Here is a 57,671-nt window from a genome sequence, read left to right on the forward strand (position 1 = left end):
TGCATCGTGGTGGCTGTGGTGGTGTGCACCCTGGCCGTCCACGCTGCTGCGATCCGGATGATGTTCGCCATGGCCCGGGACAACAACCTGCCGTTCAGCCGGCAGCTCAGCAAGGTGGACCCGGTCCGCCGCACCCCCACCGTGGCTGCCATTGTCGTCGGCATCCTGGCGGTCCTGCCGCTGCTGATCAACGTGATGCAGCCGGCCATCTTCACCATCCTGTCCAGCATCAGCATCGTGCTGATCTATATGTCCTACCTGCTGGTGACGGTTCCACTGCTGCGCAAGCGGCTTCTGAAGAAGTGGCCGCTGGCCGATGCCGACGGTGCCGAGCCAGGGTTCTGCATGGGCAAGTGGGGGCTGCCGGTGAACATCCTCGCGGTCCTGTGGGGCGGTGCCATGACGGTGAACCTGATCTGGCCGCGGCCGGAGATCTACAACTCGGTGCCGCCCTTCGAGTGGTACCTGCAGTGGGGCGGCGTTCTGTTCGTGGCTGCCGTGACCGGCGGCGGGGCCCTGCTGTACCGGCTGAAGATCAGGCACCAGACAGGCGTGCTGGCCGAGCACGCCGCCGCAGTGGCAGCCCACCCGTCCGCAGGCCCGGCCCCGGACGCTGCTCCGGCTGAATCTCTTCCAGCCGACCCTGTTCCGGCCGAGGAGGGGGCCGTCGCGGTCAAGGTGCCCTAGGCGGCGCCACCGCCTCCTGTACAACGCACAGGGAAGGGCCGACGACGGCACGCGCCAGGCCGTCGTCGGCCCTTCCGTGCTGCCCGCCTGCAGGAGGGAATCCGTTGCTTTTTGACGGGGCCGCACCGGCGCCCGACGGGCCACTCAGCCGCCATGCCGCGGCGCCCTGCCGTACTCCGATGTCAAGACATTTCTGTGGCCGCGGCCACGTGTTTGTAACTACTTGACAGTCGGCGTGGCATACGTCACGCTGTTGCACATCATGATTGTTGTTGCGTAAGACGCATGCGGAAGGACCCCAAGATGGAGAGGCTTGCCAAAAGCTCAATCCGGACACCCGGTCTTCTTCCGCGTCGATCCTCCCCCACCTCGTAACGGCGACATTCCGACACCGTGAGTTGCCTCCACCAACTCCGAAGTCTCCCCACCAACCGCATACTTACCCAGCCTCCCGGGAGGAAAAAATGACTGCTCCAGTGAACGTGCCCCTCAACTCACGCGGAAAACTCGCTGCGACTTTGCCTGCAGAGCAGCAGGCAGAGATCGCAGCGCTGTTCGAGTTCCGGCGCACGGGCTACTCCCTCGACGCCCCCTTCTACACCGACCCCACGATCTTCAAGATCGACATGGAGGCCATCTTCGGCCAGCACTGGATCTTTGCCGGCAGCGTTGCCGAGCTGCCCGAGCCAGGCGACTACATCACTGTCGATTACGGCCCCTATTCCCTGATCGTGCTCCGCAACGATGACGGCGGCGTCAACGTCCTGCACAACGTCTGCCGCCACCGCGGTGCCCGCGTCCTGACCGAGAATGCCGGTTCCACCGGTAACCTCGTCTGCGGCTACCACTCCTGGACCTACTCCCCCGAGGGCAACCTGATCCACGCCTCCGCTCCCGGCGAAGCCAAGTTCGACAAGAACTGCTTCGCCCTCAAGCGGGCCCACAGCCGCGAGGTGGCCGGCCTCATCTTCGTCTGCATCGCCAACGAGCCGCCCACGGACTTCGATGAGACCTCGAAGATCTTCGAGCCGTACCTGGCACCGCATGACCTGTCCAAGACGAAGATTGCCTACCAGCAGAACATCATCGAAGAGGGCAACTGGAAGCTCGTCATGGAGAACAACCGTGAGTGCTACCACTGCGACGGGCACCCGGAACTCGCCTGCTCCCTCTTCCCCACCTGGGGCCTGACGGAAGGCCTGATTCCCACCCACCTCGAGGAGGTGTGGGACCGCAACAAGGAAGCACAGTCCTCGCTCGAGGAGCGGTGCCGCCGCTACGGCCTCCCCTACGAGGTGGTCGAGGAACTGGACACCCGCATCGCAGGCATCCGCATCTCCCGGGAATCCCTTGACGGAGAAGGCGAATCCTTCTCCGCCGACGGCCGCCGGCTCTCCAAGAAGCTGCTCGGTGACCTGCGGGACTTCCGCCTGGGCCGCTGCTCAATGCACCTGCAGCCGAACAGCTGGTTCCACTTCCAGAGCGACCACGTCATCACCTTCGGCGTCTTCCCCATCAACGAACACCAGACCCTGGTCCGCACCACCTGGCTGGTGGCCGACGACGCCGTGGAAGGCGTCGACTACGACCGTGAGAAGCTGACCTACACCTGGGAGCAGACCAACATCCAGGACAAGGCGTTCGTTGAGCTGTGCCAGCAGGGCGCAGCAAGCCCGGCGTACGAGCCCGGCCCGTACATGAAGAGCGAATACCAGGTGGAGGCCTTCATCAACTGGTACGTGCAGCGGGTGCAGGAGCACTTGGCATGATTGAGCTCCTCTCTGAAACGGCGGCTGTCCAGGAGCCGCAGCGTATCCGCGGCCTGGAGATGCCGTGGAACAGGGTGATGGGCACCACCGAGGGACCCGCAGGCGCCGCGCGCGCCCTGGGGCCCTGGCACCCGCAGGAGTTCATGGCTGAATGCGTTGAGACCGTCCCCGAAGCGGGCGGCATGATGACGTTCGTGTTCCGCCGCTGCGACGGGGCTCCCCTGGCGTTCCGTGCGGGCCAATACGTGAACATTGCCTTCCCGGTGAACGGCGAAGACCAGGAGCCGGTGGACCGCAGCTACTCGCTGTCCAGCTCGCCCACGGAACCCTGGACCTTCAGCGTCACCGTCAAGCGCGACGCCGGCGGACTGGTTTCACCGTGGGTGCACGACAACGTGCGGCCGGGCACCGTCCTGGACATGCTGGGACCTGTGGGTGCATTCCACCTGCCCGATGCGGACCGGCGCGCACGGTACCTTTTCCTGGCGGCCGGCGCCGGCATCACGCCTATCATGTCGATGCTGCGGACCATCCACGACCTGCCCGGAACAGCCGACGTGGTGGTCCTCTACCACGGCGCCGAAGCCGGCGGCTTCGCCTTCCACCGGGAGCTTGCCTACATCGCTTCCGTGGACTCGCGCGTCAAGGTCTTCTACGCCCTGGGCGACCGCGGCAGGCCCGACGAATGGGAAGGCTTCAAGGGACGGTTGTCCGCCGCGATGATCGACGAGGTGGCCCCCGACGCCAACGGCCGGCAGGTGTACGCCTGCGGCCCGGAGGGTTACCTGAACACCGCTACTGAGCTGCTGAAAAAGGTGGGCGTCGACGACACCTCCATCTACATGGAGTTCTTCTCGGGCGACCGGCAGACCCTCCTCGAATACCAGGCGGAGCTCGCGCTTGCAGCCGACATTGCCGAAGAAATCGCCGAGGAAATCGCCGATTCAGCCGAGGACTACTACGAGGGCCAGCCCGCCGCGTTCGGCATGTACGAGCCCGGCTACGACGAGGACGGAACCCTGCAGGCTTCCGGCATGCCGCTGGAAGCGGTGGACCCGGACGCTCCGGCCGCAGAGACCACCGGCACCGCGCCCGAAACAAGCGCTCCCGATGCCTCCAGCTTCGAGACCGTGGGAACCGGCAGCCTCACGCTGTCCTTCATGCGCACCGGCATCAATGTGCGGATCGACCCGGAGCTGCCCATCCTCGAGGTGGCACAGCGTGCGGGTGTCCGGATCGGCGCCAACTGCAAGGAGGGCATGTGCGGTTCCTGCAAGGTGGTCAAGCTGTCCGGTGAGGTGGACATGAACCACCAGGGTGGAATTCGCAAGCGGGAAATCGACGCCGGCAAGTTCCTGCCCTGCTGTTCCACCGCGCGCACCGACATGGTGATCGACGCCTAGCCGCCCCCTCAAACTGCGGGCGCCGCCCGCCCCATGATTCACCGCAAGTGAAAAGTAAAACAACACGGAAGGTCTGATGCACCAAGCGTCGGGCCTTCCGTGGCAATCAAATGCCAACCATAGGAGCCATGCCCATGTCAGGTAACAAAGCCGTTGCGTACAAGGAGCCCGGGGTCGTCGAAATCATCGATACCCCCTACCCCACCTTCGAACTGCAGGCCGGCCCCGGCGTCAATCCCATCAATGTTGGCCGGAAGGTTCCGCACGGGGTCATCCTGCGCACCGTAAGCACCAACATCTGCGGTTCGGACCAGCACATGGTCCGCGGCCGCACCACCGCCCCGGCTGGACTCGTCCTGGGGCACGAAATCACCGGTGAAGTCATTGAGGCCGGGCCGGACGTCGAGTTCATCAAGGTGGGGGACATCGTCTCGGTCCCCTTCAACATCTCCTGTGGCCGCTGCCGGAACTGCAAGGAGCGCAAGACCGGAATCTGCCTGAACGTCAACCCGGACCGTCCAGGGTCCGCCTACGGTTACGTGGATATGGGTGGGTGGGTTGGCGGCCAGGCCGAATACGTCCTGGTCCCCTACGCCGACTGGAACCTCCTGCGCTTCCCGGACCGCGACCAGGCCCTTGAGAAGATCATGGACCTGACCATGCTCTCCGACATCCTGCCCACCGGTTTCCATGGCGCCGTCACAGCGGGTGTCGGCGTCGGCTCCACCGTCTACGTTGCCGGAGCGGGACCCGTGGGCCTTGCCGCGGCCGCAAGCGCGCAGCTGCTGGGTGCAGCGGTGGTCATCGTCGGAGACCTCAATGAGGACCGCCTGGCCCAGGCCCGGTCCTTCGGCTGCGAAACCGTCAACGTGGCCAACGGCGACCCCGCCGACCAGATCGAGCAGATCCTCGGCGTCCGGGAAGTGGATTCCGGAATCGACGCCGTCGGCTTCGAAGCCCGCGGACACGGCCACGGCGCCCAGGAGGCACCGGCCACGGTGCTCAATTCGCTGATGGACATCACCACCGCCGGCGGGTCCGTCGGCATTCCCGGCCTCTACGTCACCGGAGATCCGGGCGCCGCGGATGAGGCAGCCCAGAAGGGCAGCCTGTCCCTGTCGCTGGGCACGGGCTGGGCCAAGTCCCTTTCCTTCGCCACCGGCCAGTGCCCGGTGATGAAGTACAACCGGCAGCTGATGATGGCGATCCTGCATGACAGGATCCACATCGCCAAGGCCGTCAACGCCACGGCCATCTCGCTCGAAGACGCCCCCCGCGGTTACGCGGAATTCGATGCCGGAGCGGCCACGAAGTACGTCCTGAACCCGAACGGCTACCTCAACTAAGCCGCGGGCCACGCGGGGTCTCCCCCAGGCAGATTCGAGCGGGCCGCTGCACCACCCAGGCCATACGGGTGGTGCGGCGGCCCGCGTCAGTTAAGGAAGGGCCTACAGCCACTGCTCCCACACGGTCAGCTGCAGCCTGCAGGTTTCCTCCGAAGCAGCCCCCAGGGAAGGGCCTGCGACGGCGCTCTCCTCGCCGCCGTCGTCGTCCCTTCCCCGCCAGGTTGCAGTACGCATCAGGCGCGGACCGCCCCGGACGGCGCGTCGGCCGTGCGCACAGGCGTTTCCAGGCCGAGATTCTCGCGCAGCGTGCTGCCGCGGTACTCCGTGGGGTACACGCCGCGCTCCTGCAGCTCCGGCACCAGGTGGTTGACGATGTCATCCAGGCCGGTGGGAACCAGCCACGGCGAGATGTTGAACCCGTCCACCGCGCCCGTCCGGGCGTATTCGGCCAGGTGGTCCGCCACGGCCGTGTAGGACCCGGTGAACGTGGCGTCGATCCGCGCCGTCTTGGAGGTCACGAACTGGCGGATGGACAGGCCCTTGTCCTTGGCCTCGGCACGCCACTGGTCCGCCAGCTGGCGGGCCTTCGCGCCGTGGAAGCCGCTGCCGCGGGTCTCGGAGGTCTCCTCCACCACGGGATCGATCTCGGGCAGCGGGCCGTCGGGATCGTAGGCGGACAGTTCGCGGCCCCAGAACTGCTCCAGGTAGGCGACAGCCTGCTGCGGGCCGATCTGCAGGCTCCGCACCCATTCCTTCTTTTCCGCGGCCTCTTCTGCGGTGGCCGCGAGGATGAATTCGCTGGCCGGCATGATCTGCACGGCGTTGGCGCCGCGGCCCGCCGCCACCGATCGCTCCACGAGGTCCTTGCGGAACTCCAGGGCGTCGTCGAACTTCGGGTGGGCGGAGAAGATCACGTCGGCCTGGCGGGCAGCGAAGTTCCGGCCCTCGGGCGAGTCGCCGGCCTGGAACAGGACCGGCCGGTACTGGGCGCTGCGCGGCAGCCGCGGTGTGACGTCCACCGTATAGTGCTGGCCTTCGTGGAGCACACGGCGGGCGGGGCCGGCGGGGGTCTCCCAGGAGTCCCAGATCCGCTTGGCCGTCTCCACGAATGCCTCGGCGTGCTTGTACCGGTCCGCGTGGTCCAGGTACCCGCCGCGGCGGAAGTTGGCGCCGGTCCAGGCGTTGTCCGTGGTGACGATGTTCCACGCGGCGCGGCCGCCCGAGATCAGGTCCAGCGAGGCGAGCCGGTGCGCCAGGTCTGCGGGGTCGTTGTAGGTGGTGTTCTGGGTGGCCACCAGGCCGATGTTTTTGGTCACCGACGCCAGGGCGGCGAGCATGGTCTGCGCGTCCGGGCGGCCCACCACGTCCAGGGCGTGCGGGCGGCCCAGGTGCTCGCGCAGGCGCAGTCCCTCGCCGAGGAAGAAGGCGGCGAACAGTCCGCGTTCTGCGGTCTGGGTGATGCGGCGGAAGGATTCGAAGTCGGTCTGCGAGCCGGATTCCGCCGCCTTCCAGATGGTGCCTGAGTTGACGCCCTGGAAGAAGATGCCGAACTGGATCTGACCGGTGGGCTGGAAGATGTCGGATTTAGCACGGTTGTGCTGTGTCATGGTTTTTCCTTACTTTCCGGTGCCGGCGGCGGCAGGGGCGTAGCGGCTGGCCGGGCGCTCCAGGCCCAGCAGGTCGCGGAAGGTTCCGTCCTGCAGCACGGGGCGGAGCGCTCCGCGGCGGCGCAGCTCGGGCAGGACCAGGCGTCCCAGTTCGTCGAGGTCCAGGGCGAGCGACGCCGGGTGGAGGCGCACGCCGTCAGCGTCCGCCAGCAGCGACTCCAGGAAGTCCGCCAGGGCGGCGGCGGTGCCCGCGAAGGCCGCCCGGCCGCCGTCGGCGTCCACGCCGGTGGCGGCTGCGCGCGACGCCGCAGCCTGCCCGCGCGAGTCGAGGACGACGTCGAGCTCGGCGATTACCGCCACGGACCCACCCACCCGGGAACGCACGTCGAGGACTTCCGCGGCCAGCAGTTCAGGGGTTGGCGCGGACACCAGTACGGCGTCCACGGCGTCAGCCGGCACTTCACCGAGCAGCGATGCCGGAGCCAGGACGGGCAGCTGTCCCTGCAGCGGCCGCGGAATGATGGACGGGCCCTTCACCGAGTAGCCCGCGCCGGCAAACCCGGCCGGTGTCTCAAAGTCGGCATAGTGGAGCTTGTCCACGTCGATGTACCGCCCGGTGGGGACGTCGCGGATCACGGCGTCGTCCTCCCACGAGTCCCAAAGCCGCCTGGACACCTCAATGGACGCGGCAGCTTCCTGGCCCAGCGCGGCGCCGGTGACGGAAGAACGTCCAACGGCGGCAGCCGCCTCGGGCGATTCGGCGGCGGTCACGATCCACCCGGCACGGCCGCCGGAGACGTAGTCGAGGCTGGCCAGCTGGGTGGAAACATGGAACGGCTCGGTGTAGACGGTGTCCACTTCAGGCACCAGGGCAATCGACCTGGTGACCGGGCCGGCGAACGCTGCCCGCTGCAGTGCGTTGGCACGGCCGGGAACCGGCGCGTCCGTGAAGGTGGCTGCGTGGAAGCCGGCGGACTCTGCCGCCAGCACGGCACGGGAGATGTCCGCCCCGTCCCAGCCGGCGCCGTCAAGCTCGATGGCCAGGAAGCCGGCCTGGCTTCCCTCGGCCGAAGGGGTGTCGGTGTTGCTCACTTCTGGTCCTGACGTTCGTAGGGAATCTTCTCGCCGGCCTCGATGGGCACGGGCAGCCGGTTTTCGGCCGGGGGCAGCGGGCAGGTGGCCAGGTCCGTGTAGGCGCACGGCAGGTTGACCGCCCGGTTGAAGTCCAGCACCACGGAGCCGTCCGCTGCGGGCACCACGGAGAGCGAGCGGTTGGCCGCGTAGGTGGTGGCGCCGGAGGTTTGGTCTGTGAACAGCACCGACAGGGAACCCGGGGCGTGCCCGTTGAAAGCGGTCAGTGCCAGTTCCTGGCCGGCCAGCTTGAAACGGATCTCACCCGGGGCCTCGTAAACGTGCTGGATGCCCTCGACGGCGGCGCCCACCGTGGTGGGCCGCTGCGATTCGAACGGAACGAAGGTTCCGCGGACGGCGTAGGCGGCATCGGGCGAGTAGGCGGGCGTGCCCTGGTACTCGCGGAGCAGCCCGTTCTCCGGGTTCCGCGGCCGCACGATGTACTCGCCGCCGCGCTTGGCCACCTCGATGACGGTCTCGCCGGACACGAGGTTGATCCCGCCGCGTTCGGCGATGGGTCCGAACTCCACGGTTGCGCCGGCTTCGGTGTTCAGTTCCCTGCCGTCCTGCTGCAGGCTCTCACCCGGCTGCAGGACAACGCGGACGACGTCGGCCTCCGCACTCCAGGTGCCCGGGGCGCCTTCCAGCGCGGCGGCGTCGCTGCTGAGCCAGTGGAGGTGGGTCACCGCGAGGAAGCCGTGCGGGTGGGCGCGGTGGCGCTCATGCGCCGCATGCCACTCCTGCCAGTCGGCGTCGAAGGTTTCGAGGGCTGTTTCAGTGGACAAGGGCGTTCTCACTCCTGCTGGCGTTGGCGGACGGGTTGGATCGCGTGAATTCGGGGCGGCTGCCGTAGGGGTCCCCGGCCTCCCACAGGCTGGTGGGCGCTGCGGCCCGGACGGCCGGGATCACTTCGAGGGCGACGCGTTCGAGGATTTCCAGCTGCTGTTCGAAGGGCAGGGTGGTGGGCAGGGAGATGGACTGCAGGTCGTGGCGGTACAGCTGGTGGTAGCTGAGGATCTTGTCGATCACCTGCTCCGGGCTGCCCACCAGCGCGGGCCCCTCGGCCACGGCGTGCTGGATGTCCCGGAAGGGCGAGTTGTTGCCCGGCACGTTGCGGTTGGCCGTCAAAGCCTCGTAGACGGGCCCGAACTGGCGCACCGCCTCCTGAGTGGTGTCGGCGATGAACACGCCGCCGGCGCCGCAGCCCGAGCCCACGTACTGGTGGCGGGGGTCGTGGCCGTGGCGTTCGTACTCTTCGCGGTAGTGATCGATCAGCACGGCATAGTTTTCCCGCGGCTGGATGGCGTTGGCGGTGAACAGGGGATCGCCCCACTTGCCGGCCAGGGCGGCCGACGTCTGCGTTGTAGCAGAGCCGTGCCAAATACGCGGCGGACCGTCGAAGGGACGGGGCGTGGTGGTGGCCGGCTCGGTCAGCGCGGACCGGAACCTGCCGGACCAGGTGACGCCTTCCTCGCGCCACAGCCGGCGCAGCAGCCCGTACTTTTCGGCCAGCAGGTCCCACTGGTCCGCCAGGTCCAGGCCGAAGAGCGGGTACTGCAGCACCTCGTTGCCTTTGCCGACGGTGATTTCCAGGCGGCCGCGGCTGAGCTGGTCAATGGTGGCGTAGTCCTCAGCCACCCGCACCGGGTCCAGCACGGACAGCACCGTGACGCCGGTGTGCAGCCGGATCCGGTCCGTCACGGCTGCGATGGCCGCCAGCACGGTGGTGGGAGAGGAGGAGATGAACTCGCCGGCGTGCCGCTCCCCCACCGAGAAGCTGTCGAAGCCCAGGGCTTCTGCCCGGCGGGCCGTTTCCACTACCTGGTTCAGCCGGTCCGCGGTGGAGACGATCTCCCCGGTGAGCGGGTTCTTCAGGTGCGGAATGATGTCCAGGACCTGGAATTTCATGAGGACTTCTTCGATGCTTCGGCTGATGCGCTGGCGGTGGCCGTGGCGGCGGTCTGGCTGGCGGCGTAGTTGTCCTCCGTGATGGTCTTGGCTTCCGGCAGCGCTTCCTCTGACAGGCCCCAGCGTTCCAGGACCTTGCCGTAGGAACCGTCCTTGATGGCGGAGTTCAGGGCCTCAGTGATCACCGGAGCCAGCCCGTTGCCCTTCAGCGACGTGGCGGCCACCAGCGTCTCTGACGGCCAGCCGGCGTTCACCTTGCCCACCACCTTCAGGTCGTCGCGGGTGTTTTCCCGGTACACGGTGGACGGGTAGGGGGCGATGTTGAGGTCCGTGCGGCCCGAGGACAGCGCCAGGATGGTGTCCGCCTCGGACTGGTAATACTGCAGGGTGGCCGGCGCCTTGCCCTTGTCCTCCAGCTCCTTGTTCCAGGCCAGCAGGATCTTTTCCTGGTTGGTGCCGGAGCCGACGGAGACGCGCAGACCGGAGATGTCGTCCGCACCCTTGATGTCGTAGGTGGCGGATTTCTTGGCTTCGAAGCCCATGAACGCGGCGCGGTAGCTGGCGAAGTCGAACAGCTTCACGCGGTCCTTGTTGACGCCCACGTTGGAGAAAACTACCTCGAAGTCGCCAGACTGGGTCTTCAGCGGCCAGTTCTCCCAGGACGTGACCTGGACGTCGAGTTCCAAGCCCAGCTTGTCCGCCACCAGCTGGGCAATGTCCAGCTCGGAGCCGATGGGCGTCTTGTCATCAGTGGCGTGGAAGGACAGGGGAATGGACCCGGCCGTGGTGGCCACGGTCAGCTTCCCGTCCTTGCCGATCAACCCGGGGACCTTGGCGGCGAGCGCCGCGTCCTTCCCGCCGCGGATCCGCTGCTGGTCCGGGGAGGTGTTGTAGACCACGCCGTTGCGTGCCGCCGTCGTCTGCGCCGCGCCGGAGGCGTCACCGGAGGCCGAAGCGCCGGGGTCTGCGCAGGCGGACAGCGCGGCCGTTCCCAGGAGGACGACGGCGGGCAGTGCTGCCAGTGAGCGGCGCGTACGGAAGCGCGGGGTGGAGAGAGCCATGGATGGTCCTTAGATGTTGAAAGCCGGTTCGAGCACCTTGGAGAAGAAGCTCCGGGTGCGCGGTTCCTGGGGGTTGGTGAAAATCTGCTGAGGGGTGCCCTGTTCCACGATCTGGCCCTGGTCCATGAACACCACGGTGTCCGCCACGTCACGGGCGAAGCCCATTTCGTGGGTGACGATGATCAGGGTGGTGCCGGACTTGGCCAGTTCCCGGATGACGTCCAGCACTTCGTTGACCAGTTCCGGGTCCAGGGCGGAGGTGGGCTCGTCGAACAGCAGGATCTTGGGGTCCAGCGCCAGGGCACGGGCGATGGCGACGCGCTGCTGCTGTCCGCCGGAAAGCTGCCGGGGGTAGGCGCCGGCGCGGTCCTTGAGCCCTACGCGGTCCAGCAGTTCCAGGCCGCGGCGGCGGGCTTCCTCCTTGGAACGGCCCTGCGCTACGACAGGTGCTTCCGCCACGTTTTCCAGGGCGGTCAGGTGCGGGAAGAGGTTGAAGTTCTGGAACACCATGCCGATCTCGGTGCGCTGCTTGAGGATGTCCTTCTCCCGCAGTTCGTGGAGTTTCTGGCCGCGGATCTCGTAGCCCACCAGCTTGCCGTCGATGGAGATGTGGCCGCCGTCCACCTTTTCCAGGTGGTTGATGGTGCGCAGCAGGGTGGATTTACCGGAACCGGACGGGCCCACGATCACGGCCACGCCGCCCGGCTCCACGGTGAGGCTGACTCCTTTGAGCACCTCGGTGGCGCCGAAGGACTTGCGGACGCCGGTGATTTCGACGAGCCCGCGGGTGGCGGGGGCTGAAAGGGTGGCGGTCATCAGAGGCTCTTCCGGTTGGTGACGGCGTGGGTGGCGAAGAACTTGCGGGCCTTCTGCAGTGGCGTCAGCGGCAGGTTACGCACGGCGCCTTTGGAGTAGTGGCGTTCGATGTAGTACTGGAAGACGCTGAGCACGGAAGTGATCACCACGTACCAGAGGGTGGCCACCAGCAGCAGCGGCAGGACCTGCTGGGTGCGGTTGTAGATCACCTGCACGGTGTAGAACAGCTCCGAGTAGGCCAGGACGTAGACGATCGAAGTGCCCTTGACCAGGCCGATGATCTCGTTGAAGGCGGTGGGCAGGATGGCGCGCATGGCCTGCGGCAGGACGATCCGCGTGGAGCGGCGCCAGGCGGGGATGCCCAGGGCGGCAGCGGCCTCCAGCTGGCCCTGGTCCACGGAGAGGATGCCGCCGCGGATGATCTCCGCGGAGTAGGCGGCCTGGTTCAGTGTCAGGCCCAGGACGGCCGCGGCGAACTGGCTGATCAGCGTGGTGGTCTGCACCTCGAAGAACCGCACGTCCGTGAACGGGATGCCCAGGCTGATCTTTTCGTAGAGGTAGCCCAGGTTGTACCAGAGGAGCAGCTGGACCAGCAGCGGCGTGGACCGGAAGATCCAGGAGAACGTCCAGGAGACGGACACCAGCAGCGGCGAGGCGGACAACCGCATGAGTGCCAGGATGAAGCCCAGCACGAAGCCGAGGATGCCGGAGATGGCGGTGAGCTTCAGGGTTTCCACCAGGCCGTTGACCACTGACTGCGCGGTAAACCACTGCGCCACCACACCCCACTCCCAGCGCGGGTTGGTGGCCAGCGACCAGGCCACAGCCAGGACGCCGAGCGCCACGGCGGCAGTTCCCACCCAGCGCCACGGATGCTTGGCAGCCACCACGCGGTATGAGGAATAGTCAGCGGCAATGCGCGCTGTTCCTTCGGGCGGCAATCCCCCGCCTGACGGCAGGTTGCTGCCGGTTGCAGAAGCGGATTCGGTGGCCGCCTGTCCGGGAGCGGCTGCCGCCGCTTCGGTCTCCGCAGTCGCTGCCGGCTCTCCCGTGGGTGCCGGCCGTGCCTGCGCCACCCTCGATGTTGCTGAACTCATGTGCCACCTCGCTTCTTGTCCTGGGTCCTGGTGTTCGGGCCGGAGCGGGCGCCCCGGCCTGGGCTTTTGCCCCGGTTGCTGGCTGCAAATCTAGGACCGGCCCAAACGGGGCGGCAACACCGGAAGTTGCATTAGTTCACCGGGCTTCGCACTGCGTCATGAGTCGGTTTCTTGCGTCTTTTGACCTGTTGTGACGCGGAGTTAACGGGCGTGACCGGCCGCTCGACCGGCGTCGTCACCGCTGCCTAGCATGGGCACTCCGGCGGCTGCCAACGCGCCGCTGCACCTCCCGCCAACCCGCCCATCCGCCCGTCAGGAGCCCCCATGCCAGCGAAGATTCCGGCCGTCGTATTCATCGGTGGCGGACCGCGCACGGCCGGCGTCCTGGAGCGCATCGCCGCCAACCGGCCGGATGTTTTTGCCGGTCCGCTGGAGATCCATGTGGTGGAGCCGCACGTTCCGGGCTCGGGCCGCATCTGGCGGTACGACCAGGACCCGGGCCTGCTGCTGAACTCCATGGCAGCGGACATCACCATGTTCACCGACGAGTCCGTGGCCTGCGACGGCCCCGCCTTTGCCGGCCCCGGGCTGGTGGAGTGGACCGCCGGAGTCCTGGACGGGTCCATCACCGACGTGCCGGACTTCCCGCAGCACCTGCAGGACCAGCTCCGGGCACTCAACGGCACCACGTTCCCCACCCGCCAGCTGCAGAGCCAGTACCTCGAATGGTTCTTCCGCCGCGCCGCCAGGGCACTGAACCGCAGCGTCACCACCCACCGGAGCACCGCCGTCGGGATCTCACCCCTGCCGGACGGCGGGCACGAAGTCGCGCTGGCCAACGGCCGGACGGTGCACGCTGACATCCTGGTGACCGCGCTGGGCCACACCGATTCCCTGCCGGACGCCGCCTCCTCCGGCTACGCGGACTTCGCTGCCCGGCACGGCGGGTACCACGCGGCACCCAGCTACACCACCGACGTCGACTACTCCGGCATAGCCCCGGGCCAGGACGTCATCGTCTCCGGCATGGGCCTGGCCTTCGTGGACTTGCTGGTCATCCTGATGGAGGGCCGCGGCGGCCGGTTCGAGGAAGCGCCCGACGGCGGGCTGCGCTACCTTCCGTCCGGACGGGAACCGCGGCTGTGGGCCGGGTCGCGCCGCGGCGTTCCCTACCATTCCAAGATCTCTGCCACCCTCCGCGGTGAAGCACCCGGACCGCTGCGGTTCTTCACCCCTGCCGCTGTGGAATCCCTGCTCCAGAGCCACGGGGAACTGGACTTCCACCAGCACCTCTGGCCGCTGGTGGCCAAGGAGGCCGGGTACTACTACTACCGCGAGCTCCTGACCGGAAGCCCCGAACGGGCTGCCATGGGCTGGGATTCGTTCGCGGCCCGGTACGCCGGGCTGGACTGGTACAGCGGCGAGCGCGCAGAGCTGGTGGCCGCCGCGGTCCCGGACGACGCCCTGCACCTGGACCTCGAACGGCTGGACCGCCCCTTCGACGGGCGCCGCTTCGCGGACCACCGTGCCGTGCAGGATGCCGTGGCCGGATACATCGAACACGACCTCGCCCTCCGCGACACCCCGGACCATCCCGAGACGCTCGCCCTGTTCCTGGCCCTGCTGCACGTGTACATGGAGGTGGGCCGGGTGGTCCCCGCGGACCGGCTGAACGCCCGGTCCCAGCAGACCATCCATGGATGGTGGCACGGGTTCTTCAGCTTCGTCGATTCCGGGCCGCCGCCCCACCGTTTGCGGCAGATGCTGGCCCTGCACCGAGCCGGGCTGCTGCAGTTCCTGGGACCCGGCGTGGAGGTCACCCCCGATGAAGCAACCGGGGCTTTCGTGGCCGCGTCCCCGCAATCCGATGCTGTGGTTTCGGCGCGGGCGTTCATCGAGGCCAGGCTGCCGGCCACCTCGGTGGTCCGGTCACTCAACCCCGTCCTGGTCTCCCTGAACGGCAGCGGGCTGGGAACCGAGCAGCAGCTGCTGACCGCGGACGGGATCCACTCCACCGGCAAGCTGCTGGTGACCCCGCAGCACCGGCTGGTGGGGGCGGACGGCACCCCGCAGGCCACCGTGTTCGGCGTGGGCCCCGGAACGTCCGGCTGGGGCGCGGGAGCCTTTGCCCGGCCGCGCACCAACGCAGCCCCGTTCCGCGAAAACGATGCCCTGGCCCGGACCATCCTCGGCACGGCCGGCAACCTTGCCGGCGGAATGTCCGCCACAATATCCCCAGAGCCGGCCGCTGCCGGACAAAACCAGACCCTGACAAGGAACCACCGGTGACAGCAGAACCAGAAGTCCAGCCCCGTCCCCTGGACCGCGCCGCCCTGGAAGTCCTCATCCTGCCCATGCACGATCCCCGGGTCCGGCCGCTCCTGGACGAGCTCGCCGTCGAATACGACACCCGATACGGGGACCTCTTCGGCAGCGGCGCCGCGGCCGAAGAACTGAACCGGTACCCGGCAGCGGAATTCGAGGGCCCCTCCGGTGCGCTGCTCATCATCCAGGAAGACGGCGAATCCATCGCCGGCGGCGCGTTCCGCCGGTATGACGCCACCACGGCGGAACTGAAGCGGATCTGGACCCACTCCGCCCACCGCCGTCGTGGCCTGGCCCGCCTGGTGCTCGCCGAGCTGGAGGCCCTGGCAGCTGCGCGCGGATATACCGGCCTGTACCTGACCACCGGCCCGCGGCAGCCCGAGGCCAAACACCTCTACCTGAGCACGGGTTACGAGGCCCAGTTTGACCTGTCCGCGGACCCCGAGACCATCGGGGCGCTGGCGTTCACCAAGGACCTTCCCGCCGCCGGCAACGGTACGGCGCGGAACTGACCTTCCCCACACCTCGGCAGATGCACCGGCCGCCGCTAAGCTAGCGCCATGGCGAACAAAACCACCGCAGAGAAGCTTGCCACCATCCAGAAGGGCTACGCCCTGGAAGGCGCCACCATCGAGCTGGGGGCGGCCCTGATCGACGGCGAACTCCACAAGGACGCGCCGGTGCGGCTGCCGCTGGCCATGATGAACCGGCACGGCCTGGTGGCCGGAGCCACCGGTACCGGCAAGACCGTCACCCTGCACATGATGGCCGAACAGCTTTCCACCGCCGGCGTTCCCGTCTTCCTGGCGGACATCAAGGGTGACCTCTCCGGGCTCGCCACGGCCGCGGCCGGCAGCGAGAAGCTCCTGGCCCGCACGCAGAGCATTGGCCAGGACTGGCACGGCAAGACCTTCCCGGTGGAATTCCTGGCGCTGGGCGGCGACGGCAACGGCATCCCCGTCCGGGCCACGGTGACCTCGTTCGGGCCAATCCTGCTCTCGCGGATCATGGAGCTCAACGACACCCAGGAATCCAGTCTGCAGCTGGTCTTCTACTTCGCCGACAAGAACGGCCTGGAACTGATCGACCTCAAGGACCTCCGGGCGGTCATCCAGTTCCTGACGTCCGACGAAGGCAAGGACGAGCTCGAGCAGCTCGGCGGGCTCTCGAAGGCCACCGCCGGGGTGATCCTGCGCGAACTGGTCACGCTCGAAGCCCAGGGGCTGGAGAAGTTCTTCGGCGAACCGGAGTTTGATACCGCCGAACTGCTGCGCACAGCACCGGATGGCCGCGGCGTGGTGACCTGCCTGGAACTGCCCACGCTGCAGAACAAGCCCATGCTGTTCTCCACGTTCCTCATGTGGCTGCTCGCCGATCTCTTCGAAGACCTCCCCGAAGCCGGCGACCTGGACAAGCCCAAGCTGGTTTTCTTCCTCGACGAGGCGCACCTGCTGTTCAACGGTGCCTCCAAGGCTTTCCTGGACGCCATTACCTCCACCGTCCGGCTGATCCGGTCCAAGGGCGTGGGCATCTTCTTCGTCACCCAAACCCCCAAGGATGTCCCAGCCGACGTCCTCGGCCAGCTGGCGAACCGGGTCCAGCACGCCTTGCGGGCCTTCACTCCGGAGGATGCCAAGGCCCTCAAGGCCACAGTGTCCACGTTCCCGCTCAGCGACTATGACCTCGAGGAGACTCTCACGTCGGCCGGGATCGGTGAAGCGGTCATTACCGTCATGAACGACAAGGGCGCTCCCACCCCGGTGGCCCTTACCCGGCTGCGGGCCCCAGAATCGGTCATGGGTCCCAGTGACGAAGCCCTGGTCCGGAGCACAGTGGCCGGGTCCGCGCTGCTGGGCAAGTACGGCACGGCGGTGGACAACCCGTCCGCGTACGAGAAGCTCACCGGCAAGACGGCAGCACCTACAGGGCCCGCGGCTCCCGCCGGAACACCCGGTGGGGTTTCGCAGCAGAACGACGTCGACGCCGAGGCAAGGCGCATCGAGGAGGAAATCCTGGGCCGGCCCAGCAGCAGGCCGTCGGATACCAGTTCCGGCAGGGACGAGGCTGCTGAAAGGGCTGGCAGCGTCCCGGCTCCGCGGGCACCCCGTGAACCCGAGCCCCAGCCCGGCGGCGGAATCATGGGCGACCTGGGCGGTGTGCTCGGCGGCGCCCTGGGTGGCGGGCTGAAAAGCATGGCCCGGTCCGTGGGCACCCAGCTGGGCCGTGAGCTGCTGCGCGGCATGTTCGGCACGTCCTCCCGGCGTCGCCGCCGCTGACCCCGGGGCCCCGGCGCGGGTACCCGCGGACCCCGCCAGAGCCGGGCCAGGCTGGATCAAAGGTGCGGCCGGGCACTCTTCGTGCCGGCGTCGTCGGGCGCTGTCCCTGGTGCCAACGCCGGGCTGCGGCGGGAATTAGGGGAGGCGCCGACTTTAGTGTGCCAACGTACTGACGTTACTGTAATAAACGTGCAGATGAGTCAAGCGTTGGTGAGGATAGCGGCCGGGTGGCTGCTGGGCCTCATGCTTGCCGTGGCCGGAGCCATTGTGGCCATCAACCTGGTCAACAGCACAGTGGCCAGCCCGCAGCAGCCGGTGCGCGAGTACATTGACGCCCTGCAGAGCGGGAACGGCGGCAAGGCGCTGGGCCTCCTGCGGGCCACCGTTCCGCCCAGCAACGCCGCCATGCTCGACGGCACGGCCCTGCAGACTGCTGCGTCGAGGCTCTCCAACGTCCAGATCGGCGAGCCGGAGGAACGTCCGGACAACCGTGTGGCAGTGCCGATGGACTACACCATTGACGGAAGCCGGCTCAGCACCGAATTCGTGCTGCAGAAGACCGGCACCGAATGGATCTTCTTCAACACCTGGGCTTTTGTCCCGTCACGGCTGCCCACGGTGGACATCACAGTGGTGAACGGCAGCGAAGCGAACATCAACGGCGTCCCCGTGAACATGCCCAACGGCCGGAACTCCTTCGCTGTGTTCTACCCCGGCGAATACGAAGCATCGCTGGATGGCCAGTACTTCTCCGCCCCCGCCAGCCGCGCCACGGTGACCGGGCGGGACACCCCCGTGGCTCCGCTGAACCTGCTGACCCAGGCCACCGGCAAGCTCAAGGAGGACGTGTCCGCCAAGGTCCGTGAATTCCTGGATGGCTGCGCCGCCGAAGCCCAGAAGGAGCAGCGGCTGCAGCCCGACTGCCCCTTCTACTACGCCAGCAACAACAGGGTGCAGGACGGCAGCATCAAGTGGTCCGTCACCGAGTACCCCAACGTCTCCATCGAACCCTTTGACGGCCGCTGGGTGGTCTCGCCGCTGGACGGAAAAGCCAAGGTGGAGGCACTGCAGCAAAACTCCTTCACGGGCGCCTGGTACCCGCTCGACGAAGAGGTGGACTTCAGCTTCACCACCCGCCTGGACGTCTCCGGCGACACCGTGAAGGTCACACCCCAGCTGAGCTTCTAGGGTTTCCTGCCTGTGTTGGTTGGCGCCCGGCCACACTGGCCCAGCTTTCCGACGTGGTTTCCAGACCCAGCGTCACGCCGAGCACTCGTTCGGGCCACAGTCCGCTCATGTTCCGCGGAATTCAGGGGTTCCGGCTGTTTCCCTTTGCCAAAACGGTGCCCTGCGTGACGCGGCGAGGCGGTCGGCGGGCCAGAACGGCCTGTACCTGGTTCAGCATGTCCTGTGGATGGAACACCACATCCGAGTAGTAATACCGCAGGGCCGTATACCCCTGGAGAACGGATTCGTTGTTGCGCCGATGGTCCTTTTGAACCTGCTTCCACTCGGCGTGGTGCCGGCCGTCCAGCTCCACCACCAGCCAGCCATCCAGCAGCAGGTCAACGTATCCCACCCGCTCCAGGTAGACCTGGGTTTCAACCCTGATGCCGGCCTGCCGAAAATACGTCCGGGCCAGAGTTTCCAGCAGTGAGTCAGCTCCGGTGTCCACCCACTCCAAAACTGCCCTGGCCTTACCGTTGCGCTTCCCGGGCAACCGCTGGAGCAGGAACTCAAGGGTCATGTCACCACGGCTCACCGCGCACTCCACCATGACCAGAGACTCTGCAAAGGGCAGGCACCGCAGGGCGTGGATTAGCACGTCTACCAGAGCTGCCACCGGCTGATGGGATGCCGGCGGCAGGAGCAGCCCTGCGTGGTGAACAGCTCCGGTGGAGACGGACTCCCGGCGACGGTGGTGGACGTGGCGCAGCCTATCGGAGGGCAGCGACCACAGGCTGTAGGCCGAAGCGGCACTTGAGCACGTCAAGACTTCGCGGTTCCTCAGCGCGGCCACTAGATGCGACGAGGCCGTTGGCAGCGCATACAGTCCGCGATCCGGCTGTAGCAACCCGGCCCGGACGGCCCTCCGGAGGGAAGCGTCATCCACGCCCAGTCTTATCAGTGCAGGCCGTCGGGCAGCTCCACCGCAAATTTCCAGCGCCTTGTGCACGTCCATGCGGCCATGCTGGCTCTCCCCCGCCCTTCCAGGCAGCTCCCGGCGGGCGTATGTGGATAACGGTGCGTGTTGGACCGCGTCACGGAGGGCATGCTTTTGCGCCCTGCACCCGCTGCAACCCCCGGAATACCGCGGGAGGAACCTGCCCGCGCATACAAAAGCCTGCCGCCCGTGACGGACGGGTCACGGGCGGCAGCCTCAAAGCGCGTTCGGCGGCGGCGTGTCAGTCCATGCCGCGGAGGTCCAGGACCAGCTCGGTGTCGCCGTCGGCCTGAAGCAGCACCGGGATGCCCCAGTCCTGCTGGTACAGGTGGCAGGCGGCGTGGTCCGGGATCTCGCCGTCCTCGGTCTCCGGCCCGTCGCAGGCTGCGGCGCGGGCGGTAATGTGCAGCACGCCCTCGGGAACGTCCGGGGAGAGCTCCAGCGTGCGCAGCAGCCCCACGGAGGTGCCGCCGCCGGACACCAGCAGCTCGGGCGGCGTGGAGGAGATCTTCAGCTGGGTGGGGTCACCCCAGCGGTCGTCGAGCTTCTGCCCGGTCGGGGCGGTGAAGCGGACCGTCAGTTCCAGGGGTCCCGGAGCTACGGGGCTCTTGGGCCGCTGCGTCTGGGAGGCGCCCTCGTCCACCTGCTGGGCTTCCTTGGGAATGGGCACGTACACCAGCTGGTGCTTGTTGGCCTCCACCACTACCAGCAGCGGCTCAGCGCCGGCAGCCCCGGTGGCGTCCACAATCACGTCGGACGGCTCGGCGAGGCCACGGGCCAGCGTGGACACGGTGCCGTTGGCGGGGTCATACCGGCGGACGGCGCCGTTGTAGGTATCGGCGATGGCTACGGAGCCATCCGGGAGGACCGTGACGCCCAGCGGGTGCTGCAGCCGGGCCTCGGCCGCAGTACCGTCGCGGAAGCCGAAGTCGAACAGGCCCTTGCCCACGGCGGTCTTCACGGTCACCGTCCCGGCGTCGTCGATCACCAGCGTGCGCAGCGCCGATGTTTCAGAGTCGGCGACCCAGATATTCCCGTCCGCGTCCTCGGCAAGGCCTGAGGACTGGGCGAACCAGGACTCGTGTGCAGGGCCGTCCAGCAGCCCTTCCAGTCCGTTGCCGGCCACGATGGCCACGCCGCCGGTGAGGGGGTCGAAGCTGAAGATCTGGTGCGTGCCGGCCATGGCCACCACCACGGCGTTCAGCTTGCGCGACCACACAACGTCCCAGGGAGAGCTCAGCGAGACGTCCAGGGGGTCATTGCCCAGGGAACCGCTGAAGCCGGCACCGTCCTCGTCCACGCGGGCAGGCCCGGTTTCCAGGAGCCGCTGCACCCCGTTGCCGGCAAGGGTCAGTGCCTTGCCGTCCGTCAGGGACAGGCCGCGGAGGCGGTGGTTGACCGAGTCGGCAATAACGACGTCGTAGCCCGTCTTGGCTGCCACGTCTTCCGGCAGCAGGACCAGGCCTTGGGGCTCGTTGAACTGTGCGGTGGCGTCTTCCCCGGCGGCAGGACCGTCGGAGTAGCCCTTGGTACCCGAGCCGTAGGTGGCAAGGACAGTTTCGAAGTCCGTGCCGAGTTCCACGAGGCGGTGGTGGCCGGTGTCGGTGACCAGCCAGGAACCCTTGCCGTCGGAACCGCTGGCGGCGGCACCCGCTGCCGTGCCGCCGTCGGACGCTTCCTCCCCGGCCGTGGACCCGCGGCCTGCCGGCAGGAAGAGCGCCTTGCCGGGGAAGCGCAGGGTGCCGGAAGTGGCCTCAGGGGCCACGTACGGGCCGGAGCCGCGGTGCAGCGTGCCCTTGGCCTCATGTTCGGCGATCAGCTCGGGGATCAGCACTGCCAGGCCGTCTGCGTGGCCTTCACCGGACAGGTGCGCCACGATGTAGCCCTCGGGGTCGATGACCACCAGGGTGGGCCAGGCGCGGGCGGTGTAGGCCTTCCAGGTGTCCAGTTCAGGATCGTCCAGGACGGGGTGGTGGATCTCGTAGCGCTCCACGGCTGCGGCCAGGGCCACGGGATCGGCCTCGTGCTCGAACTTGGGCGAGTGGACACCCACCGTCACCAGGACATCCGAATACTGCTCCTCCAGCGGCCGCAGCTCGTCCAGGACGTGCAGGCAGTTGATGCAGCAGAAGGTCCAGAAATCGAGCAGGACGATCTTGCCGCGGAGGGCTTCGAGGTCCAGGGTCTTGCCGCCGGTGTTCAGCCAGTTGCGGCCCACCAGTTCGGAGGCCCGGACCCGGGCATGGGTGCGTACGGTTTCGCTCATCAGCGTCCTTCCAGCTTGTTGCGGTCAGCCAGCCTGGCATCGCGTTCAGCCAATTTGGCAAACATATCGTTGTAAGCGGCCAGATCGGCGTCGTTATTCCTGTCCGCCGCGCGGTCCACGCGTTTGGTCTCCCGCTGGTCCGAGCGGGACCACATGATCGCGACGCCGATTGCCACCAGGAGCGTGGGCACCTCACCGATGCCCCAGGCCACCGCTCCGCCGGTCTGCTGGTCGGCCAGCGCGGACTGGCCCCACGTGCGGCCCAGGTTGCCGAAGTAGTCGGCTGCGAGCAGCCCGGTGCCGCCCATGATGGAGACGCCGAAGAACGCGTGGAAGCCCATGGTGGCGAGGAGCAGCAGCAGCCGCATGGGGTACGGGGCCCTGCGCGGCAGGGGATCGGTGCCGATCATGGTGAGCACGAAAATGTACCCGGTGAGGAGGAAGTGCAGGTTCATGAGTTCGTGGCCAACGTGCTCGCGCATGGCGTAGCCGAACAGATCGGAGAAGTAGAAGATCACGATCGAGCCGGCGAAGTTGGCCGCGGCAAACAGCGGATGCGTGACCAGCTGGGAGAACTTCGAGTGAACGAACACCAGGATCCATTCGCGGGCACCCCGTGAGCCGTCGCCGCGGGCGGGCAGCGCGCGCAGGGCCAGCGTCACCGGGGCGCCGAGCACCAGGAAGATGGGCGCCACCATGGTCAGGGCCATGTGGTCCACCATGTGTGCCGAGAAGAGGATGCGGCCATACACCGCCGGCGGCCCTGACGTGATGTAGGTGAGGACTATGAGGCCGATGATCCAGTTGACGGTGCGGAACCAGTGCCACTTGTCGCCGCGGCGGTGGACCTTGGCGACGCCCAGGACGTAGGTCACGAGCCCGAACAGGGCTACCGCGATCCACAGCCAGTCCAGGCGCCACTCGGTGAACCACCGGGTGGCGGTCAGTTCCGGGGGGAGCTCGTAGCCGGTCAGGATGAAAGCCGGCGAGGCGTCGGGTGCGAACGTGGTGGGCTGCGGGGGCGCTGAGCGGCCCAGCGCGACGGCGATACCTGAGGTTGCGCCCATCACCAGGAGTTCGGCGAGGAGCAGTTGCCAGAGCACACGCCGGGAAGACATGGTGGATCCCTTGCGGCCCAACTGCGGGATGACCCACTGCCGGTGCATGAACCCGATGCCGCCCAGGACCAGGGTGGCGGCGGACTTAGCAAGGATCAGCTGTCCGTATGACGAGCCGAAGAGGTCTCCCCAGCTGGTGATCCGGATGCTGGCATTGATGACACCGGAAGCGAAGACCAGGAAGAAGGCGAAACCGGCGAGGGTAGAGAACCGGCGCAGCGTCGGCTCGGTGATGTCCGTTGTTGCACCGGCCTTGGGGCCGGTGAGGATCCCGGACAGGAGTGCCAGCAGGATGATGCCGCCCACCCAGGTGCTCACACCCACCAGGTGGAGTCCGAGAGAGTTGATGGCCCCTTCATGGTCCGAGGAGCTGGACGAGTGGCCGATCAGGGCCGTAGGGACGAGGCCGATCAGCGCCAGGATCAGGGTGAGGGCCAGGCCGCCCAGGGACCGGACCCCGAACAGTGCCGTGGTGACGACGGCAGCGATGATCGTTACCGCCAGCCAGGCCCGCCCGGTCTCGATGTCTGTCATGAAGTAGACGAGCGCCTGGGTGAATTCGGCGTCACCCGAAAGGGGTTGTCCGGCCACATCCGCGTAGGTCAGGACCAGCACGGCGATAGCGGACAGGGTCCACACCGCACCTGCGGCGGCTGCTACGGCGAGGGCCCGGCTGAAGGCTGGGTGTTCCGGGCCGTCCTTGTCTCCGGCGTCGCCTTTGTCCCGGCTGCGCTTTGACAGGCTCCTGGGGAGAATCCCTACGGCGAAGATCAGGCCGCCGATGACAGTGGCCACGGCCACGTTGTGCAGCGCCTTACTGATCGGAAGCCCCCAGCGCACCAGTGCGCCGGGATCGGAGACGCCGCGGGTCACTGCAGCGCCGGAGAAAATCAGTGCTGCGACGAGGGCCAGGAACACCGCAGCAAGACCGGCGAGCTGCCAGCCTTTCGGGATTCCGAGGGCATTGCCGCCCGTCCCCTTCGCTCCGTTCCCGGGAGCGGGCTGAGGCGTGGCGGAACGTGGTTTTGCGGCAGAAGACACCACTACATTGTCCGCCACGCCGGGCTGTGCGGCGAATCGGCCGGTGGCTCCGGGCCGGGGCTTAAAGCAAGAGGAGCGGTGACCCTCAGGTCACCGCTCCCAGAGCTGCTCCGGCGTTGCGCCGGGCGAAGAAGCCTACTTCTTGTTGGAGACGGCAGCCTTCAGCTTGGAGCCGGCGGTCAGCTTGACGCTGTGGCCTGCTGCGATCTGGATGGTCTCACCCGTCTGCGGGTTGCGGCCGGTGCGAGCTGCACGGTCGGTGCGCTCCACTGCCAGCCAGCCCGGGATGGTGATCTTCTCGCCAGCGGCGACAGAAGTCTCGAAAACCTCGAACAGTGCGTCGAGGACGGTGTTGACGGCTGCCTGGCTGGTGCCGGCCTTGCCCGCTACCTCTGCAACAAGTTCACTACGGTTCTTAGCCATTGATGTCCTCCTGGACGGTCTGGTTACGGAGCCCGCACGCGGTGTGCGCGCAGGCCACTGTTCGAAAACTTACCAGCTACCACCCCTCGGGGCCGCAAATTCCGCGTGTTTCCGCGACTTTTTGAGGTTAATCACCGCATATTGGGGGGTTTTTCGCCCTCAGCGGAGCCTGACAGGTCACGTTGGGACGTTGAGATACGTACGACGCCGGCGGGCACCTTCCAGCCTCAGCCCGCCGGAGCCTCCCCCACTCCCTGTGACGCGAGCTCACTAGTGGCGGCTGTTCGTCGGATGCGCGCTCACTTGTGGCGGCTATCCCTGTGACGCGCGCTCACTCGTGGTGGCTATCCCTCCGACGCGCGCTCACTCGTGGTGGCTATCCCTCCGACGCGCGCTCAATAGTGGTGGCTATCATTCTGATGCGCGTTCAGCTGCAGTGAGCGCGGGTCAGGGTCTGAGCCGCCAGTAATGAGCGGGAGTCCGGGTGGGAACCGCCACGACGGAGCGGGGGTCCGGGCCTGAGCCGCCAGAACTGAGCGGGGGTCCGGGCCTGAACCGCTACGAGTGAGCGCGGATCCGGACCAGAGCCGCCAGAACTGAGCGCGGATCCGGGCCTAAGCCGCCACGACTGAGCGGGGGTTCGGGTGGGTGCCGCCAGGAGTGGGCGGGGGTCCGGGTGCTGCCACGTTTGGGTGTGTGGTGTGTGGTGTGTGGTGTGTGGTGTGTGGTGGTTAAAGTGGTAGGGCCCTGACATGGTGTGTGTCAGGGCCCTACTCAATGTTTGTCCGGCGGTGTCCTACTCTCCCACACCCTCCCGGGTGCAGTACCATCGGCGCTGTGGGTCTTAGCTTCCGGGTTCGGAATGGGACCGGGCGTTTCCCCCACGCTATGACCGCCGTAACCCTTCTACCCGTCACCAACCCCGCTGGGGGTGGTGTGGGAAATTTGTGGTTACAACATTCCTGCCCTGGGGCAGGTGTGTGGTGTTGTATTCAGTTGTGGGTTCCGCCAACAAAGGGTTGTTGGTTGGGAACCACATAGTGGACGCAAGCAGAGTTATGTATTTATCTGTGTGGTGTAAGTTGTTGGCCTATTAGTACCGGTCAGCTTCACGAGTCGTTAGTCCTCGCTTCCACATCCGGCCTATCAACCCAGTGGTCTGGCTGGGGGCCTCTCACACAATAAAGTGTATGGAAATCTCATCTCGAAGCGAGCTTCCCGCTTAGATGCTTTCAGCGGTTATCCCATCCGAACGTAGCTAATCAGCGGTGCACTTGGCAGTACAACTGACACACCAGAGGTTCGTCCGTCCCGGTCCTCTCGTACTAAGGACAGCCCTTCTCAAATTTCCTGCGCGCGCAGCGGATAGGGACCGAACTGTCTCACGACGTTCTAAACCCAGCTCGCGTACCGCTTTAATGGGCGAACAGCCCAACCCTTGGGACCTACTCCAGCCCCAGGATGCGACGAGCCGACATCGAGGTGCCAAACCATGCCGTCGATATGGACTCTTGGGCAAGATCAGCCTGTTATCCCCGAGGTACCTTTTATCCGTTGAGCGACGGCCATTCCACAATGTACCGCCGGATCACTAGTCCCGACTTTCGTCCCTGCTCGAGATGTCTCTCTCACAGTCAAGCTCCCTTGTGCACTTACACTCGACACCTGATTGCCAACCAGGCTGAGGGAACCTTTGGGCGCCTCCGTTACTTTTTAGGAGGCAACCGCCCCAGTTAAACTACCCATCAGGCACTGTCCCTGACCCGGATTACGGGCCGAAGTTAGATGTCCAAAGTGACCAGAGTGGTATTTCAACGATGACTCCACCCGAACTGGCGTCCGGGCTTCAACGTCTCCCACCTATCCTACACAAGCCACTCCGAACACCAATACCAAACTATAGTAAAGGTCTCGGGGTCTTTCCGTCCTGCTGCGCGTAACGAGCATCTTTACTCGTACTGCAATTTCGCCGAGTTTATGGTTGAGACAGCGGGGAAGTCGTTACTCCATTCGTGCAGGTCGGAACTTACCCGACAAGGAATTTCGCTACCTTAGGATGGTTATAGTTACCACCGCCGTTTACTGGGGCTTAAATTCTCAGCTTCGCCTTACGGCTAACCGGTCCTCTTAACCTTCCAGCACCGGGCAGGAGTCAGTCCGTATACATCGTCTTGCGACTTCGCACGGACCTGTGTTTTTAGTAAACAGTCGCTTCCCCCTGGTCTCTGCGGCCCCGATCCCCTCCACACCGCAAGGGTGTATCAAGGTTGGGGCCCCCCTTCTCCCGAAGTTACGGGGGCATTTTGCCGAGTTCCTTAACCATAATTCTCTCGATCGCCTTAGTATTCTCTACCTGATCACCTGTGTCGGTTTGGGGTACGGGCGGCTAAAACCTCGCGTCGATGCTTTTCTCGGCAGCATAGGATCACCAAATCCCCCCAAACGGGGGTCCCATCAGATCTCAGGCATCATGAGTGGCGGATTTGCCTACCACTCGCCCTACATCCTTAGACCGGGACAACCATCGCCCGGCTCGGCTACCTTCCTGCGTCACACCTGTTAATACGCTTGCCTCCCAGGATCAGGTCCTGCGCTCCACCAAAACCCTCACACCACAAGGGTGATCGGGCAGGTCTCGGGCAGTTAGTATCCCCTGTTCAACATGGGCGGTTTTTCGCCGGTACGGGAATATCAACCCGTTGTCCATCGACTACGCCTGTCGGCCTCGCCTTAGGTCCCGACTTACCCAGGGCAGATTAGCTTGACCCTGGAACCCTTGATCATTCGGCGGACGGGTTTCTCACCCGTCTTTCGCTACTCATGCCTGCATTCTCACTCGTGTAGGCTCCACCGCTGGTTTCCACCGCGACTTCACTGCCCACACGACGCTCCCCTACCCATCCAAACGCCTGAACCACAAGGGCTTAGCTAATATTTGAATGCCACAACTTCGGCGGTGTACTTGAGCCCCGCTACATTGTCGGCGCGGAATCACTTGACCAGTGAGCTATTACGCACTCTTTTAAGGGTGGCTGCTTCTAAGCCAACCTCCTGGTTGTCTTCGCAACTCCACATCCTTTCCCACTTAGCACACGCTTAGGGGCCTTAGTTGGTGGTCTGGGCTGTTTCCCTCTCGACTATGAAGCTTATCCCCCACAGTCTCACTGCTACGCTCTCACTTACCGGCATTCGGAGTTTGGCTGACGTCAGTAACCTTGTAGGGCCCATTAGCCATCCAGTAGCTCTACCTCCGGTAAGAAACACGCAACGCTGCACCTAAATGCATTTCGGGGAGAACCAGCTATCACGAAGTTTGATTGGCCTTTCACCCCTACCCACAGCTCATCCCCTCCATTTTCAACTGAAGTGGGTTCGGTCCTCCACGACGTCTTACCGTCGCTTCAACCTGGCCATGGGTAGATCACTTCGCTTCGGGTCTAGATCACGCCACTCAAACGCCCTATTCAGACTCGCTTTCGCTACGGCTGCCCCACACGGGTTAACCTCGCGACGTAACACTAACTCGCAGGCTCATTCTTCAAAAGGCACGCCGTCACAACTACTAAGGTTGCTCCGACGGATTGTAAGCACACGGTTTCAGGTACTGTTTCACTCCCCTCCCGGGGTACTTTTCACCTTTCCCTCACGGTACTGGTCCGCTATCGGTCATTAGGGAGTATTTAGGCTTATCAGGTGGTCCTGACAGATTCGCACGGGATTTCTCGGGCCCCGTACTACTTGGGATACATCAACAAGGCGGTGCAACGCATTACAGTTACGGGACTAACACCCTCTCTGGCCGGCCTTTCAAGACCGTTCACCTATACGCACACCCACACCCCGTCAGCCCGGCAGAACTGACACGTAATGTCCCACAACCCCGACCATGCAACGCCCGCCGGCTATCACACATGGAACGGTTTAGCCTGATCCGCGTTCGCTCGCCACTACTAACGGAATCACTATTGTTTTCTCTTCCTGCGGGTACTGAGATGTTTCACTTCCCCGCGTTCCCTCCACGCACCCTATGTGTTCAGATGCGGGTCACCAGGTAACTCGCGCTCCTGGCGGGGTTTCCCCATTCGGACACCCTGGGATCACAGTCCGGTTATCGACTCCCCCAGGCTTATCGCAGATTCCTACGTCCTTCTTCGGCTCCTAATGCCAAGGCATCCACCGTGTGCTCTTAAAAACTTGACCACAAAGATCAAAAACTAATTTCGAGAGAACCACGAAAACTGTCCCGCACACCCAAAGGCGCACGAACCAGATCCAGGTTCATTTATCTTGGAAATTGCTTCTTATACAAGATGCTCGCGTCCACTATGTAGTTCTCAAACAACAACCCCACACCACACACCCCACACACAACACGTGCATGATCGGTGCAGCAGGGAAACCAGAAACAAAGTACCGACAAGAACCCCAAGGGCCCTCCCCGGTCCTGTTGCCTCAGGACCCAACAGTGTGCCAAACACTACCCAGCAGACCAAACCACCCACGTTCCAGGACCACCCCCACAAAGGGATCAGTCCGTACTAGCAAACAGTCCGTGCCACCAGGCACCTATTCGTTGATATTCCACCCTTGAGCACCCGCCACGAAACATTCGTCCGTGCAACGGGCATTACTCCTGACAACCCCCACCACCAACAAGCGTCGGCATGAGCGGTTATAGGTGCTCCTTAGAAAGGAGGTGATCCAGCCGCACCTTCCGGTACGGCTACCTTGTTACGACTTAGTCCCAATCGCCAGTCCCACCTTCGACGGCTCCCCCCCAAAAGGGTTAGGCCACCGGCTTCGGGTGTTACCAACTTTCGTGACTTGACGGGCGGTGTGTACAAGGCCCGGGAACGTATTCACCGCAGCGTTGCTGATCTGCGATTACTAGCGACTCCGACTTCATGGGGTCGAGTTGCAGACCCCAATCCGAACTGAGACCGGCTTTTTGGGATTAGCTCCACCTCACAGTATCGCAACCCTTTGTACCGGCCATTGTAGCATGCGTGAAGCCCAAGACATAAGGGGCATGATGATTTGACGTCGTCCCCACCTTCCTCCGAGTTGACCCCGGCAGTCTCCTATGAGTCCCCACCATCACGTGCTGGCAACATAGAACGAGGGTTGCGCTCGTTGCGGGACTTAACCCAACATCTCACGACACGAGCTGACGACAACCATGCACCACCTGTAAACCGACCACAAGTGGGGCACCTGTTTCCAGGCGTTTCCGGTTCATGTCAAGCCTTGGTAAGGTTCTTCGCGTTGCATCGAATTAATCCGCATGCTCCGCCGCTTGTGCGGGCCCCCGTCAATTCCTTTGAGTTTTAGCCTTGCGGCCGTACTCCCCAGGCGGGGCACTTAATGCGTTAGCTACGGCGCGGAAAACGTGGAATGTCCCCCACACCTAGTGCCCAACGTTTACGGCATGGACTACCAGGGTATCTAATCCTGTTCGCTCCCCATGCTTTCGCTCCTCAGCGTCAGTTAATGCCCAGAGACCTGCCTTCGCCATCGGTGTTCCTCCTGATATCTGCGCATTTCACCGCTACACCAGGAATTCCAGTCTCCCCTACATCACTCTAGTCTGCCCGTACCCACCGCAGATCCGGAGTTGAGCCCCGGACTTTCACGGCAGACGCGACAAACCGCCTACGAGCTCTTTACGCCCAATAATTCCGGATAACGCTTGCGCCCTACGTATTACCGCGGCTGCTGGCACGTAGTTAGCCGGCGCTTCTTCTGCAGGTACCGTCACTTACGCTTCTTCCCTACTGAAAGAGGTTTACAACCCGAAGGCCGTCATCCCTCACGCGGCGTCGCTGCATCAGGCTTGCGCCCATTGTGCAATATTCCCCACTGCTGCCTCCCGTAGGAGTCTGGGCCGTGTCTCAGTCCCAGTGTGGCCGGTCACCCTCTCAGGCCGGCTACCCGTCGTCGCCTTGGTAGGCCATTACCCCACCAACAAGCTGATAGGCCGCGAGTCCATCCAAAACCGCAAAAGCTTTCCACCAACCACCATGCGATGGAAGGTCATATCCGGTATTAGACCCAGTTTCCCAGGCTTATCCCAGAGTCAAGGGCAGGTTACTCACGTGTTACTCACCCGTTCGCCACTAATCCCCCCACAAGTGAGGTTCATCGTTCGACTTGCATGTGTTAAGCACGCCGCCAGCGTTCATCCTGAGCCAGGATCAAACTCTCCGTTGAAGTAAAACAGACACAACCAAGCACCACGGAAATAACGCGGAACCAGGCTGCACAAAATTTGAAACCAGCTAAAAACACCATGCACACCACGGGGTGGCGGCACAGCACAATCAACCAATTCAATAAAAAATTGGTATCAACAAACTTGGCACACTATTGAGTTCTCAAACAACAGACACACCCGGCACCACCCAAACATTTCCAGTTCAAGATCGCTCCGGAGCAACTTTCCAAACTTACCCGATCACCCACCACTTCGCAAATCCGCTTTCCAGCGAAACAAAGCGCACAATGATCAGCCCCACCCGCCAGGAACACACCAGAGTGCGAACCATTTTTTAGGCCGTTCAGAAGGGGGTTTTTGTCGCTATCTTTCCGCATCAGCGGCGGCGACTCAGAAAACAATACACGCCCACCAACCCCACCGCAAATCCACTCCCCAACCACGGAAATGGCCCCCAAAACCCGCGCAACCACGCGGATCCCAGGGGCCATCAACACCTACAAGCAGCCCCACCGGACGGAACCAGCCTGTATGCAGTGGCTCACATGTCGCTGGGGCCTACGGACGTACCCGCAGCACTACGGTGAAATCGGCATCCCTGGGCGACAGGCGGTACGGCTCGAGAACGCCCGGTCCACAGGCCCCGGTACCGACACCCCGCATGGCGTTATCGATGTAGACGTAGGTCCGCCCGTCGGCTGCCAGATCGGGCCGGTGCGTTGCTTCGTTGAGTGCAGCCTGGCTGTAGGGACGCACCGTCAGGGCAAAGGGCTCGCCGGCGATGTCCAATGTGGCTCCTCCCACCTCAAGTGCTGCCGAACGCACGCCGGCGCGTGCACCGGATTCCTGGGGCCGCGCATACTCCACATCGAGTTCACCCAAGGGCATGGAGAACCATCCTGTGCGCGTGCCTTGCCCCGTGTCCGGGTATCCCTGGTGTGGCCCCTGCCCGAACCAGCTCACCGCCGACGTTTCGTTGTCCAGCACCAGTTCGAGGCCTATCCGGGCCCACTCCACTTCAAAGCCCGCGTTGACCCAGGATCCCTGCGGCCGCACTTGCGTGCGGAGAGCCAGTGATTCCCCGTCACTGGTCCAGGTGTAGTCGACGAGGACCCCGAACTGCTTGTCTGCAGCACCCACCCTGGTCCGCGTGACGAGCTGCTCCCCGCCGTCGGCGGTGCGTTCAGCGCTGATGCCAAGCAGCCGGGCATGGAGCCGGTCCAGCCCTGCATCCCGCCACTGGGTGGCCAGAGGCCGCGGGTCGGCGCCGCCCCATTCCCTGCCCAGGTCATTGTCAGTGGGGGGCCACCACAGCGAGAGCCCCAGCTTTTCGACGTTGATGCCGCCAATCCGTGTGGGCATCCCGGTCAGCCTGCTGAACACCGCCGGGCCCAGCCGCAACTCATCGTCAGTGGCGGCAACGTGTTCAGCAGCGCGGGGCTCCCCAACACGTGAGACTCCACGCACCGACTGCCCCCAGGCGATCTCGTGGCCGGCGCCGGCCCAGGACGTCGCGGCGGCGAGGACGGCGCTGACGGTGAGGACGGCTGGCCCGTCCGTGTGCGGGAAACTGGAGGGCAACGGAATCGTGGCACCGGACTGCGGCGCCACGTCGGGAACCTCCACCGTGCCGCCGTCGACCGTTTCGCCGTCGGCCTCCACCGCGTACCGGAAGGTGAACACGGACGTGTCCGCGAAATCCTGCCCGTTGTGGATGCTGAGGCCGGACCAATCTCCCGCCACCTGGATGCGCAGCGGCGCCACGACGCGCTTGAAGTCGAGGAGGCCGGGCCGCGGCTTGCGGTTGGCGTCCACCAGTCCATCGGTGACAAAGTTGCCGTCGTGAATTTCCTCACCAAAATCGCCGCCGTAGGCGAAGTGCTCGCCGCCGCCGGGCGTTGGGACGGTGATTCCGTGTTCCAGCCACTCCCACACGAAGCCGCCCATCAGCCTGGGGTGGCGTTCAAAGAGCTCCTGGTATTCGGTCATTCCTCCCGGGCCGTTGCCCATGGCGTGAACGTATTCGCAAAGCACGAAGGGCATGGCGCGGCGCCGGGCATCCAGCTCCGGATCGTCGAGCGGAGGCTCCGTTCCCTGCCCAATCAGTGCAGTTTCGGCCTGGTTGGCGTACATCCGGGAGTACACGTCAACATATGGGGAGGACCAGTCGCCCTCGTAGTGGATGGGGCGTGACGGGTCGCGGTCCTTGGTCCAGCGCGACATCTCGGCCAGGTTCCGGCCGGTACCGGATTCGTTGCCCAACGACCACATCACGACGGATGCGTGGTTCTTGTCCCGCTCCACCGTCCGGCGCATCCGGTCCAGCAGGGCGGCCTCCCACTGGGGATCATCGCTCGGGTTCTGGGCCCAGCCGGCACTCTCGAACCCGTGCGTTTCCAGGTCACACTCCAGCACTACGTAGAAACCGAGCCGGTCAGCCAGGGCAAGGAATTCCGGATGCGGCGGATAGTGCGATGTGCGGATGGCGTTGATGTTGTGCTGCTTCATGAGCTTGAGCTCCGCCTCCATCACCTCCTGCGGAACCACGCGCCCCAGCCGGGGGTGGTGCTCGTGGCGGTTCACTCCGCGGAGCAGGATCCGCCGCCCGTTCACCTTGAACTGGGCATCCTCGATGCTGATGCTGCGGAATCCCAGCTGCAGGGACACTGTTTCGGCCGGGGTGCTGACTGTTGCCTCATACAGGCGGGGCAACTCAGCAGACCAGGGTGCGACGGATGGCAAGCGATGCTCCTGGCCGGCCGTAAGCTCCACGTCCAGTTCGGGAACGCGTACGACGGCGTCAATCGCCTCTCCGCCTCGGCTCGCCTCCACGCGCAGGACACCTTCGCCCGTGCGGGGGTCGTAGTCAGCGTGGACGAAGACATCATCGATGCCGTCCGCGGGGCGGGCTTGGAGGGTGACATCCCGGAAGATCCCCGGGAGCCACCACATGTCCTGGTCCTCCACGTAACTGGCGGCCGAGAACTGCGCCACCCGCACGGCCAGCGTGTTGCTGCCCTCCGTGAGGATTCCTGAGACATCGAATTCGTGGGCAAGCCGGCTGCCACGCGTGGTGCCGAGTTCGACGCCGTTCAGCCACACCGTGCCGGCGGAGTCGATACCGTCGAAACGCAGCAGTGCGCTGGGGAAGAACTCAGGGCCCGCGTGGAACGTCAGGAGGTGGTCGCCAATGGGGTTGGCTTCCGGCACATGCGGGGGTTCAACGGCAAACGGAAACTGGATGTTTGTGTAAGCCGGCGCGCCGTGCCCGTGCATGGGCCAGCTGGACGGAACCGGCAGGGTCCCGAAGCCGTCCAGCTCCTGGCCCAGCTGCCACCCCTCGGCAGGGGCGCTGCGGATGCCGGGGCTGAGGCGGAACTGCCAGTCGCCGTTCAAGGACAGCCGCGGGGCATCGCTGTCGAGATAGGCCCGGGGAGGGAGCGCGCCCCGTCCCGGCGCCACAGAAGACAACTCGAGAACGCCTCCGGCTCCGAGTTCAAGACTGCGCGGCACGGCGTCGGAGGCATCACTGGCAACAGCGTTCGACACCGTTGTGGAGGACTGGACAGGCATGGGACTTCCTTGAAGGCTGGGGGCATTTAGCTTCGTCGTGAACGTTCACGGAACGCAAGTATAAGCGTAGCCTCTCGGTCCCTTCATGGGTAGGGGTGAGGTTGCACATCAGCCTGGCCTAAGCCGACTGGCGCACCACCAGCTCGTGCCGCAGGAGCAGGGCCGAGGCACTGCCGTGCGGTTCAATTGCTCCGGACAGGAGGCCTTCAAGGAGGCCGACGGCGGCCCGGCCCACGGACCGCAGGTCCAGGGACAGCGTGGTCAGCTCAGGGGACACCAGCTCCCCCAGCGGTATCCCGTCCATCCCGATGACGGCCACATCCTGAGGCACGTTCCGTCCAGCGGCTTGCAACGCCTTCAATGCGCCGGCCGCCATCAGGTCGTTGAAAACCAGGAGTCCGTCGATTTCGATCTTTCCGGTCAACAGTGCGCTGACCGCATCCCGTGCATGTGCAGCTGAGGGCTCCGCCGCAAACTTCAGCAACTGAACTTCGCGTTCCGCAGCGGCAGCAGCCACAGCAGAGCCCCTGCCAGCGGCGATCCCGCCCTGGCTAGAATCCAGGAAGGCGATGTTCCTACAACCATGAGCCACCAGCCGTTCTAGGCCCAGCCGGGCTGCGTAGGCGTAGTCAAAGGAGATCGAGCCGGCTGCCTGTGCCTGGGGGTCGTCGAGCCCAACGACGGGCCGCCGGCCCAGCATCGCCTGGGCTGCGACTGAGTGGTCCCCGAGGTAGCCGATCAATGCGTCCACCTGGGGTGCCAGCCGGGCTGCGGCATCCAGAGCGTTAGCTGCGCCGTGGCCATAGTCATCCACCACCACATTCCATCCCCGCTCCGTGGCGGCCTCAACAACACTCGAGGCAAACGCGGGAAAGTACGGGTTGGTGAGGTCGGGGATGGCCAGGCCTATTGAGGTTCTGGCGCCCTGGACCAGGCCCTTGGCAAACCGGCTTGGCGTATAGCCCAACTCCGCCGCGATCCGCTGCACGCGTTCCCGAGTGGCCTGACTGATGCCCGTCATATCGTTCATGGCCCGGGTGACCGTCTGCCGCGAGACACCGGCCGCGGCGGCAACATCGAGGATGGTGGCGCGGCCCTGTCGCGGCTCTGGGGATCGGGGACTCATAGGCCGTAAGTCTATGCGGCTGGCATAGGAGCCTTCCCCCCTGTGACGCGCGCTCAGCTGTTCTGCGCGGGGCCAGATTATGTGCCGCCAGAAGTGAGCCCGCATCCGGGTGGGAGCCGCCACGACTGAGCGCGGATCCGGGTGGGAACCGCCACGTGTGAGCGCGGATCCGGGTGGGAACCGCCACGACTGAGCAGGCGTCCGCGTGTTGGCCGCCAGGAGTGGGCGGGGGTCCGGGTGCTGCCAGGTGGGTGGGTGGTGTGTGGTGGTTAAAGTGGTAGGGCCCTGACATGGTGTGTGTCAGGGCCCTACTCAAATGATGTCCGGCGGTGTCCTACTCTCCCACACCCTCCCGGGTGCAGTACCATCGGCGCTGTGGGTCTTAGCTTCCGGGTTCGGAATGGGACCGGGCGTTTCCCCCACGCTATGACCGCCGTAACCCTTCTACCCGTCACCAACCCCGCTGGGGGTGGTGTGGGAAATTTGTGGTTACAACATTCCTGCCCTGGGGCAGGTGTGTGGTGTTGTATTCAGTTGTGGGTTCCGCCAACAAAGGGTTGTTGGTTGGGAACCACATAGTGGACGCAAGCAGAGTTATGTATTTATCTGTGTGGTGTAAGTTGTTGGCCTATTAGTACCGGTCAGCTTCACGAGTCGTTAGTCCTCGCTTCCACATCCGGCCTATCAACCCAGTGGTCTGGCTGGGGGCCTCTCACACCCGAGGGTGTATGGAAATCTCATCTCGAAGCGAGCTTCCCGCTTAGATGCTTTCAGCGGTTATCCCATCCGAACGTAGCTAATCAGCGGTGCACTTGGCAGTACAACTGACACACCAGAGGTTCGTCCGTCCCGGTCCTCTCGTACTAAGGACAGCCCTTCTCAAATTTCCTGCGCGCGCAGCGGATAGGGACCGAACTGTCTCACGACGTTCTAAACCCAGCTCGCGTACCGCTTTAATGGGCGAACAGCCCAACCCTTGGGACCTACTCCAGCCCCAGGATGCGACGAGCCGACATCGAGGTGCCAAACCATGCCGTCGATATGGACTCTTGGGCAAGATCAGCCTGTTATCCCCGAGGTACCTTTTATCCGTTGAGCGACGGCCATTCCACAATGTACCGCCGGATCACTAGTCCCGACTTTCGTCCCTGCTCGAGATGTCTCTCTCACAGTCAAGCTCCCTTGTGCACTTACACTCGACACCTGATTGCCAACCAGGCTGAGGGAACCTTTGGGCGCCTCCGTTACTTTTTAGGAGGCAACCGCCCCAGTTAAACTACCCATCAGGCACTGTCCCTGACCCGGATTACGGGCCGAAGTTAGATGTCCAAAGTGACCAGAGTGGTATTTCAACGATGACTCCACCCGAACTGGCGTCCGGGCTTCAACGTCTCCCACCTATCCTACACAAGCCACTCCGAACACCAATACCAAACTATAGTAAAGGTCTCGGGGTCTTTCCGTCCTGCTGCGCGTAACGAGCATCTTTACTCGTACTGCAATTTCGCCGAGTTTATGGTTGAGACAGCGGGGAAGTCGTTACTCCATTCGTGCAGGTCGGAACTTACCCGACAAGGAATTTCGCTACCTTAGGATGGTTATAGTTACCACCGCCGTTTACTGGGGCTTAAATTCTCAGCTTCGCCTTGCGGCTAACCGGTCCTCTTAACCTTCCAGCACCGGGCAGGAGTCAGTCCGTATACATCGTCTTGCGACTTCGCACGGACCTGTGTTTTTAGTAAACAGTCGCTTCCCCCTGGTCTCTGCGGCCCCGATCCCCTCCACACCGCAAGGGTGTATCAAGGTTGGGGCCCCCCTTCTCCCGAAGTTACGGGGGCATTTTGCCGAGTTCCTTAACCATAATTCTCTCGATCGCCTTAGTATTCTCTACCTGATCACCTGTGTCGGTTTGGGGTACGGGCGGCTAAAACCTCGCGTCGATGCTTTTCTCGGCAGCATAGGATCACCAAATCCCCCCAAACGGGGGTCCCATCAGATCTCAGGCATCATGAGTGGCGGATTTGCCTACCACTCGCCCTACATCCTTAGACCGGGACAACCATCGCCCGGCTCGGCTACCTTCCTGCGTCACACCTGTTAATACGCTTGCCTCCCAGGATCAGGTCCTGCGCTCCACCAAAACCCTCACACCACAAGGGTGATCGGGCAGGTCTCGGGCAGTTAGTATCCCCTGTTCAACATGGGCGGTTTTTCGCCGGTACGGGAATATCAACCCGTTGTCCATCGACTACGCCTGTCGGCCTCGCCTTAGGTCCCGACTTACCCAGGGCAGATTAGCTTGACCCTGGAACCCTTGATCATTCGGCGGACGGGTTTCTCACCCGTCTTTCGCTACTCATGCCTGCATTCTCACTCGTGTAGGCTCCACCGCTGGTTTCCACCGCGACTTCACTGCCCACACGACGCTCCCCTACCCATCCAAACGCCTGAACCACAAGGGCTTAGCTAATATTTGAATGCCACAACTTCGGCGGTGTACTTGAGCCCCGCTACATTGTCGGCGCGGAATCACTTGACCAGTGAGCTATTACGCACTCTTTTAAGGGTGGCTGCTTCTAAGCCAACCTCCTGGTTGTCTTCGCAACTCCACATCCTTTCCCACTTAGCACACGCTTAGGGGCCTTAGTTGGTGGTCTGGGCTGTTTCCCTCTCGACTATGAAGCTTATCCCCCACAGTCTCACTGCTACGCTCTCACTTACCGGCATTCGGAGTTTGGCTGACGTCAGTAACCTTGTAGGGCCCATTAGCCATCCAGTAGCTCTACCTCCGGTAAGAAACACGCAACGCTGCACCTAAATGCATTTCGGGGAGAACCAGCTATCACGAAGTTTGATTGGCCTTTCACCCCTACCCACAGCTCATCCCCTCCATTTTCAACTGAAGTGGGTTCGGTCCTCCACGACGTCTTACCGTCGCTTCAACCTGGCCATGGGTAGATCACTTCGCTTCGGGTCTAGATCACGCCACTCAAACGCCCTATTCAGACTCGCTTTCGCTACGGCTGCCCCACACGGGTTAACCTCGCGACGTAACACTAACTCGCAGGCTCATTCTTCAAAAGGCACGCCGTCACAACTACTAAGGTTGCTCCGACGGATTGTAAGCACACGGTTTCAGGTACTGTTTCACTCCCCTCCCGGGGTACTTTTCACCTTTCCCTCACGGTACTGGTCCGCTATCGGTCATTAGGGAGTATTTAGGCTTATCAGGTGGTCCTGACAGATTCGCACGGGATTTCTCGGGCCCCGTACTACTTGGGATACATCAACAAGGCGGTGCAACGCATTACAGTTACGGGACTAACACCCTCTCTGGCCGGCCTTTCAAGACCGTTCACCTATACGCACACCCACACCCCGTCAGCCCGGCAGAACTGACACGTAATGTCCCACAACCCCGACCATGCAACGCCCGCCGGCTATCACACATGGAACGGTTTAGCCTGATCCGCGTTCGCTCGCCACTACTAACGGAATCACTATTGTTTTCTCTTCCTGCGGGTACTGAGATGTTTCACTTCCCCGCGTTCCCTCCACGCACCCTATGTGTTCAGATGCGGGTCACCAGGTAACTCGCGCTCCTGGCGGGGTTTCCCCATTCGGACACCCTGGGATCACAGTCCGGTTATCGACTCCCCCAGGCTTATCGCAGATTCCTACGTCCTTCTTCGGCTCCTAATGCCAAGGCATCCACCGTGTGCTCTTAAAAACTTGACCACAAAGATCAAAAACTAATTTTCGAGAGAACCACGAAAACTGTCCCGCACACCCAAAGGCGCACGAACCAGATCCAGGTTCATATTCTTGGAAATTGCTTCTTATACAAGATGCTCGCGTCCACTATGTAGTTCTCAAACAACAACCCCACACCACACACCCCACACACACAGTGCATGATCGGTGCAGCAGGGAAACCAGAAACAAAGTACCGACAAGAACCCCAAGGGCCCTCCCCGGTCCTGTTGCCTCAGGACCCAACAGTGTGCCAAACACTACCCAGCAGACCAAACCACCCACGTTCCAGGACAACCTCCGAAAAGATCAGTCCGTACTAGCAAACAGTCCGTGCCACCAGGCACCTATTCGTTGATATTCCACCCTTGAGCACCCGCCACGAAACATTCGTCCGTGCAACGGGCATTACTCCTGACAACCCCCACCACCAACAAGCGTCGGCATGAGCGGTTATAGGTGCTCCTTAGAAAGGAGGTGATCCAGCCGCACCTTCCGGTACGGCTACCTTGTTACGACTTAGTCCCAATCGCCAGTCCCACCTTCGACGGCTCCCCCCCAAAAGGGTTAGGCCACCGGCTTCGGGTGTTACCAACTTTCGTGACTTGACGGGCGGTGTGTACAAGGCCCGGGAACGTATTCACCGCAGCGTTGCTGATCTGCGATTACTAGCGACTCCGACTTCATGGGGTCGAGTTGCAGACCCCAATCCGAACTGAGACCGGCTTTTTGGGATTAGCTCCACCTCACAGTATCGCAACCCTTTGTACCGGCCATTGTAGCATGCGTGAAGCCCAAGACATAAGGGGCATGATGATTTGACGTCGTCCCCACCTTCCTCCGAGTTGACCCCGGCAGTCTCCTATGAGTCCCCACCATCACGTGCTGGCAACATAGAACGAGGGTTGCGCTCGTTGCGGGACTTAACCCAACATCTCACGACACGAGCTGACGACAACCATGCACCACCTGTAAACCGACCACAAGTGGGGCACCTGTTTCCAGGCGTTTCCGGTTCATGTCAAGCCTTGGTAAGGTTCTTCGCGTTGCATCGAATTAATCCGCATGCTCCGCCGCTTGTGCGGGCCCCCGTCAATTCCTTTGAGTTTTAGCCTTGCGGCCGTACTCCCCAGGCGGGGCACTTAATGCGTTAGCTACGGCGCGGAAAACGTGGAATGTCCCCCACACCTAGTGCCCAACGTTTACGGCATGGACTACCAGGGTATCTAATCCTGTTCGCTCCCCATGCTTTCGCTCCTCAGCGTCAGTTAATGCCCAGAGACCTGCCTTCGCCATCGGTGTTCCTCCTGATATCTGCGCATTTCACCGCTACACCAGGAATTCCAGTCTCCCCTACATCACTCTAGTCTGCCCGTACCCACCGCAGATCCGGAGTTGAGCCCCGGACTTTCACGGCAGACGCGACAAACCGCCTACGAGCTCTTTACGCCCAATAATTCCGGATAACGCTTGCGCCCTACGTATTACCGCGGCTGCTGGCACGTAGTTAGCCGGCGCTTCTTCTGCAGGTACCGTCACTTACGCTTCTTCCCTACTGAAAGAGGTTTACAACCCGAAGGCCGTCATCCCTCACGCGGCGTCGCTGCATCAGGCTTGCGCCCATTGTGCAATATTCCCCACTGCTGCCTCCCGTAGGAGTCTGGGCCGTGTCTCAGTCCCAGTGTGGCCGGTCACCCTCTCAGGCCGGCTACCCGTCGTCGCCTTGGTAGGCCATTACCCCACCAACAAGCTGATAGGCCGCGAGTCCATCCAAAACCGCAAAAGCTTTCCACCAACCACCATGCGATGGAAGGTCATATCCGGTATTAGACCCAGTTTCCCAGGCTTATCCCAGAGTCAAGGGCAGGTTACTCACGTGTTACTCACCCGTTCGCCACTAATCCCCCCACAAGTGAGGTTCATCGTTCGACTTGCATGTGTTAAGCACGCCGCCAGCGTTCATCCTGAGCCAGGATCAAACTCTCCGTTGAAGTAAAACAAAAACAGACACAACCAAGCACCACGGAAATAACGCGGAACCAGGCTGCACAAAATTTGAAACCAGCTAAAAACACCATGCACACCACGGGGTGGCGGCACAGCACAATCAACCAATTCAATAAAAAATTGGTATCAACAAACTTGGCACACTATTGAGTTCTCAAACAACAGACACACCCGGCACCACCCAAACCCTCAAGGTTCAGGATCGCTCCGGAGCAACTTTCCAAACTTACCCGATCACCCACCACTTCGCAAATCCATATTCCAGGACTTGAAGCAGAAAATGACCGCCCCAACCAATTTCCAGCGCCCTAGAAGAGCAACCAGAATCTGGCGTTGATTTGGGGTTTTTGGCCGCCCGGTGATCAGTTCTTCACTGTCTCCCCCGCGGCGACTTAGAAAACAATACACGCCCACCAGCGCCACCGCAAACCGGCCTTCCCAACGCAGAACATCCCCGGGATTCCGCGGCGAAACGGGCTAACCGGCACCCAGGCCGCCTCCCGCCGTCGTAATTCCGCTGTGTGTGTTGCCGCACAGGGTCGGAGACATGCGCAACCACCGCCCGCCGAGTGGGTTAAATGCAGAAGAGCCGGCAACCAATTGGTTGCCGGCTCTTCTCAAGCAGCTGGAATCAGCGGTGCTGGATTACCAGGAAGACTTGGTGATGCCCGGGAGCTCACCGCGGTGAGCCATGTCGCGGAAGCGAACACGGGAGATACCGAACTTCTGGAAGGTACCGCGGGGACGGCCGTCGATGATGTCGCGGTTACGCAGACGGATCGGGGACGCGTTGCGGGGCAGCTTCTGCAGGCCCAGGCGGGCTGCTTCGCGTGCTTCGTCGGTTGCGTTTTCGTCAACCAGGGTCTTCTTCAGCTCGAGGCGCTTCGCAGCGTAACGCTCAACGATGACCTTGCGCTGCTCGTTGCGAGCAATCTTGGACTTCTTAGCCATGTTTAGCGCTCCTCTCGGAATTCGACGTGCTGGCGGATCTTGGGGTCGTACTTCTTCAGAACCATGCGGTCCGGATCGTTACGACGGTTCTTACGGGTTACGTAGGTGTAACCCGTGCCCGCGGTCGACTTGAGCTTGATGATCGGACGTACGTCCTTGTCCTTAGCCACTAGAGCTTCACCCCACGAGCCAGGATCGAGGCGACGACTGCGTCGATGCCGCGTACGTCGATGGTCTTGATGCCACGAGCAGAGACCTGCAGCGTGACGTTACGGCGCAGGGACGGAACCCAGTAGCGCTTCTTCTGAATGTTCGGATCGAACCGACGCTTGTTGCGGCGGTGCGAGTGCGAAATGCTGTGCCCAAAGCCCGGCTCGGCTCCGGTCACTTGGCAGTGTGCTGCCATGACTTCTCCTCAAGAATTGAATGTAATGATCCGCATATCTGCTGCAGGATCATGCGTCTAAGAGCGACCCAAAGTGATCAGGGTGAACGGTTAGTCACGCAACTTGAGCCCCTAACTACCGGCTACCCTGGAGAAAATTACCGGGCCACCGGAGCAATTGCGCACGCTCCGCGCACTTAGCGCCTCCCAAGTCTACGAGGTGGCGCAATTAAAGACCAATCCGGGGCGTTTAGGTGTATAAGGGCTTCCTGCGAACGCCCTGTGCGGAGCCCCCGGGTCACAGGTGGCGGACACCCGTTTTCACAGCTGAATGAAAGCTTGGCGGCGCATCTTAGGTACATGAGAACGCAGTCCCTGCCGGTCCCTCCGGCGCATACCAGCTCCGACCTGTCGGGGCCTTCGGAGCTATCCGGTTCCGCCACTCCGCTTCCCGTCCAGTACAACAGCGGATGGTTCAGCCGCCAGCGCCGGCAACGGCTGCTGAGGGCAGACCTCCTGACGGTTATTGCGTGGGGTTCCGTAGCCGCCGCCGTGGCCCTCTGGCTGGCCGACGGCGGTGCAACCGGTGTCAATTCCGTCGCTGCCGCATTCACCGCGGCCGGGATCGTGGCTGGTTTGGCTGGCATGGACCTGGTCCTGCTGATGCTGCTGCTGGCAGCCCGGATTCCGTACATCGACCGCACTATCGGCCATGACCGGGCGCTGGAGTTCCACCGCAAACTCGGCAAACCGTCGCTGTACCTGCTGTTGGCGCACGGCTTCCTGCTGGCCGTGGGATACGGCATGGCGGAAGGCCTTGACCCGGTCAGCGAGTCCATCTCCCTCTGGCAGCAGGTCCCGGACATGTGGCTTGCGTTCGTATCCATGGCGCTCTTCATCGCCGTGGTGGTGACTTCCCTTGTGGCGGTCCGGCGCCGCTTCCCGTACGAGTTCTGGTACGTGGTCCACCTCCTCACCTACGCTGCGGTGGGCACGTCCCTGCCGCACCAGTTCAGCGTGGGCGGGCTGTTTGCGGAAGGTACCTGGCAGCGCTGGTACTGGCTGGCCGTCTGCGTCGCCACCGGTGCGGCGCTGGTGTACTTCCGGGTGCTGCAACCCATCATGGCAACGTCACGGCACCAGCTCACGGTGTCCCGGGTGGAGGTTGAGGCGGCGGGCGTCGTCAACATCTTCATGGCTGGACGGCAGCTGGACCGGCTGGCGGAAGCGGGCGGACGCTTCTTCATCTGGCGGTTCCTGGCGCCTGGAATGTGGTGGCACCCGCACCCGTTCAGCCTGTCCGCAGAACCCACCATCACCGGACCGCACGGCGAAGGCACCCTGCGCATCACGGTGCGCAACCTTGGCGCCGGCTCCGCGCAGCTGGTGCGGCTGCGGAAGGGGACCAGGGTTGCCGTCGAAGGTCCGTACGGGCTGTTCAGCACCGGCGCCCGGACCCGGAACAAAGTGGTGATGATCGGCGCCGGCATCGGCATCACGCCGCTGCGGGCCCTCCTCGAAACCACCCCGTTCGCTCCCGGCGAGGCGAGCGTCCTGCTGAGGGGCCACACGGAGCAGGAACTGTACCTGAGCAGTGAAATCCTGGACCTGTGCCGCTCCCGGGGCGTGCGCCTCTTCCACCTTCCGGGCCCGAGGTCACGCGTCCGCTCCAGCTGGTTGCCCCAGGAGGCAGTCCGGGGCGGCTACGGGCTCACGGCTTTCGTCCCCGACGTCGCAGAATCCGACGTCTATGTCTGTGGCCCCACAGGCTGGGCGGACAGCGTCATCGCTGACGTCCGGCAGGCCGGAGTCCCCGAAGAACAGATCCATCACGAAAGGTTTGACTGGTGAAAGCACGAGGAACACTCGCCGCAGCAGTCGCGTCCGCCGGCATCCTCCTGGCAGGCTGGCAGGCGGGCACCCAGGCCGGGGGCGCCAGCACCCTCGCGGCAGGTTCAAGTACGACGACGGCAGGATCCACGGGTTCCACAGGGACGGGCACGTCCGGGGCGGGTTCGTCGGGGTCGGGTTCGCCGGGCAGCTCCGGGACCACCGGGTCCTCCGGCGCCTCCAGCAGTTCCAGTGGGTCCAGCTCCTCGAGCGGTTCCAGCGGGTCCAGCGGGTCCAGCTCTTCAGGCAGTTCGGGCAGCTCCGGCTCCTCAAGCAGTGGCACGGCAACGGCCGGCACCTACCAGGGCGCCGCAGTCCAGACGAGATTCGGTGCAGTGCAGGTCCAGATCACTGTGGCCTCAGGGAAAATCACGGACGTGACGGCCCTGCACCTGACCGACGACGACCGTAAATCGATCCAGATCAGCAACCGCGCGGCGCCGCTCCTGCGGACCGAGGTGTTGGCCGCGCAGTCGGCGGACGTCCAGACCATCAGCGGTGCCACCGTCACCAGCAACGCCTACCTCACCTCACTCCAGGCAGCCATCGATGCCGCGAACCTCTGATCCCCTCCGGTCATCGGACACGGGTACCAACCTCTCGTCACGGACTTTTGAGTGCATGGGGACCGTCATCAGCCTGACCTTCGCGGACTCCCCCGCGGCAGGGCAGGAAACCCAGGACGAACTCGCAGCCGCAACCGACGTCGTCGAACGCCTGTTCCGGGAACTGGACGAGACGTTCAGCCTGTACCGCCCGGCGTCGGAGGCCAGCCGCCTGGCCCGCGGCGAACTGACGCTCCGCAGCGCCTCGCCGGAGATGCGCGCCCGGTATGCGGAGGCGCATGAATGGCGGCTCCTGACCGGAGGCGCCTTCTCGCCCGAGCGGCCGGACGGCGTATTGGACCTCTCGGGGCTCATCAAGGGCCACGCGATCCGCGAGGCGGGGCGGTCCTTGCTTGCCCTGGGCCGCCGCGACTGGTGCCTCAATGCCGGCGGCGACATCCTGGTCAGTGGCTCACCCGTTCCGGGCTCCGGCGCAGCGTGGAAGGCCGGCATCGTCGATCCGGCCGACAGGCACGCCCTGATCGGCGGTTATGCCCTGGGCGGGGTCGAGGGGCACGCAGCCCTGGCCACGTCAGGCTCGGCAGAACGCGGCGAACACATCTGGCGGGTGGACGGCGGTTCCGACTTCGTCCAGGTCACTGTTGCTGCCGCGGATGTGGTGACGGCGGACATCCTGGCCACGGCAATCGTCTCCGGCGGGATGCCGATGCTCAATCTCGCCACGGACCAGTGGGATGTTGCGGTCCTGGCCGTCCACGCCGATGGCTCACTGCTGGCCACCCCGGCGTTCCGCCGCTAGACCTGCTTGCTAGACCTGCTGCGGGAGCCTGGTGAGCCGTGGGTACTTGGGGGCCAGGTTGTCGCCCGAGGACTTGCCGGTAACCCGCCGGGCCACCCAGGGCGCGGCGTATTCGCGGAACCACTGGGCGTTGGCGCGCAGGGCATCCGTCCCGCTGAGCTGCGGAACCGGCGTCATCGGCGGAACATCGATGGAGTGCTCGTACTTGAGGACTTCCAGCACCCGTTTGGCCATGTTGGCGTGCCCCGCGGCGGACATATGCATCCGGTCCCGCGCCCACATGCCCCAGTCGTAGTACTCGCTGAAGCGCCAGTAGTCCACCAGCAGGGCGCCGTGGTCCCCTGCGATCCCGCGGACCAGTTCGTTGTAGATGGCAGTGCGGCCGCGCATGGTGCCGAACACCTTGGAGCCGCGGGCGTCGAAGCCGGTGAACATCACCACGGTGGCACCTGTGGCACTCAGCCTGCGGACGCCGTCGTCGTATTCGGCCAGCAGGTCGTCGATGTCGATCCGGGGGCGCAGGATGTCGTTGGCGCCGGCGTAGATGCTCACCAGGGTGGGCTTAAGTTCGACGGCGGCGTCCACCTGTTCAGCGAGGATCTGCCGGAGTTTCCTGCCGCGGATGGCGAGGTTGGCGTATCCGAATCCGGGGTCCCCCGCGCCAAGCTGCTCGGCCACGCGGTCAGCCCAGCCGCGGACGCCGTTGGGGCGCCCCGGGTCGTCGTCGCCCACGCCCTCCGTAAAGGAATCGCCGAGGGCAACAAACCGCGATGTGAAGTCCATCCGGTTAGTTTGCCACCCGTTGCCGGAAGCAACCAATCCCGGGCAGGGTCCCGGGGTCAGGGCTGGGTTTCGCGCAGGATCCAGTGGTCTGAATCCAGGCGGCCCACCACTTTTTCGCCGATCCGGGCCAGGTCCTCGACGTCTTCTTCCGTGAGGGCGTCAAGGAAGAGATTCCGGACGTCCTCCACGTGGCCGGGAGCGAGGCCCACGATGGTGGACATGCCTTCCTCGGTGAGGTGGGCGATGGTGACCCGGGCGTCGCGCGGGTGCGGGCGGCGCTCCACCCAGCCGCGTTTCTGCAGCTTTGTCACCACATGCGAAAGCCGGGACAGGGAGGCGCTGGTGCGCGCCGCGAGCTCACTCATGGGCAGGAACCGCTGGTCCGATTCCGACAACATGGCCAGCACGGTGTAGTCGAAGAGGGAAAGCTTGCCTGCTGCATGGAGCTTGGTGTCCAGCGCGGCCGGCAGCAGCGTGTTGATGCTTACCAGGGCCAGCCAGGCACGGCGTTCGTCGGCACTCAGCCAGCGCGGTTCGGTCATGCACCCATTCTACGATTGATCCTTCAACCGACGGACAGGCCGGTCAAGCCGGTCCGCAGGCGGTCCACAGTCCCGGGGTGCGGCAACCCGGTAATCTGGGCGCATGTATGTTGTCTCCCTGACCTACCGGGTTCCGCAGGACATTGTGGATTTCCACAACGATGCCCACATCGCCTGGCTGCAGAAGGCCTTCGACAACGGCGTCTTCATCGCCGCCGGCCGCAAAGTCCCCCGGACCGGCGGGCTGCTGCTCTCCCAGGCCGACCGGTCAGTCCTGGACGCGAGCCTGCAGCAGGACCCGTTCTATTCGAACGGTGTCGCTGACTTCGAGGTGGTGGAGTTCCATGCCGGACGCGTGGCCCCCGGCTACGAGATCCTGCTTGACACCCCGCCGGCACCCCCGGCAGAGGCGGGCCCCAACCGCTAAGGCGCGGCCCCGCCGTCGGACGCCCCTGCGGCGACCTTCTTCAGCCCGCCCTTGCGCGGCACCTTGACGGGTTCGGGCCACCGGGGCGTGAGCTCATCCCCCAAGGTGACGCCGCGCAGCTTGCGGCCGAACAGGGGCAGGACCCAGTCGTGGACCCACCGCCGTTGCCGCCGTTCCCATTCCCGCAGCGTCAGCGGGGTGGGCGGCTCCCAGTCCTTGGGCCTGATCTTGTGCGGCACACCCAACTGGTCCAGGACCTGCCCGGCGAGGTACTTGTGGCCGGCCTTGGACATGTGCAGCCGGTCCGTGTCCCACATGCGCCTGTCATGGAAGGCGTCCAGGCACCAGTAGTCCACCAGCACAGCACTGTACTTCTCCGCGATGGCCCGCACCTGCTGGTTGTAGAAGGTGTTCCGCTTCTTCAGCGGCTCGAGCAGGGCGGAAACCTTCACGTCGAAGCCGGTGAAAAGGACCAGTGTGGCCCCGGTGGCGGCGAGCTGGGCCACCAGTTCCTCGTAGCCCGCCATGAGCGTGGACATGTCAGTCTTCAGATCCAGGATGTCGTTGCCGCCCGCGTACAGCGTGACCAGAGCCGGCCGCATCCGCAGGGCGGGTTCCAGTTGTTCATCGATGATGTGCCGGAGCCGCTTGCTCCTGATGGCGAGGTTGGCATACTTCCAGCCCGGCTGCGCCTTGGCGAGCTTCTCGGCCACGCGGTCCGCCCAGCCGCGGACCCCGTTGGGCAGCCGCTCATCCCGGTCCCCCACGCCCTCGGTAAACGAATCGCCCAGGGCAACAAACACCCGCCGCCCGGAACTGGAAAGCAAAGATTCAGAGGGCACCACCCGCCCACGGTAACCGCGCAAGGAAAAGGACGTACGACGCCGGGATGAACAGTTAGTGAGCGCGCGTCACAGGGGAAGCAACCACGAGTGAGCGCGCGTCACAGGGGAAGCAACCACAAGTGAGCGCGCGTTGAGGGGTGGGGTTAGCCTTCGGCTTTGCCCTGCCTCCAGTAACCCATGAACGCAACCTGCTTCCGGTCGATGCCCACGTCCCGCACCAGGTACCGGCGCATGTCCTTGATGACGGCCGCTTCGCCCGCGATCCAGGCGTAGAACGGCATGGCGCCGGCGGGCATGTCCGGGTTCTTGGTGGCGCTGATGGCGGCGCTTTCCATCCGGGACGGGGTCTCCCAGAGGATGTCCTCGTCCACGTTGACGTCTTCGGGCTCGGGGCCCGCACCGGCGTCGGAGGCTTTGATGCCCACCCAGCCCGGCACGGGGACGGCCTTGCGTACGGCGTCCTGCAGCAGCTGGCCGTGCGGGCGGGACCGCCCGATCGCTGCACCGCGGGCAAGCCACGTGATCTCGATGTCCGCCGGCGAGCTGAGCTGCTGGAAGTCGCCGGCTTCCGGAACCTCGAGGAAGGCGTGGCCGGTCATGTAGGACGGCAGGCTTTCGAGGATGGCGGAGATGGCCGGGATGGCGGTTTCGTCACCGGCGAGCAGGACGCGCTGGGCCAGGCCCGGCCGCCACTCGATGCCGGAGTAGATTTCGGCGGTGACGCAGTGTGCAGCACGGTTATTGGGGCCGATGATGGTGATGGCGTCGCCGGGCTTGGCGTTCAGTGCCCAGTTGGCGGCGGGTCCGCCGTTTCCGTGGTCGTCAAAGTGCATGACGAAGTCCACATCGATTTCCGGGTACACCTCGTCCAGCCGGGCGTCGCGCACGGTGTAGGTGCGCATTGAGCCCTTCACGGCGGGGTCCATGGCCAGCCATTCGCGGTACCAGCCCGATTCGCCCATTTCGAAGACCGGCAGGGGGATCTGCGTTCCATCGGCAGCGACGGACGGGATCATCAGCTTGATCCGGAGGTCCAGGGTGTCGCCGTGGACGCCGAAATCGCGGAGGCAGTAGCCGCCGAACGTGATCCGGCGGAAGTTGGGGCTCAGTTCCTGCACCGATGAGACGGTGACCTCGAAGGCCAGCGTCATGGGTTCAGTGTTCATGGTCCTGGTGTTCATGGGCCTGGTGGATGCGGCGTCGCGGGTCTTCATGAAACAAGCTCCAGTTCGGTGGGGACGTGATGGCGGCCGATGGGAATGATCAGGGGCGTCCCGGAGACGGGATCCGGGATGACCCGGGATTCCAGGTTGAAGACGCTGCGGACCAGGTCCTCGGTGACAACCTCGCGAGGGGTACCTTCAGCCACCACAGCGCCGGCCTTCATGGCGATGACGTTGTCTGCGTAGCGTGCCGCGAGGTTGAGGTCGTGCAGGACGATCGCCACGGTGGTGCCGCGCCTGCGGTTCAGGTCCGTGACGAGGTCCAGGACTTCCACCTGGTGGGCCAGGTCGAGGTAGGTGGTGGGTTCGTCCAGCAGCAGGATGTCGGTTTCCTGCGCCAGGGCCATGGCGATCCACACCCGCTGGCGCTGCCCGCCGGAGAGTTCGTCCACGTTCCGCTCCGCGAGGGCCAGCGTTTCGGTGGCCTCCAGCGCACGCTGCACCGCGAGATCGTCCTTGTCGCTCCAGCTGCGGAAGAAACCCTGGTGCGGGTACCGGCCGCGGCCCACCAGGTCGCGGACGGTGATGCCGTCCGGTGCAGTGGGATGCTGCGGCAGCAGGCCAAGGGTGCGGGCCAGTTCGCGGGCGGGGCGGGTGTGGATGTCCTTGCCGTCCAGCGTGACGGCGCCGCCCGCAGGTTTAAGGAGCCGGGACAGTCCGCGGAGCAGGGTGGATTTTCCGCAGGCGTTGGCGCCCACGATCATGGTCACCCTGCCTTCGGGGATTTCGACACTGAGGCCGTCCACCACGCAGCGCTGATCGTATTTCAGCGTCAGGTCCTTGGCGTTCAGAACTGCCACGTCAGGCATCCTTTCGGTTGTTCGTGACCAGGAGCCACAGCAGGAACGGGGCACCGAGCGCGCCGGTGATGACGCCCACCGGCAGGACGGTTCCGTCCAGCACCAGCGGGGCAAGGTTGGCGGCGAGGAAGTCCGCGGCCAGGACGATGACGGCACCCACCAGGGCCGACGCCGGCAGGCTGGCTTTCCCGGTGAAGCGCCGGGCGATGGGACCGGCGAGGAAGGCGACGAACGAGACCGGCCCGGCTGCCGCCGTCGCCACCGCCGCGAGGGTGACGGCGATGATGACCAGGGCGAGGCGGGCGGCGTTGACCCGGATGCCCAGGCCTGCCGCGGTGTCGTCGCCCAGTTCGAGGATGCGCAGCGGCCCGGCGATGACGCCCACAGCGGGAAGGAGCACGGCGAGTGCCAGGAACAGGATCCCGGCACGGTCCCAGTTGGCGGAGTTCAGGGAACCGTTGAGCCACACGAGGGCGTCGGCGGCGGTGCGGATGTCAGCGCGCGTCATCAGGAAGTTGACCACGGCGTGCAGGGCGGCAGCGATTCCGACGCCGGCCAGTACCAGCCGGTTGCCGGCGGCATTGCCCCGGCCGCCACCGCGGATCCCGCCGCTGGAAATCGCGTAGATCAGGCCCGCCACGGCTAGGGCCCCCACCAGCGCGGCGCCGGACACCACGGCACCTGACGCGCCGAAAATCACGATGGCCACCACGGCTGCGGCGCTGGCGCCATAACTGATGCCGATGATGTCCGGGCTGGCAAGGGGGTTGCGGAGCATGGTTTGGAAGAGTGCACCGGCCAGCCCGAAGGCCAGCCCGATCATGGTTCCGATGACCGCACGCGGGAGCTTGTTCTCCATGACGATGAAGCTGGCACCGGGGATCCTGGGGCCGCCGGTCAGGTGGTTGAAGACGATGGTGAAGAAATCAGGGACGGTCACCGTGTAACTGCCCAGCAGCACGGAAACGAAGAAGAGGATCACGACGCCGGCGGCCAGGAACGCGGTCCGGTTTAGGCCCATCCTTCCCCGGCGTTGCCCTATCACTTGGGGTCGCTCAGCGGCGGTTTTGGCAGCCTTATCTGATGGCGCAACAGGGGTTGCGGGGGTTGCCGTTTTCGGGGTCACAGTCCGGCTCCCTTCCCGCGGCGGACCAGCCACACGAACACGGGGGCGCCGATCAGCGCGGTCATGATGCCGGCCGGCACCTCGCCGGGAAGCAGCACCACGCGTCCCACAATGTCCGCACCGAGCAGCAGCACGGGCGCCAGGACCAGGGAGAACGGCAGGATCCAGCGGTAATCCGGGCCGGTCAGGAAGCGGACAGCGTGCGGGATAACCAGGCCAACGAAAGCGATGGGGCCAGCCATCGCCGTTGCGGATCCGCACAGCAGCACGATGCCCAGGGCCGTGATGCCCCGGGTGAGGCCCACGCGCTGGCCCAGGCCGCGGGCAATGTCATCACCCAGGGCCAGGCTGTTGAGGATCCGGCCGGTCAACAGCACAATGACAGCCCCCGCGGCCAGGAAGGGCAGCCCCGCCAGCACCACGGACCAGTCACGGCCGGCAATGCCGCCCACCTGCCAGAACCGGAACCTGTCCAGGGTGTCCTGGCTCGAGACCAGGATGACGCTCATGAGCGAGTACAGGCCGGCGTTGAGCGCGGCACCCGCCAGGGCAAGCTTGACCGGGGTGGCTCCGTCCCGGCCGAGGGACGCGATGAAATAGACCACGACGGCGGCCACGGCGGCGCCGATGAACGCGAACCAGATGTAGCCGGACAGCGAGCCGACACCAAAGACATAGATGCCGGTCACCACGGCCAGGGCCGCGCCCGCGTTGACGCCCATGATTCCGGGATCGGCAAGGGGGTTGCGCGCCACGCCCTGCATGGCGGCGCCGGCCAGGCCCAACGCGCCGCCGGCCAGCAGGCCAAGGATGGTGCGGGGAATACGGGCGTGGACCACTGCGTGGTCACCATTGGCGGGATCGAACTGCGTGAGCGCGTCCCAGACGGTGCCCAGCGGCAGGCCCCTTGCCCCGACGGCGAGGGATGCACCTGCCAGGACGGCGAGTACGACGACGGCGGCCAGCAGCCAGGCGGCGCGCTTGCCGGGGAACGCGCGGGCGCTCCCCGGGGCACGGGCTGCCGCCCCCGGTACCAAAGTGCCGAAGCCTGCGGCCTGGCGGTCCGCCGTCGTCGAACTCTGCGTCACTGAACCGGTGCTACTTCACGGCATCCGCTGCGGTGGCCAGCTCGGGCAGGAACGTGTCCAGCGCCCAGGGGAGGCTCAGCGGTGAGGAAGCGGAGATGGCGAGGACCAGGCTCTTGTTGGCGTCTGCCACGAACGCACCGCTCTTGACGGCAGGGATCTGTCCCAGCAGGGGGTCCTTCTTGATCGCATCGGCTTCGCTGGCGTCTTCCACCGAGCTGAGGAAGATGTCCGAATCAAGCTCGTTCACCTTCTCCGCGGACCACGGCACGAAGAATTCCTTCGAGCCGGCCGATGCCTGCTCCGCAACGGGGGCGAGCTTCATGCCGATGGAGGACAGGAACTTGGGCCGGTTGTCGTTGGCCGTGTAGATGCCGGTCTGGGTTCGGTCGGACGGCAGGGCGTAGCCGTAGATGAAGGTCTTGTCCTTGATCTGCGGGTACTTCGCCGCCTCTTCCTTGACGGTGGCTTCGGTGTCGGAGACCAGCTTGGCGGCTTCGGCGTCCTTGCCCAGCGCCTTGCCCACGATGGTGGTGGCGTCCTGCCAGGACGTTCCGTAAGCCAGCTCGGGGTGCGCCACCACCGGGGCGATTTCGCTGAGCTTCTTGTAATCCTCTTCGGTCAGGCCGGAATAGGCGGCCAGGATGACATCCGGGGTGAGCTTGGCGATCTCGGTGAAGTTGATGCCGTCCGCCTCCGAGTACTGGACCGGAGCCTTGTCGGTGCCGAAGCCGGCGCCGAGTTCTTCAAGCGCGGCGTCCTTCCACGGGGTGGAGCCCTTGTCGTTGCCGCCCCATTCGTTCTTGGGAACACCTACGGGGACAACACCCAGTGCAATGGCGACGTCGTCATTGACCCAGGAGACCGTGGCAACCCGCGTGGGCTGCTTCTCGATGGTGGTCTTGCCGAACACATGGTCGATGGTGACCGGGAACTGGGCACTGCTGGAAGTGGAGGCGCTGGCATCGGAAGTAGACGTTGCCGGGCCGGTGGAGCAGGCGGAGAGCGTCACAGCTGCGGCCAGAATGGCGGACGCGCCGGCTGACCTAAGCAGCGTGCGGCGGGTGGTGCTGGGGCCCGTGAACAGGGAGGAAGCCATGAAATTCCTTAAGTGAGCGATGCGAACTTAAGTAAGGCTAGCCTATGCTTAGCGCAATTACGAAAGCTTTTCGTAGCTTATTCCCCAAGGTGACGAAGGACACAGCCGCCGTGGTCTTGGACAGGATTTCCAGGGTTTGGCAGGATGGCATGGACCGGGTCCGCTACGGAACGGCCGGACAAACTCTCAAGAGATCGGGACATCGAGGAGCAATGCGCACGCCGGAGGCTTTCCGCCCCGCCGCTGCCGCGGAATGCGGGGTGGCCGTTTTGGCCTGCTTCGCGGACAACTGCTGACTCCCCTTTTTATCGAGCCCGCCTCCCGGGCTTCTGCCCGCTGCCGGGCCCCTTCTCACGAAAGTTCAGCCATGCAATCAGTCACGCCCCAGCAAATCCGCTCATCCTTCGTCAACGCCAGCCGTTCCGAGGCCGCCAAACTCAACCTGCCCCAGCACTTCGACAGCCTGGACTGGGACAGCCTGGACTTCCTCGGCTGGCGGGACCCCAAGATGCCGCTTCGCGGTTACCTCGTGGTTCCCGGCCCCAAGGGGCTCACCGGAGTCCTGCTCCGGGCGCCCGAAGGTGGGGCCCGGAAGAACCGCTCAGTCTTGTGCGAGCTGTGCCGCGACGTGTTCTCCAAGGAGGACGTGCTGCTCTGGGTGGCCCGCCGGGCCGGCCCGTCCGGCCGCAACGGCAACACCGTGGGCACCCTGATCTGCGCAGATTTCCTGTGCTCCGGCAATGTCCGCAAGGAGCCCCCGGCCAACGAGATCAACCCGGACCCGGCCGCCGTCGTGGTCCGCCAGGTCCAGGGCCTCGAGGACCGCACCGCGCAGTTCCTGGGCAGGGTGCAGTCCACGTAGCTGCCCGGACGCCACACCTGGGAAGGCCCTTCATGAATCATGGGAGGGCCTTCCCAGGTCCGTTCAGCGGAAGGTGAAGCTGGCCAGAATGGCCTTCAGCGCCTGCCCCTGGCTGCCGGCGAACCATGCCCGGGCGGACTTGTCGTCGGGGAATTGCTGGTCATCGAACAGCACTTCAGCCGTCAGCACGCGATCGCCCAGGAGGATGATTCCCTTGACCGCGTCCCGGGGGCCCGTTGCCGGTGCGCCTGCCGTCAGCTGCAGGTGGTAGGTGGCATCGTCGTCATCCCAGTCCACGTAGAACGAGGCATGTGCCTCCGGTGTGGACCGGCCCTGCAGCCCGGGTACCGGCACGGATTCAAATACCGTCCTGGTCACAGGCCCGGAGACGCCATCGGCGATTTGCCCGTAATAGATGCTGACCAGCTGCTTGTCACTGGCGTCGTAGATGGTGGCCGTTCCCACATAAGGTGACGCCGAGGCCTCGAAGACCTCGGTCTTCCAGTCCGCCGGGCGCGTGAAGGAGAGCCTGCCGTCCGGGAAGGTGAAGGTCGCCAGCCCGGCGGCAGCAGGATCCGTACTGGATGCAGACGGGGACGGTGCCTGCGGGGCGGGCTGGCCCGGCGTCGCGGACGGAGCTGCCGGCTCCGGTGTCCCCGTTGAAGGGGGAACTGTGACGGCCGGTGAGGTGCCCCCGCCGCCGGATTCTGCCGGCCCGTCGGAGGTACAGCCTGCCAGGAAGAAGGCGGCCGCAGTGGCCATTGCGAGGGGTCTGGTTAGGCGGCGGGCTGGGTGCATAGTGGCTGCCTTTCACGATGGCGCCGTGAGTTTCTTCGGAGGCAACTGCGGGACCCAGCGTTCCGCAGCGCCTATGGGGATCGGGATGGCGTGGTGGTGTTTTGCTCCCAAGGGTGGCACAACCAAATCGCGGCACACCAGAACCTGACGGATAAATCCATCAGTTTGTTATCCCTGTCTCAGGTTCGCCGCGGCGGACCGTCAGCGCAGCACGATGTCCACCGGATTCGCCTCGGACCGCCAGGCCCCCTCCTCGCCCTCGCGGGGGCGGATCACCGGCGCGGTCAGTACGCCGGAACGGTTGGTGCGCCGGTCCCGGAGGATCTCGGTCACGGAGCCCAGGTGCCGGGACAGGTCGATCACGTTCTCGGGCGCGGCCAGCAGCAGCTGGAACCCGAACTCGTGCAGCGCCTTGATCCCGGCGCCGGCGAACTCCTCCGAGGCAAGCACGAAGGCTTCATCCATCATCACCGTGCCGTACGTGGTGAAGCCCTGTTCGGCGATGCCCAGCTGGTAGCTGAGGGCGGCGGCCATGATGAACGCCGTGAACCGCTGCCGCTCACCGCCGGACATGGAGCCGGTGTCCGCGTGCATGAACACCTCGGTCTTCTTGCCGGCCTTCTTTCCCTTGGCCGAGGGGGCGGTGACCTCGCGGTGCTCCTTGCACTGGATGAACAGGTGCCCGCGGACGTCGAGCACCTCGGCCCGCCAGCGCCGGTCTTCCGGAGCCTGCGAGCCCAGGCGCTTCACCAGCGTTTCCAGGGACTTGTAGCGTGCCGTGAGCTCGGCGTCGTCGTCCCGTTCAGCACCCGGCTCCGTCTTGGCGGACCGCGCATGCCGGGCCTTCAGCGCGTTCTGGATGGCGTCCTTGAACTGCTTGGCGGTGGGCGGCAGGGTCTGCTTGATGTCCAGTTCCAGGAAGCTGCCCTCATGGAAGTTCACCTGCGACAGGATGCCGTTCAGCGGCAGGATCCTGCTGGTGATGGAGCGGCGTTCCTCGTCCAGGAGGTGCAGCAGGGTGCTGAAGGATTCATGGGTGCGCTGGTTGAAGAACTGCCGGAATTCGGCTTCCTGCGCCGGCAGGCCGTCGTTGACGATCGCGTGGTAGCGGGCTTCGAATTCGCTGGCCGCGCCAATGCTGGTGCCGTGGTCGGCGGAGATGGCGCTGCCCCATTCCCGCACGAACCCCTCGAAAATACGGGTGAGCCGCTCCGCCGTGGCCTGTCCACGGGATTCGGCGGCGTGCAGCTCGCCCTGGAGCGCGGTCCGCACCCTGTTGGCCAGGTTGTCCAGCTCGTGCATCTCCGTCACGTCGCCGAAGTCGGCGAAGTACGGTTCCAGTGCCGTCACGGTGGCGTCCGACGGCGGCGCCTCGGCCAGGCGGTGGCGCGCGGCTTCCAGCAGCGAATCGGCAGCGGTCAGTTGCCTGTCGAGGGCCTTGTACTCGCTCTGCAGCACGGCCGCGGACTCGGTGCTGGACTGGTGCTTCTGCCGGACCTCCTCGATGGTGGCGCGCAGCGGCTCCAGGTCCGCCTGGGCGGCGAGGGCATCCTTGAGCCGCTGCTCGATGCCTGCCAGTTCCTCGGCTGCGACGGCTGCCGAGACCTGGTCCCAGGGCCTGTCGTCCTCAGCGATCCGGCGGAGCGCTTCGAGCTGCCGGCTCATGCCCTGGTGGGAGTCCTCCCGGCTCTGCGCCAGCTCGGCTGCCTTGGCCACTTCCTGCCGGAGGTCCTCCACCTGGCCGGCCACGAGCTCCAGCTTTGCGGCGTTGTCGAACCCCAGCACGTAGTCCTGGCGGCTGGTGAACCGGTCGTCCTTCTCCACGGTGTGGCGGTTCCGCTTGACCACGCCGCCCAGGCTCAGGCCCCTGTCCAGCGCGGCGAGCTGGTCCGGGTCCTCCACGCAGGGGTAGGCAAAGTCGAGGGCGATGCGTTCCCGCACCCACTCCCCGGCTTCGGCAGCCGCACCACTGGCGAGGATGTCCAGCTTAGTGAGCAGGTCGCCGTCGCGCGCGTCCTCCACTGCCAGCGCACCGCCGGCGAGGGGCTTGGAGACGTCCACGGCCCGCAGCGCACCCCGAACGTTGTGGTCATTGAGGTAGCGGGTGACGGCACCAAAATGTTCACCCGGGACCAGCAGCGTGGTGGCCAGGTTGCGGAGCGCGCGCTCGGCCGCAGGGCGCCACCGCTCCTCCCCTTCGGCCAGGTCCATCAGCTCACCGGCGAACGGCATCCTGTCCTCCGGGATGCCGGTGGCCGCGGCAATGGCGGCACGGTTTTCAATGCTCGACGGCGGCAGCAGGGATTTGCGCGTCTTCAGCGACACGAGTTCCTGCTCAGCCGCGGCCAGTTCGCGCTTGCGGCTGGCGTGGGCGTCGAA

At 64.6% G+C, this 57,671-nt stretch carries 40 protein-coding genes and 6 rRNA genes (2 of these 46 cut by a window edge); 13 read left to right on the top strand and 33 right to left on the bottom strand.

Features of this window, described 5'->3' with window-relative positions; all coding sequences use genetic code 11:
* From BLT71_RS00230 to fdhA, 4 genes are all read left to right on the top strand, one after another.
* A protein-coding gene (locus BLT71_RS00230) for an APC family permease (RefSeq protein ID WP_091723693.1) crosses the window boundary here: on the top strand, positions 1 to 687 show its 3' portion. The gene continues 912 nt to the left of window position 1, outside the view; 687 of the gene's 1,599 nt are visible here — the last part of the coding sequence; its start codon lies off the left edge, out of view; its stop codon occupies positions 685 to 687.
* A 464-nt stretch (positions 688 to 1,151) separates the two neighbouring features.
* Positions 1,152 to 2,456: an aromatic ring-hydroxylating oxygenase subunit alpha gene (locus BLT71_RS00235; protein WP_091716571.1), complete on the top strand. Its 1,305-nt coding sequence runs from the start codon at positions 1,152 to 1,154 to the stop codon at positions 2,454 to 2,456.
* Positions 2,453 to 3,859 (top strand): ferredoxin reductase, encoded by a 1,407-nt coding sequence (locus BLT71_RS00240; RefSeq protein WP_091716573.1) that lies wholly within the window; start codon positions 2,453 to 2,455, stop codon positions 3,857 to 3,859. Before BLT71_RS00235 ends, BLT71_RS00240 begins: the two co-directional genes overlap by 4 nt.
* A 134-nt stretch (positions 3,860 to 3,993) precedes the next feature.
* Positions 3,994 to 5,205 (top strand): formaldehyde dehydrogenase, glutathione-independent, encoded by a 1,212-nt coding sequence (gene fdhA / locus BLT71_RS00245; RefSeq protein ID WP_091716575.1) that lies wholly within the window; start codon positions 3,994 to 3,996, stop codon positions 5,203 to 5,205.
* 102 nt (positions 5,206 to 5,307) lie between these two features.
* On the opposite strand, the gene BLT71_RS20885 is transcribed toward fdhA, so the two are convergent.
* Genes BLT71_RS20885 through BLT71_RS00280 form a run of 8 tightly spaced genes read right to left on the bottom strand, consistent with a single transcriptional unit; the run spans position 5,308 to position 12,825 of the window.
* Complete coding sequence (locus BLT71_RS20885) at positions 5,308 to 5,439, bottom strand: hypothetical protein (RefSeq protein ID WP_269457147.1); 132 nt, start codon at positions 5,437 to 5,439, stop codon at positions 5,308 to 5,310.
* Positions 5,439 to 6,812 (bottom strand): NtaA/DmoA family FMN-dependent monooxygenase, encoded by a 1,374-nt coding sequence (locus BLT71_RS00250; RefSeq protein ID WP_091716577.1) that lies wholly within the window; start codon positions 6,810 to 6,812, stop codon positions 5,439 to 5,441. The genes BLT71_RS20885 and BLT71_RS00250 overlap by 1 nt, the downstream gene beginning before the upstream one ends.
* Before the next feature lie 9 nt (positions 6,813 to 6,821).
* On the bottom strand, positions 6,822 to 7,904 hold the full coding sequence (locus tag BLT71_RS00255) for an LLM class flavin-dependent oxidoreductase (protein WP_091716579.1): 1,083 nt from the start codon (positions 7,902 to 7,904) through the stop codon (positions 6,822 to 6,824).
* The gene (locus BLT71_RS00260) at positions 7,901 to 8,728 is read right to left on the bottom strand and encodes a DUF1684 domain-containing protein (RefSeq protein WP_091716580.1); all 828 of its coding nucleotides are present in this window, start codon (positions 8,726 to 8,728) and stop codon (positions 7,901 to 7,903) included. Before BLT71_RS00260 ends, BLT71_RS00255 begins: the two co-directional genes overlap by 4 nt.
* Positions 8,718 to 9,851 carry an LLM class flavin-dependent oxidoreductase gene (locus BLT71_RS00265; RefSeq protein ID WP_091716582.1) on the bottom strand — a complete coding sequence of 378 codons (1,134 nt, stop codon included), beginning with the start codon at positions 9,849 to 9,851 and terminating at the stop codon, positions 8,718 to 8,720. The genes BLT71_RS00260 and BLT71_RS00265 overlap by 11 nt, the downstream gene beginning before the upstream one ends.
* On the bottom strand, positions 9,848 to 10,912 hold the full coding sequence (locus tag BLT71_RS00270; protein ID WP_091716584.1) for an ABC transporter substrate-binding protein: 1,065 nt from the start codon (positions 10,910 to 10,912) through the stop codon (positions 9,848 to 9,850). The genes BLT71_RS00265 and BLT71_RS00270 overlap by 4 nt, the downstream gene beginning before the upstream one ends.
* Positions 10,913 to 10,921: 9 nt before the next feature.
* Positions 10,922 to 11,728, bottom strand: a complete 807-nt coding sequence (locus BLT71_RS00275) for an amino acid ABC transporter ATP-binding protein (RefSeq protein ID WP_091716586.1) — start codon at positions 11,726 to 11,728, stop codon at positions 10,922 to 10,924.
* The gene (locus tag BLT71_RS00280; RefSeq protein WP_172829879.1) at positions 11,728 to 12,825 is read right to left on the bottom strand and encodes an amino acid ABC transporter permease; all 1,098 of its coding nucleotides are present in this window, start codon (positions 12,823 to 12,825) and stop codon (positions 11,728 to 11,730) included. The genes BLT71_RS00275 and BLT71_RS00280 overlap by 1 nt, the downstream gene beginning before the upstream one ends.
* 324 nt (positions 12,826 to 13,149) lie before the next feature.
* Between BLT71_RS00280 and BLT71_RS00285 the strand changes: the two genes are divergently transcribed.
* From BLT71_RS00285 to BLT71_RS00300, 4 genes are all read left to right on the top strand, one after another.
* The gene (locus tag BLT71_RS00285; protein WP_091716587.1) at positions 13,150 to 15,114 is read left to right on the top strand and encodes an FAD/NAD(P)-binding protein; all 1,965 of its coding nucleotides are present in this window, start codon (positions 13,150 to 13,152) and stop codon (positions 15,112 to 15,114) included.
* Complete coding sequence (locus BLT71_RS00290) at positions 15,111 to 15,662, top strand: GNAT family N-acetyltransferase (protein ID WP_091716599.1); 552 nt, start codon at positions 15,111 to 15,113, stop codon at positions 15,660 to 15,662. The genes BLT71_RS00285 and BLT71_RS00290 overlap by 4 nt, the downstream gene beginning before the upstream one ends.
* Before the next feature lie 48 nt (positions 15,663 to 15,710).
* Positions 15,711 to 17,426 (top strand): helicase HerA-like domain-containing protein, encoded by a 1,716-nt coding sequence (locus tag BLT71_RS00295; RefSeq protein WP_091716601.1) that lies wholly within the window; start codon positions 15,711 to 15,713, stop codon positions 17,424 to 17,426.
* Between the two features lie 195 nt (positions 17,427 to 17,621).
* A complete protein-coding gene (locus tag BLT71_RS00300; RefSeq protein WP_172829880.1) occupies positions 17,622 to 18,614 on the top strand; it encodes a hypothetical protein in 993 nt (330 codons plus the stop codon).
* A 121-nt stretch (positions 18,615 to 18,735) separates the two neighbouring features.
* Here the strand turns inward: BLT71_RS00300 and BLT71_RS20690 are convergent, their stop codons facing one another.
* From BLT71_RS20690 to rpmB, 15 genes are all read right to left on the bottom strand, one after another.
* The gene (locus BLT71_RS20690) at positions 18,736 to 19,173 is read right to left on the bottom strand and encodes an endonuclease domain-containing protein (RefSeq protein WP_231994395.1); all 438 of its coding nucleotides are present in this window, start codon (positions 19,171 to 19,173) and stop codon (positions 18,736 to 18,738) included.
* Between the two features lie 658 nt (positions 19,174 to 19,831).
* On the bottom strand, positions 19,832 to 21,856 hold the full coding sequence (locus tag BLT71_RS00310; protein ID WP_091716605.1) for an NHL domain-containing thioredoxin family protein: 2,025 nt from the start codon (positions 21,854 to 21,856) through the stop codon (positions 19,832 to 19,834).
* Complete coding sequence (locus BLT71_RS00315; RefSeq protein ID WP_091723697.1) at positions 21,856 to 24,018, bottom strand: cytochrome c oxidase assembly protein; 2,163 nt, start codon at positions 24,016 to 24,018, stop codon at positions 21,856 to 21,858. Before BLT71_RS00315 ends, BLT71_RS00310 begins: the two co-directional genes overlap by 1 nt.
* A 132-nt stretch (positions 24,019 to 24,150) precedes the next feature.
* Positions 24,151 to 24,438, bottom strand: a complete 288-nt coding sequence (locus BLT71_RS00320; RefSeq protein ID WP_015938867.1) for an HU family DNA-binding protein — start codon at positions 24,436 to 24,438, stop codon at positions 24,151 to 24,153.
* 783 nt (positions 24,439 to 25,221) lie between these two features.
* A 5S ribosomal RNA gene (gene rrf / locus BLT71_RS00325) occupies positions 25,222 to 25,338 on the bottom strand.
* Between the two features lie 172 nt (positions 25,339 to 25,510).
* A 23S ribosomal RNA gene (locus BLT71_RS00330) occupies positions 25,511 to 28,638 on the bottom strand.
* 489 nt (positions 28,639 to 29,127) lie between these two features.
* Positions 29,128 to 30,648 (bottom strand): 16S ribosomal RNA (locus BLT71_RS00335).
* The 16S, 23S and 5S rRNA genes sit together here, the layout of an rRNA operon.
* 562 nt (positions 30,649 to 31,210) lie before the next feature.
* Positions 31,211 to 34,225: a glycoside hydrolase family 2 TIM barrel-domain containing protein gene (locus BLT71_RS00340; protein WP_091716607.1), complete on the bottom strand. Its 3,015-nt coding sequence runs from the start codon at positions 34,223 to 34,225 to the stop codon at positions 31,211 to 31,213.
* Positions 34,226 to 34,343: 118 nt separating this feature from the next.
* Positions 34,344 to 35,351, bottom strand: coding sequence for a LacI family DNA-binding transcriptional regulator (locus BLT71_RS00345; protein WP_091716609.1), 1,008 nt, complete (start codon positions 35,349 to 35,351; stop codon positions 34,344 to 34,346).
* 321 nt (positions 35,352 to 35,672) lie between these two features.
* A 5S ribosomal RNA gene (gene rrf / locus BLT71_RS00350) occupies positions 35,673 to 35,789 on the bottom strand.
* A 172-nt stretch (positions 35,790 to 35,961) separates the two neighbouring features.
* Positions 35,962 to 39,089: ribosomal RNA gene (locus BLT71_RS00355) — 23S ribosomal RNA — on the bottom strand.
* Positions 39,090 to 39,574: 485 nt separating this feature from the next.
* Positions 39,575 to 41,095: ribosomal RNA gene (locus BLT71_RS00360) — 16S ribosomal RNA — on the bottom strand.
* Between the two features lie 661 nt (positions 41,096 to 41,756).
* A complete protein-coding gene (rpsN, locus tag BLT71_RS00365; protein WP_015938870.1) occupies positions 41,757 to 42,062 on the bottom strand; it encodes a 30S ribosomal protein S14 in 306 nt (101 codons plus the stop codon).
* A gap of 2 nt (positions 42,063 to 42,064) precedes the next feature.
* Positions 42,065 to 42,232 (bottom strand): 50S ribosomal protein L33, encoded by a 168-nt coding sequence (rpmG, locus tag BLT71_RS00370; RefSeq protein WP_013602737.1) that lies wholly within the window; start codon positions 42,230 to 42,232, stop codon positions 42,065 to 42,067.
* A complete protein-coding gene (gene rpmB / locus BLT71_RS00375; RefSeq protein WP_015938871.1) occupies positions 42,232 to 42,468 on the bottom strand; it encodes a 50S ribosomal protein L28 in 237 nt (78 codons plus the stop codon). Before rpmB ends, rpmG begins: the two co-directional genes overlap by 1 nt.
* Positions 42,469 to 42,807: 339 nt before the next feature.
* On the opposite strand from rpmB, the gene BLT71_RS00380 reads away from it, so the two are divergent.
* The 3 genes from BLT71_RS00380 to BLT71_RS00390 are packed head-to-tail and all read left to right on the top strand — an operon-like array spanning position 42,808 to position 45,702.
* The gene (locus tag BLT71_RS00380) at positions 42,808 to 44,298 is read left to right on the top strand and encodes a ferredoxin reductase family protein (protein WP_091716611.1); all 1,491 of its coding nucleotides are present in this window, start codon (positions 42,808 to 42,810) and stop codon (positions 44,296 to 44,298) included.
* Positions 44,295 to 44,903, top strand: coding sequence for an FMN-binding protein (locus BLT71_RS00385; protein WP_091716613.1), 609 nt, complete (start codon positions 44,295 to 44,297; stop codon positions 44,901 to 44,903). Before BLT71_RS00380 ends, BLT71_RS00385 begins: the two co-directional genes overlap by 4 nt.
* A 55-nt stretch (positions 44,904 to 44,958) precedes the next feature.
* Positions 44,959 to 45,702, top strand: a complete 744-nt coding sequence (locus tag BLT71_RS00390; protein WP_172829881.1) for an FAD:protein FMN transferase — start codon at positions 44,959 to 44,961, stop codon at positions 45,700 to 45,702.
* A 9-nt stretch (positions 45,703 to 45,711) separates the two neighbouring features.
* Here the strand turns inward: BLT71_RS00390 and BLT71_RS00395 are convergent, their stop codons facing one another.
* Positions 45,712 to 46,485: an SGNH/GDSL hydrolase family protein gene (locus tag BLT71_RS00395; protein ID WP_091716617.1), complete on the bottom strand. Its 774-nt coding sequence runs from the start codon at positions 46,483 to 46,485 to the stop codon at positions 45,712 to 45,714.
* A gap of 56 nt (positions 46,486 to 46,541) precedes the next feature.
* The gene (locus BLT71_RS00400; RefSeq protein ID WP_045731786.1) at positions 46,542 to 47,027 is read right to left on the bottom strand and encodes a MarR family winged helix-turn-helix transcriptional regulator; all 486 of its coding nucleotides are present in this window, start codon (positions 47,025 to 47,027) and stop codon (positions 46,542 to 46,544) included.
* A gap of 103 nt (positions 47,028 to 47,130) precedes the next feature.
* On the opposite strand from BLT71_RS00400, the gene BLT71_RS00405 reads away from it, so the two are divergent.
* Positions 47,131 to 47,454 (top strand): YciI family protein, encoded by a 324-nt coding sequence (locus BLT71_RS00405; RefSeq protein WP_091716619.1) that lies wholly within the window; start codon positions 47,131 to 47,133, stop codon positions 47,452 to 47,454.
* On the opposite strand, the gene BLT71_RS00410 is transcribed toward BLT71_RS00405, so the two are convergent.
* From BLT71_RS00410 to BLT71_RS00435, 6 genes are all read right to left on the bottom strand, one after another.
* A complete protein-coding gene (locus BLT71_RS00410) occupies positions 47,451 to 48,296 on the bottom strand; it encodes an SGNH/GDSL hydrolase family protein (RefSeq protein ID WP_407681228.1) in 846 nt (281 codons plus the stop codon). The two genes, BLT71_RS00405 and BLT71_RS00410, sit on opposite strands and share 4 nt — an antisense overlap.
* A gap of 146 nt (positions 48,297 to 48,442) precedes the next feature.
* The gene (locus tag BLT71_RS00415) at positions 48,443 to 49,513 is read right to left on the bottom strand and encodes a siderophore-interacting protein (RefSeq protein WP_172829882.1); all 1,071 of its coding nucleotides are present in this window, start codon (positions 49,511 to 49,513) and stop codon (positions 48,443 to 48,445) included.
* Positions 49,510 to 50,322 (bottom strand): ABC transporter ATP-binding protein, encoded by an 813-nt coding sequence (locus BLT71_RS00420; protein ID WP_091716622.1) that lies wholly within the window; start codon positions 50,320 to 50,322, stop codon positions 49,510 to 49,512. The genes BLT71_RS00415 and BLT71_RS00420 overlap by 4 nt, the downstream gene beginning before the upstream one ends.
* A gap of 1 nt (position 50,323) precedes the next feature.
* Positions 50,324 to 51,343 (bottom strand): FecCD family ABC transporter permease, encoded by a 1,020-nt coding sequence (locus BLT71_RS00425; RefSeq protein WP_091716624.1) that lies wholly within the window; start codon positions 51,341 to 51,343, stop codon positions 50,324 to 50,326.
* A gap of 101 nt (positions 51,344 to 51,444) precedes the next feature.
* Entirely contained in the window at positions 51,445 to 52,536 is a 1,092-nt protein-coding gene (locus BLT71_RS00430; protein WP_091716626.1) for a FecCD family ABC transporter permease, read from the bottom strand.
* 10 nt (positions 52,537 to 52,546) lie between these two features.
* Positions 52,547 to 53,632, bottom strand: a complete 1,086-nt coding sequence (locus BLT71_RS00435) for an iron-siderophore ABC transporter substrate-binding protein (RefSeq protein ID WP_091716628.1) — start codon at positions 53,630 to 53,632, stop codon at positions 52,547 to 52,549.
* A 367-nt stretch (positions 53,633 to 53,999) separates the two neighbouring features.
* Between BLT71_RS00435 and BLT71_RS00445 the strand changes: the two genes are divergently transcribed.
* The gene (locus tag BLT71_RS00445; RefSeq protein WP_091716632.1) at positions 54,000 to 54,494 is read left to right on the top strand and encodes an FBP domain-containing protein; all 495 of its coding nucleotides are present in this window, start codon (positions 54,000 to 54,002) and stop codon (positions 54,492 to 54,494) included.
* Positions 54,495 to 54,557: 63 nt separating this feature from the next.
* Here the strand turns inward: BLT71_RS00445 and BLT71_RS00450 are convergent, their stop codons facing one another.
* Together BLT71_RS00450 and BLT71_RS00455 are read right to left on the bottom strand one after the other, a co-directional pair.
* On the bottom strand, positions 54,558 to 55,256 hold the full coding sequence (locus tag BLT71_RS00450; RefSeq protein ID WP_091716634.1) for a hypothetical protein: 699 nt from the start codon (positions 55,254 to 55,256) through the stop codon (positions 54,558 to 54,560).
* A gap of 237 nt (positions 55,257 to 55,493) precedes the next feature.
* Positions 55,494 to 57,671: the 3' portion of an ATP-binding protein gene (locus BLT71_RS00455; protein ID WP_091716636.1), read on the bottom strand. Its footprint extends 1,284 nt past the window's final position; 2,178 of the gene's 3,462 nt are visible here — the last part of the coding sequence; its start codon lies off the right edge, out of view; the stop codon is at positions 55,494 to 55,496.

The organism is Pseudarthrobacter equi, assembly GCF_900105535.1.
GTDB lineage: Bacteria > Actinomycetota > Actinomycetes > Actinomycetales > Micrococcaceae > Arthrobacter > Arthrobacter equi.

Bases quoted from the DNA above. Each gene is read 5' to 3' on its own strand.
- BLT71_RS00235 (WP_091716571.1), top strand. From the start codon at position 1,152: ATGACTGCTCCAGTGAACGTGCCCCTCAACTCACGCGGAAAACTCGCT.
- BLT71_RS00240 (WP_091716573.1), top strand. From the start codon at position 2,453: ATGATTGAGCTCCTCTCTGAAACGGCGGCTGTCCAGGAGCCGCAGCGT.
- fdhA (WP_091716575.1), top strand. From the start codon at position 3,994: ATGTCAGGTAACAAAGCCGTTGCGTACAAGGAGCCCGGGGTCGTCGAA.
- BLT71_RS20885 (WP_269457147.1), bottom strand. From the start codon at position 5,439: ATGCGTACTGCAACCTGGCGGGGAAGGGACGACGACGGCGGCGAGGAG.
- BLT71_RS00250 (WP_091716577.1), bottom strand. From the start codon at position 6,812: ATGACACAGCACAACCGTGCTAAATCCGACATCTTCCAGCCCACCGGT.
- BLT71_RS00265 (WP_091716582.1), bottom strand. From the start codon at position 9,851: ATGAAATTCCAGGTCCTGGACATCATTCCGCACCTGAAGAACCCGCTC.
- BLT71_RS00270 (WP_091716584.1), bottom strand. From the start codon at position 10,912: ATGGCTCTCTCCACCCCGCGCTTCCGTACGCGCCGCTCACTGGCAGCA.
- BLT71_RS00275 (WP_091716586.1), bottom strand. From the start codon at position 11,728: ATGACCGCCACCCTTTCAGCCCCCGCCACCCGCGGGCTCGTCGAAATC.
- BLT71_RS00280 (WP_172829879.1), bottom strand. From the start codon at position 12,825: ATGAGTTCAGCAACATCGAGGGTGGCGCAGGCACGGCCGGCACCCACG.
- BLT71_RS00285 (WP_091716587.1), top strand. From the start codon at position 13,150: ATGCCAGCGAAGATTCCGGCCGTCGTATTCATCGGTGGCGGACCGCGC.
- BLT71_RS00295 (WP_091716601.1), top strand. From the start codon at position 15,711: ATGGCGAACAAAACCACCGCAGAGAAGCTTGCCACCATCCAGAAGGGC.
- BLT71_RS00300 (WP_172829880.1), top strand. From the start codon at position 17,622: ATGAGTCAAGCGTTGGTGAGGATAGCGGCCGGGTGGCTGCTGGGCCTC.
- BLT71_RS20690 (WP_231994395.1), bottom strand. From the start codon at position 19,173: ATGACCCTTGAGTTCCTGCTCCAGCGGTTGCCCGGGAAGCGCAACGGT.
- BLT71_RS00310 (WP_091716605.1), bottom strand. From the start codon at position 21,856: ATGAGCGAAACCGTACGCACCCATGCCCGGGTCCGGGCCTCCGAACTG.
- BLT71_RS00320 (WP_015938867.1), bottom strand. From the start codon at position 24,438: ATGGCTAAGAACCGTAGTGAACTTGTTGCAGAGGTAGCGGGCAAGGCC.
- BLT71_RS00340 (WP_091716607.1), bottom strand. From the start codon at position 34,225: ATGCCTGTCCAGTCCTCCACAACGGTGTCGAACGCTGTTGCCAGTGAT.
- BLT71_RS00345 (WP_091716609.1), bottom strand. From the start codon at position 35,351: ATGAGTCCCCGATCCCCAGAGCCGCGACAGGGCCGCGCCACCATCCTC.
- rpsN (WP_015938870.1), bottom strand. From the start codon at position 42,062: ATGGCTAAGAAGTCCAAGATTGCTCGCAACGAGCAGCGCAAGGTCATC.
- rpmB (WP_015938871.1), bottom strand. From the start codon at position 42,468: ATGGCAGCACACTGCCAAGTGACCGGAGCCGAGCCGGGCTTTGGGCAC.
- BLT71_RS00380 (WP_091716611.1), top strand. From the start codon at position 42,808: ATGAGAACGCAGTCCCTGCCGGTCCCTCCGGCGCATACCAGCTCCGAC.
- BLT71_RS00390 (WP_172829881.1), top strand. From the start codon at position 44,959: ATGGGGACCGTCATCAGCCTGACCTTCGCGGACTCCCCCGCGGCAGGG.
- BLT71_RS00395 (WP_091716617.1), bottom strand. From the start codon at position 46,485: ATGGACTTCACATCGCGGTTTGTTGCCCTCGGCGATTCCTTTACGGAG.
- BLT71_RS00400 (WP_045731786.1), bottom strand. From the start codon at position 47,027: ATGACCGAACCGCGCTGGCTGAGTGCCGACGAACGCCGTGCCTGGCTG.
- BLT71_RS00405 (WP_091716619.1), top strand. From the start codon at position 47,131: ATGTATGTTGTCTCCCTGACCTACCGGGTTCCGCAGGACATTGTGGAT.
- BLT71_RS00415 (WP_172829882.1), bottom strand. From the start codon at position 49,513: ATGAAGACCCGCGACGCCGCATCCACCAGGCCCATGAACACCAGGACC.
- BLT71_RS00425 (WP_091716624.1), bottom strand. From the start codon at position 51,343: ATGGGCCTAAACCGGACCGCGTTCCTGGCCGCCGGCGTCGTGATCCTC.
- BLT71_RS00435 (WP_091716628.1), bottom strand. From the start codon at position 53,632: ATGGCTTCCTCCCTGTTCACGGGCCCCAGCACCACCCGCCGCACGCTG.
- BLT71_RS00445 (WP_091716632.1), top strand. From the start codon at position 54,000: ATGCAATCAGTCACGCCCCAGCAAATCCGCTCATCCTTCGTCAACGCC.
- BLT71_RS00450 (WP_091716634.1), bottom strand. From the start codon at position 55,256: ATGGCCACTGCGGCCGCCTTCTTCCTGGCAGGCTGTACCTCCGACGGG.